General features: G+C 47.1%; 55 protein-coding genes (2 of these 55 running past the window's edge). 21 read left to right on the top strand and 34 right to left on the bottom strand.

Annotated features, from left to right (window positions below):
- From L4D19_RS11655 to torT, 3 genes are all read right to left on the bottom strand, one after another.
- Positions 1 to 909, bottom strand: partial view of an alcohol dehydrogenase catalytic domain-containing protein gene (locus L4D19_RS11655; RefSeq protein WP_428452607.1) — the 5' portion only. The gene continues 72 nt to the left of window position 1, outside the view; 909 of the gene's 981 nt are visible here — the first part of the coding sequence; its start codon is at positions 907 to 909; the stop codon falls past the left edge of the window.
- A gap of 180 nt (positions 910 to 1,089) precedes the next feature.
- On the bottom strand, positions 1,090 to 1,548 hold the full coding sequence (locus L4D19_RS11650) for a methylglyoxal synthase (RefSeq protein ID WP_428452606.1): 459 nt from the start codon (positions 1,546 to 1,548) through the stop codon (positions 1,090 to 1,092).
- 196 nt (positions 1,549 to 1,744) lie between these two features.
- The gene (torT, locus tag L4D19_RS11645) at positions 1,745 to 2,818 is read right to left on the bottom strand and encodes a TMAO reductase system periplasmic protein TorT (protein WP_428452605.1); all 1,074 of its coding nucleotides are present in this window, start codon (positions 2,816 to 2,818) and stop codon (positions 1,745 to 1,747) included.
- Between the two features lie 101 nt (positions 2,819 to 2,919).
- Here torT and torS point away from each other — a divergent pair, with 101 nt between their 5' ends.
- Entirely contained in the window at positions 2,920 to 5,877 is a 2,958-nt protein-coding gene (gene torS, locus L4D19_RS11640; protein ID WP_428452604.1) for a TMAO reductase system sensor histidine kinase/response regulator TorS, read from the top strand.
- A 56-nt stretch (positions 5,878 to 5,933) separates the two neighbouring features.
- Entirely contained in the window at positions 5,934 to 6,572 is a 639-nt protein-coding gene (locus tag L4D19_RS11635) for an HAD family hydrolase (protein WP_428452603.1), read from the top strand.
- 300 nt (positions 6,573 to 6,872) lie between these two features.
- On the opposite strand, the gene L4D19_RS11630 is transcribed toward L4D19_RS11635, so the two are convergent.
- Positions 6,873 to 7,175 (bottom strand): DUF1330 domain-containing protein, encoded by a 303-nt coding sequence (locus L4D19_RS11630; protein ID WP_428452602.1) that lies wholly within the window; start codon positions 7,173 to 7,175, stop codon positions 6,873 to 6,875.
- Between the two features lie 134 nt (positions 7,176 to 7,309).
- A complete protein-coding gene (locus L4D19_RS11625; protein WP_428452601.1) occupies positions 7,310 to 7,948 on the bottom strand; it encodes an FMN-dependent NADH-azoreductase in 639 nt (212 codons plus the stop codon).
- 150 nt (positions 7,949 to 8,098) lie between these two features.
- Here L4D19_RS11625 and L4D19_RS11620 point away from each other — a divergent pair, with 150 nt between their 5' ends.
- Positions 8,099 to 9,010, top strand: coding sequence for a LysR family transcriptional regulator (locus tag L4D19_RS11620; protein WP_428452600.1), 912 nt, complete (start codon positions 8,099 to 8,101; stop codon positions 9,008 to 9,010).
- Between the two features lie 386 nt (positions 9,011 to 9,396).
- Here the strand turns inward: L4D19_RS11620 and L4D19_RS11615 are convergent, their stop codons facing one another.
- Both L4D19_RS11615 and L4D19_RS11610 read right to left on the bottom strand, forming a co-directional pair.
- Positions 9,397 to 10,134, bottom strand: coding sequence for an SDR family NAD(P)-dependent oxidoreductase (locus tag L4D19_RS11615; protein ID WP_428452599.1), 738 nt, complete (start codon positions 10,132 to 10,134; stop codon positions 9,397 to 9,399).
- Between the two features lie 148 nt (positions 10,135 to 10,282).
- A complete protein-coding gene (locus tag L4D19_RS11610) occupies positions 10,283 to 10,840 on the bottom strand; it encodes an NAD(P)H-dependent oxidoreductase (protein ID WP_428452598.1) in 558 nt (185 codons plus the stop codon).
- A gap of 152 nt (positions 10,841 to 10,992) precedes the next feature.
- On the opposite strand from L4D19_RS11610, the gene L4D19_RS11605 reads away from it, so the two are divergent.
- Positions 10,993 to 11,886, top strand: a complete 894-nt coding sequence (locus tag L4D19_RS11605; protein WP_428452597.1) for a LysR family transcriptional regulator — start codon at positions 10,993 to 10,995, stop codon at positions 11,884 to 11,886.
- A gap of 224 nt (positions 11,887 to 12,110) precedes the next feature.
- On the opposite strand, the gene L4D19_RS11600 is transcribed toward L4D19_RS11605, so the two are convergent.
- Positions 12,111 to 12,758, bottom strand: a complete 648-nt coding sequence (locus L4D19_RS11600) for a glutathione S-transferase family protein (protein WP_428452596.1) — start codon at positions 12,756 to 12,758, stop codon at positions 12,111 to 12,113.
- Positions 12,759 to 12,880: 122 nt separating this feature from the next.
- Here L4D19_RS11600 and L4D19_RS11595 point away from each other — a divergent pair, with 122 nt between their 5' ends.
- Positions 12,881 to 13,711 carry a LysR family transcriptional regulator gene (locus tag L4D19_RS11595; RefSeq protein WP_428452595.1) on the top strand — a complete coding sequence of 277 codons (831 nt, stop codon included), beginning with the start codon at positions 12,881 to 12,883 and terminating at the stop codon, positions 13,709 to 13,711.
- A 377-nt stretch (positions 13,712 to 14,088) separates the two neighbouring features.
- On the opposite strand, the gene L4D19_RS11590 is transcribed toward L4D19_RS11595, so the two are convergent.
- Both L4D19_RS11590 and L4D19_RS11585 read right to left on the bottom strand, forming a co-directional pair.
- Positions 14,089 to 14,778: a zinc metallopeptidase gene (locus L4D19_RS11590; RefSeq protein ID WP_428452594.1), complete on the bottom strand. Its 690-nt coding sequence runs from the start codon at positions 14,776 to 14,778 to the stop codon at positions 14,089 to 14,091.
- 243 nt (positions 14,779 to 15,021) lie between these two features.
- Positions 15,022 to 15,453 carry a GNAT family N-acetyltransferase gene (locus L4D19_RS11585; RefSeq protein ID WP_428452593.1) on the bottom strand — a complete coding sequence of 144 codons (432 nt, stop codon included), beginning with the start codon at positions 15,451 to 15,453 and terminating at the stop codon, positions 15,022 to 15,024.
- A gap of 491 nt (positions 15,454 to 15,944) precedes the next feature.
- Here L4D19_RS11585 and L4D19_RS11580 point away from each other — a divergent pair, with 491 nt between their 5' ends.
- The 5 genes from L4D19_RS11580 (at position 15,945) to L4D19_RS11560 (ending at position 18,964) form a co-directional block, all read left to right on the top strand.
- Positions 15,945 to 16,484 carry a TetR/AcrR family transcriptional regulator gene (locus L4D19_RS11580; protein WP_428452592.1) on the top strand — a complete coding sequence of 180 codons (540 nt, stop codon included), beginning with the start codon at positions 15,945 to 15,947 and terminating at the stop codon, positions 16,482 to 16,484.
- A gap of 132 nt (positions 16,485 to 16,616) precedes the next feature.
- On the top strand, positions 16,617 to 17,027 hold the full coding sequence (locus tag L4D19_RS11575) for an RNHCP domain-containing protein (protein WP_428452591.1): 411 nt from the start codon (positions 16,617 to 16,619) through the stop codon (positions 17,025 to 17,027).
- Positions 17,014 to 18,048, top strand: coding sequence for a ribosome small subunit-dependent GTPase A (rsgA, locus tag L4D19_RS11570; RefSeq protein ID WP_428452590.1), 1,035 nt, complete (start codon positions 17,014 to 17,016; stop codon positions 18,046 to 18,048). Before L4D19_RS11575 ends, rsgA begins: the two co-directional genes overlap by 14 nt.
- Positions 18,049 to 18,071: 23 nt before the next feature.
- Positions 18,072 to 18,575: a GNAT family N-acetyltransferase gene (locus L4D19_RS11565; RefSeq protein WP_428452653.1), complete on the top strand. Its 504-nt coding sequence runs from the start codon at positions 18,072 to 18,074 to the stop codon at positions 18,573 to 18,575.
- A gap of 131 nt (positions 18,576 to 18,706) precedes the next feature.
- Entirely contained in the window at positions 18,707 to 18,964 is a 258-nt protein-coding gene (locus tag L4D19_RS11560) for a YjhX family toxin (protein WP_428452589.1), read from the top strand.
- A gap of 213 nt (positions 18,965 to 19,177) precedes the next feature.
- Here L4D19_RS11560 and map read toward each other — a convergent pair whose 3' ends face one another.
- Complete coding sequence (gene map, locus L4D19_RS11555; RefSeq protein WP_428452588.1) at positions 19,178 to 19,966, bottom strand: type I methionyl aminopeptidase; 789 nt, start codon at positions 19,964 to 19,966, stop codon at positions 19,178 to 19,180.
- Positions 19,959 to 20,183, bottom strand: a complete 225-nt coding sequence (locus tag L4D19_RS11550) for a ParD-like family protein (RefSeq protein WP_428452587.1) — start codon at positions 20,181 to 20,183, stop codon at positions 19,959 to 19,961. The genes map and L4D19_RS11550 overlap by 8 nt, the downstream gene beginning before the upstream one ends.
- A gap of 289 nt (positions 20,184 to 20,472) precedes the next feature.
- On the opposite strand from L4D19_RS11550, the gene L4D19_RS11545 reads away from it, so the two are divergent.
- Positions 20,473 to 20,874, top strand: a complete 402-nt coding sequence (locus L4D19_RS11545; protein ID WP_075765175.1) for an H-NS family histone-like protein — start codon at positions 20,473 to 20,475, stop codon at positions 20,872 to 20,874.
- Between the two features lie 54 nt (positions 20,875 to 20,928).
- On the opposite strand, the gene L4D19_RS11540 is transcribed toward L4D19_RS11545, so the two are convergent.
- Positions 20,929 to 21,828: a LysR family transcriptional regulator gene (locus tag L4D19_RS11540; protein WP_428452586.1), complete on the bottom strand. Its 900-nt coding sequence runs from the start codon at positions 21,826 to 21,828 to the stop codon at positions 20,929 to 20,931.
- Positions 21,829 to 22,011: 183 nt separating this feature from the next.
- On the opposite strand from L4D19_RS11540, the gene L4D19_RS11535 reads away from it, so the two are divergent.
- Positions 22,012 to 22,653, top strand: a complete 642-nt coding sequence (locus tag L4D19_RS11535) for an NAD(P)-dependent oxidoreductase (protein ID WP_428452585.1) — start codon at positions 22,012 to 22,014, stop codon at positions 22,651 to 22,653.
- 115 nt (positions 22,654 to 22,768) lie between these two features.
- Here the strand turns inward: L4D19_RS11535 and L4D19_RS11530 are convergent, their stop codons facing one another.
- On the bottom strand, positions 22,769 to 23,209 hold the full coding sequence (locus tag L4D19_RS11530) for a MarR family winged helix-turn-helix transcriptional regulator (protein ID WP_428452584.1): 441 nt from the start codon (positions 23,207 to 23,209) through the stop codon (positions 22,769 to 22,771).
- 195 nt (positions 23,210 to 23,404) lie between these two features.
- On the opposite strand from L4D19_RS11530, the gene L4D19_RS11525 reads away from it, so the two are divergent.
- Positions 23,405 to 25,117 (top strand): amidohydrolase, encoded by a 1,713-nt coding sequence (locus L4D19_RS11525; RefSeq protein WP_428452583.1) that lies wholly within the window; start codon positions 23,405 to 23,407, stop codon positions 25,115 to 25,117.
- A 58-nt stretch (positions 25,118 to 25,175) separates the two neighbouring features.
- Here the strand turns inward: L4D19_RS11525 and L4D19_RS11520 are convergent, their stop codons facing one another.
- The 3 genes from L4D19_RS11520 to L4D19_RS11510 form a co-directional block, all read right to left on the bottom strand.
- Entirely contained in the window at positions 25,176 to 26,402 is a 1,227-nt protein-coding gene (locus tag L4D19_RS11520; RefSeq protein WP_428452582.1) for a M20/M25/M40 family metallo-hydrolase, read from the bottom strand.
- Between the two features lie 266 nt (positions 26,403 to 26,668).
- A complete protein-coding gene (locus L4D19_RS11515; RefSeq protein ID WP_428452581.1) occupies positions 26,669 to 27,571 on the bottom strand; it encodes a VirK/YbjX family protein in 903 nt (300 codons plus the stop codon).
- Between the two features lie 241 nt (positions 27,572 to 27,812).
- Complete coding sequence (locus L4D19_RS11510; RefSeq protein WP_428452580.1) at positions 27,813 to 28,625, bottom strand: enoyl-CoA hydratase/isomerase family protein; 813 nt, start codon at positions 28,623 to 28,625, stop codon at positions 27,813 to 27,815.
- A gap of 138 nt (positions 28,626 to 28,763) precedes the next feature.
- Here L4D19_RS11510 and L4D19_RS11505 point away from each other — a divergent pair, with 138 nt between their 5' ends.
- Entirely contained in the window at positions 28,764 to 29,714 is a 951-nt protein-coding gene (locus L4D19_RS11505) for a LysR family transcriptional regulator (protein ID WP_428452579.1), read from the top strand.
- A 140-nt stretch (positions 29,715 to 29,854) separates the two neighbouring features.
- Here L4D19_RS11505 and L4D19_RS11500 read toward each other — a convergent pair whose 3' ends face one another.
- Positions 29,855 to 30,163, bottom strand: coding sequence for a hypothetical protein (locus L4D19_RS11500; RefSeq protein WP_428452578.1), 309 nt, complete (start codon positions 30,161 to 30,163; stop codon positions 29,855 to 29,857).
- Positions 30,164 to 30,173: 10 nt separating this feature from the next.
- The gene (locus L4D19_RS11495; protein WP_428452577.1) at positions 30,174 to 31,088 is read right to left on the bottom strand and encodes an SDR family NAD(P)-dependent oxidoreductase; all 915 of its coding nucleotides are present in this window, start codon (positions 31,086 to 31,088) and stop codon (positions 30,174 to 30,176) included.
- A 215-nt stretch (positions 31,089 to 31,303) separates the two neighbouring features.
- Here L4D19_RS11495 and L4D19_RS11490 point away from each other — a divergent pair, with 215 nt between their 5' ends.
- Complete coding sequence (locus tag L4D19_RS11490; RefSeq protein ID WP_428452576.1) at positions 31,304 to 32,251, top strand: LysR family transcriptional regulator; 948 nt, start codon at positions 31,304 to 31,306, stop codon at positions 32,249 to 32,251.
- A 220-nt stretch (positions 32,252 to 32,471) separates the two neighbouring features.
- On the opposite strand, the gene L4D19_RS11485 is transcribed toward L4D19_RS11490, so the two are convergent.
- From L4D19_RS11485 to L4D19_RS11420, 14 genes are all read right to left on the bottom strand, one after another.
- Entirely contained in the window at positions 32,472 to 34,223 is a 1,752-nt protein-coding gene (locus L4D19_RS11485) for a hypothetical protein (protein ID WP_428452575.1), read from the bottom strand.
- Positions 34,207 to 36,531: a DUF4062 domain-containing protein gene (locus tag L4D19_RS11480; RefSeq protein ID WP_428452574.1), complete on the bottom strand. Its 2,325-nt coding sequence runs from the start codon at positions 36,529 to 36,531 to the stop codon at positions 34,207 to 34,209. Before L4D19_RS11480 ends, L4D19_RS11485 begins: the two co-directional genes overlap by 17 nt.
- 211 nt (positions 36,532 to 36,742) lie before the next feature.
- Positions 36,743 to 38,680, bottom strand: coding sequence for a monovalent cation:proton antiporter-2 (CPA2) family protein (locus L4D19_RS11475; RefSeq protein WP_428452573.1), 1,938 nt, complete (start codon positions 38,678 to 38,680; stop codon positions 36,743 to 36,745).
- A complete protein-coding gene (locus L4D19_RS11470; protein ID WP_428452572.1) occupies positions 38,677 to 39,300 on the bottom strand; it encodes an NAD(P)H-dependent oxidoreductase in 624 nt (207 codons plus the stop codon). The genes L4D19_RS11475 and L4D19_RS11470 overlap by 4 nt, the downstream gene beginning before the upstream one ends.
- A gap of 256 nt (positions 39,301 to 39,556) precedes the next feature.
- Positions 39,557 to 40,123, bottom strand: coding sequence for a sulfurtransferase-like selenium metabolism protein YedF (gene yedF / locus L4D19_RS11465; RefSeq protein WP_428452571.1), 567 nt, complete (start codon positions 40,121 to 40,123; stop codon positions 39,557 to 39,559).
- Positions 40,107 to 40,373, bottom strand: a complete 267-nt coding sequence (locus tag L4D19_RS11460; RefSeq protein WP_160650150.1) for a putative Se/S carrier protein — start codon at positions 40,371 to 40,373, stop codon at positions 40,107 to 40,109. The genes yedF and L4D19_RS11460 overlap by 17 nt, the downstream gene beginning before the upstream one ends.
- A gap of 10 nt (positions 40,374 to 40,383) precedes the next feature.
- Positions 40,384 to 41,172 carry an acyl-CoA dehydratase activase gene (locus L4D19_RS11455; RefSeq protein WP_428452570.1) on the bottom strand — a complete coding sequence of 263 codons (789 nt, stop codon included), beginning with the start codon at positions 41,170 to 41,172 and terminating at the stop codon, positions 40,384 to 40,386.
- On the bottom strand, positions 41,169 to 42,344 hold the full coding sequence (locus L4D19_RS11450; protein ID WP_428452569.1) for a double-cubane-cluster-containing anaerobic reductase: 1,176 nt from the start codon (positions 42,342 to 42,344) through the stop codon (positions 41,169 to 41,171). Before L4D19_RS11450 ends, L4D19_RS11455 begins: the two co-directional genes overlap by 4 nt.
- 100 nt (positions 42,345 to 42,444) lie before the next feature.
- Entirely contained in the window at positions 42,445 to 43,623 is a 1,179-nt protein-coding gene (locus L4D19_RS11445; protein WP_428452568.1) for an aminotransferase class V-fold PLP-dependent enzyme, read from the bottom strand.
- 290 nt (positions 43,624 to 43,913) lie between these two features.
- Complete coding sequence (locus L4D19_RS11440; protein WP_428452652.1) at positions 43,914 to 45,206, bottom strand: rhodanese-like domain-containing protein; 1,293 nt, start codon at positions 45,204 to 45,206, stop codon at positions 43,914 to 43,916.
- 77 nt (positions 45,207 to 45,283) lie between these two features.
- Entirely contained in the window at positions 45,284 to 46,750 is a 1,467-nt protein-coding gene (locus tag L4D19_RS11435) for a DEAD/DEAH box helicase (RefSeq protein ID WP_428452567.1), read from the bottom strand.
- Between the two features lie 167 nt (positions 46,751 to 46,917).
- Positions 46,918 to 47,727: a TPR end-of-group domain-containing protein gene (locus L4D19_RS11430; RefSeq protein WP_428452651.1), complete on the bottom strand. Its 810-nt coding sequence runs from the start codon at positions 47,725 to 47,727 to the stop codon at positions 46,918 to 46,920.
- 126 nt (positions 47,728 to 47,853) lie between these two features.
- Positions 47,854 to 48,027 (bottom strand): hypothetical protein, encoded by a 174-nt coding sequence (locus L4D19_RS11425; RefSeq protein ID WP_428452566.1) that lies wholly within the window; start codon positions 48,025 to 48,027, stop codon positions 47,854 to 47,856.
- A gap of 150 nt (positions 48,028 to 48,177) precedes the next feature.
- Complete coding sequence (locus tag L4D19_RS11420) at positions 48,178 to 48,675, bottom strand: NUDIX hydrolase (RefSeq protein WP_428452565.1); 498 nt, start codon at positions 48,673 to 48,675, stop codon at positions 48,178 to 48,180.
- Positions 48,676 to 48,817: 142 nt separating this feature from the next.
- Between L4D19_RS11420 and L4D19_RS11415 the strand changes: the two genes are divergently transcribed.
- Entirely contained in the window at positions 48,818 to 49,276 is a 459-nt protein-coding gene (locus L4D19_RS11415; RefSeq protein WP_428452564.1) for an RNA-binding S4 domain-containing protein, read from the top strand.
- Between the two features lie 85 nt (positions 49,277 to 49,361).
- On the opposite strand, the gene L4D19_RS11410 is transcribed toward L4D19_RS11415, so the two are convergent.
- The gene (locus L4D19_RS11410) at positions 49,362 to 51,119 is read right to left on the bottom strand and encodes a sigma 54-interacting transcriptional regulator (RefSeq protein ID WP_160650134.1); all 1,758 of its coding nucleotides are present in this window, start codon (positions 51,117 to 51,119) and stop codon (positions 49,362 to 49,364) included.
- Between the two features lie 408 nt (positions 51,120 to 51,527).
- Between L4D19_RS11410 and ygeW the strand changes: the two genes are divergently transcribed.
- The 5 genes from ygeW to arcC form a co-directional block, all read left to right on the top strand.
- A complete protein-coding gene (gene ygeW, locus L4D19_RS11405; protein WP_428452563.1) occupies positions 51,528 to 52,715 on the top strand; it encodes a knotted carbamoyltransferase YgeW in 1,188 nt (395 codons plus the stop codon).
- Between the two features lie 142 nt (positions 52,716 to 52,857).
- A complete protein-coding gene (gene dpaL, locus L4D19_RS11400) occupies positions 52,858 to 54,060 on the top strand; it encodes a diaminopropionate ammonia-lyase (protein WP_428452562.1) in 1,203 nt (400 codons plus the stop codon).
- A gap of 285 nt (positions 54,061 to 54,345) precedes the next feature.
- On the top strand, positions 54,346 to 55,563 hold the full coding sequence (locus tag L4D19_RS11395; RefSeq protein ID WP_160650132.1) for a YgeY family selenium metabolism-linked hydrolase: 1,218 nt from the start codon (positions 54,346 to 54,348) through the stop codon (positions 55,561 to 55,563).
- A 210-nt stretch (positions 55,564 to 55,773) separates the two neighbouring features.
- Positions 55,774 to 57,216, top strand: a complete 1,443-nt coding sequence (gene hydA, locus L4D19_RS11390) for a dihydropyrimidinase (protein ID WP_428452561.1) — start codon at positions 55,774 to 55,776, stop codon at positions 57,214 to 57,216.
- Between the two features lie 77 nt (positions 57,217 to 57,293).
- Positions 57,294 to 57,671: the 5' end (the start) of a carbamate kinase gene (arcC, locus tag L4D19_RS11385; RefSeq protein WP_160650127.1), read on the top strand. It continues 525 nt past the right edge of the window; only the first 378 of its 903 coding nucleotides appear in the window; it begins with the start codon at positions 57,294 to 57,296; its stop codon lies off the right edge, out of view.

Below are 57,671 nucleotides of genomic sequence, written 5' to 3'. Positions count from 1 at the left end.
GTCAAACGGCAGGCTCTCCTCAATCATAGGATCCAGTTTTCCTTCACCAACTAGATTGCTGAGCGTATTGCCGATATCGGCCAGATGGTGGATATGCTCGAGCGTGCCATGGGCGTAGGTGCCGTGTAGTGCCACCTCATGCAAGCTGATTGCCTTGGTGGTGGCCAGCAGCGGCACCTGATTAAATTGATCGGCAACCATGACAATCTCGCCGTTGTAGCGGATGAGGGCACTCATAATACTGCCTGATTTTGCTGACACACAGTCGATAACAGCATGTACCAGCTGATCTTCGGTCAGCTCAATCAACCGCATGGCAACATTCTCGGTTTTTGGATCGATCACGGCATCGACACCATAATCAAGCAGGCGATGATGATGCTGCTTTTCGGCGATGGCATAGACTGTTGCGCCTGCCAGTTTTGCCAGCTGGACGGCAAATCCCCCGACGCCTCCTCCTGCTCCCGTAATTGCTATTTTTTGTCCGGGTTTGATATCCAGTTTGTCATGGACCGCCTGCCACGCCGTATAGCCTGCGCAGGGCAGAGCAGCGGCCTGCTCGAAGCTGACCGAGTCAGGAATGCGGCTCAAAGCATGGGCCTTGACGGCTGTGTAGTTGGCAAACCCACCCGCCTGGCGGGGATCGGCAAAGCAGAACACCCGATCACCCGGCTGAAAGTGGGTGACACCTTTTCCGACCACGGAAACAATGCCGGCAACATCAAGCCCGATGATCTGTGGGTATTGCCAGGTGGCATAGCCCCAGCTGGCGAGTTTATAGTCGATAGGATTGAGGCCAACGGCCTTAACTCCAATACAGACTTCATCTGAGGCGGGAGTTGGCTTTGCGGCGCGGGATAGCGTCAGGGAGCCGAGTCCTTCCGGTTGGGTTAATTTCCATGCTTTCATGTGCCACCACTTCTGTTATTTTTTTGTCTTAGTTTTTATAAACGTAGGCCAAATTTAGCTTCTTGCCTGACAAGGAATGAGAATAGGTGAGTAAAATCAAGATTTTCGGGGTGAAAACGAAAAAGCCTTCTCAGAGAGAAGGCTTCGATATGTATTGTCGATGATATTGAGAGTGGTATATCAGTCCAGGCGCTCTGAAAGGTAGGCGTTGTAATCCGGGATTTCGATATCCACTTCTTCCTCAAGTTTAGGCGAAGAAATCATGAAGTTAGCGCTGGCACGGTTTGTTGCAACCGGGATATTCCAGACCGCAGAAATACGCAGAAGTGCCTTCACATCAGGGTCATGCGGAACGGCATTGAGTGGATCCCAAAAGAAAATCATCATATCGATTTTGCCTTCTGAGATAAGGGCGCCAAGTTGCTGGTCACCACCCATCGGGCCGCTCAGCAAGCAATTTACTTCAAGGCCTGTCTCGCGAGACAGCATGTGGCCGGTTGTTCCTGTTGCGTACAATGTATGAGCGCGCAACTTGTCCTTATGCTCTGATACCCAACGCAAAAGGTGCGTCTTACAGTTGTCATGTGCCACAAGGGCGATGTGCTTGTTGGCTTGCATTGTGCGGGTCGTTACTTGCATCCAGGACTCCACTAAGATGGTGAATATTATCAATAGAAAAAACTATAAACATTAATATCAAAGCGAACCTAAGAAGTACAACCCAAAGGGTTGAAATCAAAGGTGGGTAACATTAATCGCCCTAATGAGTATAACCTGAGCTATGTGGCAACGATAATATGCCAATAAATCATAGTGATGCGAGAGCTTAGTCTGGTTATCGCCGAACCTTGTGGTCGTAGACACTAAAGGCAGGCCGAAACTCTGCCGGTGACAGGGAATCAGCGATGACACCTTTTGGTAGATGTGCAGGAGTCAGCCACTCAATTATGGGTGACAGGTTGCGCTCGATTGGCTTCTGTTCAAGGTGGCGAACGGCCTGATCGAGAGACAGCATAGCCTGTTGGGCCATTTTATCTGTTGGGGCGAATAAAATTTTGCCGCGACGCAGACCGCGATAAACACCGTGACTGAGGTAGGTGGAAACGATGCTGATATCGCCTGACTTGTGGTTGGAGCGCAATTCACTGATTGCTACTTCTGCTGCAACCGCACCGCCAACGATATAGTCAAGGTGCTGGCCGCTGGCAAAAAGTTTCTGGATCAGGTTGCGTTGCAGCTCTTTGCTGTTATCCGCCCACATAGTTTTAATGATATTGATATCACTGTCCTTTACCGCATCCAGAAACCCTTGGGTAACTGGCTTGGTGCCGCCGCGCTGTGAAGGTCCAGGTAACCAGGCGATATTGACAATGCCGCTGCCGCGAGGATGGCGCTTGGCAAGAAATTCGCCTGCAGCCTGGCCCATTTCGTACCAGTCCACCCCGACTTTGGCCGTGATATTTTTGCGGATATCGGGATCGGTGACATCAATATCGTTGATTGTGGCAAAGACCGGAATTTCCCCGGTGAGCTGAGACAGTATTCCCTGGTAGGCAGTGCTGTCCACAGTACCAAGAATAATGGCATCGGCTCCCCATTGGTGGCAGTCCTTGATCTGGGTCTGTTGCTTTTCCAAGTGCGGGTACCCGCCAGCTTCCAGCACTTTCAGCTCAATACCGAGCTTTTTGGCATGTTCAACCATGCCGTAGTTAACCGAAAGCCAGTAGGAATCCTTCAGGTGCGGGTACACGCTGCAAATTTTCCAGGGCTTAGATGCCGTTGTCAGCGGTTGATAAGTGATGGTGCGTGACTGTTTATCGCTGGCAAAAGGGGGCTTGTGGGAAATAATCTCCACCCCGTAGGCCGGTTGAAAAGAAAAAAAGAGTAATAAGAAAGAAAAAATTCGCATTTTATTCATGATTAATAGCATCTATACCTGCATCGCTGGCAAAATAGTAATGTTTTATTTTGTGTGGTTAAACCTAATTTTTCCTGTTGTGGTTCTTCTGTATGACATTCACTCCTAGCGGCATCGGTCGAAAACTGCTGATTGCCTTCTCGTTGATGGCCGGGCTGATGATTATTGCCGCGGTTATCGGTGTGGCTGGCTTCTCTTTGGTCGCCAAAACTGAACGAACGGTAATTAACTCCGCGGTACCGGCGTTGGCTGAGGCGCGCGAGCTTTCCGACCTCAGTACCCGGATCATTTTCACCGCTCAGGTGCTGGCCAAGTCGACGACAGAGCAGGAGCGAGAACGTCAGGGTAAAGCGCTGACAATTCATATCGAAGGGCTGAAGCACAGCTTGCGCGAGCTGGAGCAATACTCTTTCGAATCAACTCTAGTGGGTCAGCTGGAAGATGATGTGAAGCGGATTGTCGATAACCTTGCGATGCTGGGGTTGCTTGTCGGACGAAAAATTGATTTACAGGCCCAGGTCAATACACTGACCGAAGAAATGGCCAACGCCACCTTGCAGATAGACTCCCTGTCTCAGTCCCAGGTTTCCAATGCCAATACCATTGCGGTGGCGAATGTTTCCCGCATTTACGATCTTGTCGATGCCGGTGATACGCCAGCGGTGTTTAAGGCACTGGATAGCCTGGTCGAGGTTGATATGGACCTTACCGAGCGTCTGTTTGAACTGCGGTTTCTTTCCTTGCAGGTGATCAACATGCTTGATGATTCTAACCGGGTCGACAGCATCACATCACTGCTGGCGATTAAGGAGCGCTATAACAATGCTGTTTCGGTGATGCATCATCGGGTTAAATCGGTAGAAGATCCGAGCCGTTCGGTGCAGTTACTGGAATTAACGAAGACGTTAAACCATGGCGGGATGCTATTCGGTACGCAAGAACAGCTACTGTATGCGAAGAAAGATGTCGAGCGGATGGAGCAGCAAAATCTGGTGCTGTTCCAGCAGCTTAACCAGACGGTTGGCGATATTATCACCGCAGCGAATGAAGGCACCCAGCAGGCCGTAACCAAAGTTGACGAGACGCTGACGGTGGCGAGAAATAGCCTGATCGGTATTTCTGTGGTTGGCTTGCTGGTCCTGGTACTGATCATGTGGCGCTATGTTTATGCCCGTGTTATTAGCCGGATCAACGACTATAGTCATGCGCTGATGTCATTGGCTCGCGGTGATTTGGAAATTCGTCTGTCTGTTCATGGAGAAGATGAATTAGCACAGATGGGGCGGGCCATTATGGTTGCGCGAGATACTGCCTATGAGCGCCATCGTCTGGCACAGGTCGAGTCAAAAATCCGTTCCGAGCTGCAAGAGCATAAAACCAGCCTTGAGCGCTTGGTCGCACAAAGAACCAATGAGCTGGAAAAAGCCAACAGTAAGCTCAATCAGGAAGTCGAGAATCATGCCAAAGCGCGTGCCGAAGCAGAGAAAGCCAACCGGGCTAAATCCGCCTTCCTAGCGACGATGAGCCATGAGATCCGCACACCGATGAATGGTGTATTGGGCACAGCATCGTTATTGGCCGATACGGGGCTGACGGCCAAACAGGCGAGATATCTCGACGTGATTAACCGTAGTGGTGAGTCTTTGTTGGACATTCTTAATGATGTTCTCGACTATTCGAAAATTGAAGCCGGGCACCTTGATATTCGCCTTAACGACTTTTCTCTGTCTGAATTGGTGTCAGATGTCTACGATATGCTTGAAAGTCGTGCCCTGGCCAAGCGCATCAAGTTGGTTAGCCACATCGAACCCGATACCAACGATTTTTGGGTAAGCGATTCAACACGGGTGAGGCAGGTACTGGTTAATCTGGTCAGCAATGCGATTAAGTTCACCGACGAAGGACAGGTGCGGATACAGGTGCGCCAGGATCCGACCTTTGCCGACGAGCTGCTCTTTGAAGTTGAAGATACCGGCATTGGTATTGCCGAGGATGAACAGAAAAGTATGTTTGATGCCTTCCAGCAGTCACTTGAAGGGCGTCAGACGATGGGAGGCACCGGATTGGGGCTTGCCATCAGCAGGCGAATTATTGAGGCGATGGGCGGTCAGATTGGTGTTCGCTCCACCCTGAACAAGGGGAGCTGTTTCTGGTTTACCCTCAAGCTACAGCCGGGGCAGCGTTCTCATGTTATTGATAGTCAGGCGCAGGCTTTATCTTCTGCACATATATTGTTGGTAGAGGACAACCCGGTAAACAGTCTGGTTGCCGAAGGTTTCTTGCACCGACTCGGTCATACCGTGGTGATTGCCGAAGATGGCAAGCAGGCCGAGCAGGCCTACGCCGAGCAGAATTTTGATATCGCTTTGCTTGATATTAACCTGCCAGATACTGACGGGGTGACCTTGCTGCATAAGCTGCGACGGATCGAGGAGGCACGACACAAGGAGGCTTGGTTTGAGCCAACACCAATGGTGGCTTTTTCTGCCCATGTATTCCGTGAAGAAGTTGAGATTTACCTAGCTTCCGGCTTTGCCGGTTTCTTGCCAAAGCCCTTGGTCGAGAAACAGCTGGTGGAGACTCTGGGTAGCATTTTGTCGGGTGATAAGCGGGTCGTGGTAGAAGACAAGGTAAGTTCGGCTGTGCAAGATGATATGCCGGAGCACGAGAAAGAACACAATCAGGAGCAGTGCGAAGTGGACAACGAACAAGTGTGGCCTTTGCTGGATGAAAACGTATTAGGCAGCGATTTGAAGGTGCTGGGTGAAGCGCAGGTAAATAAGCTGATCAGTTTGTTTGTCGACTCTTCATCAGAGACTCTCGAGAAACTGCTGGTTGAAATTGATAACGGTAACTTGCCGCAAGTCTCAAGCCTTGCCCATACCCTGAAAGGGGCGGCAGGAACGATGGGGCTGACAAGGCTTCACAAAGTGTGCCTGGCGTTCGAGAAGTCGGCTAAAGAAGGGGATATTAGCCAGCTGGATGCCTCAGAATTGTCAGTAGTTTTTGACGAGTCCAAGCAGGCTCTTTTTGCTGCCTTTTCTTCCTAGCAGAAGCCGCTAGCTACTGACATGTGAAGGAATATGAATGTGAACAAGGAGGTATCATGAGCTATGAATGGTTGATTTTTGATTTGGATGGCACGATAAGCGATCCAAAGCAGGGAATAGTCAGATCGTTTAATTTCGCCCTTGAACATTATGGCTTTGCTCCACAAAGCGAAGCCGATATAGCGGCCTATATCGGTCCGCCGCTGGATCAAACATTTGTTCAGTTGACAGGTAACCATGATCCGCTGTTCATTGAGATGATAGTTGCCAAGTATCGTGAGCGATATGCCGAAGTAGGTTACTCAGAAAACCATCTGTATCCGGGTATGAAGCAGGTACTGCTGTCATTGAAGGAAAAAGAAGGCTGCCGGCTAGGCGTCTGTACGTCAAAGCGGGCTGACTTTGCCGAGAAAATCCTGGCTATGTTCGGTTTGCTTGATGTATTTGAGTTTGTAAGCGGTGGTGATATTGGCATTGAAAAATGGCAACAGCTTGAGTCACTGATTCAGGCCGGCACGATTAGCCAAAATGCGGTAATGATTGGTGACAGAGCGGTTGATCTGACCGCCGCACAGCATAATAAGTTGGACTCGGCCGGCGTGCTGTGGGGTTATGGTTCAAGGGAGGAATTGGAGCAAGCCTCACCTACGCATCTGTTTGACCGCCCTGAGCAACTGCTTGAGCTTCTGAGTTAAGACTCCTGGCCATTAAATTGGCATTACTTATGGTTCCACATAGAAAGCAAAGCCGATGTTGACTGAACATCGGCCTCATTTATTTTATCTTGTCTTTATTCAGGTTTTATCTGAACTAAAAACTTGCTCAATAATCGCCATGTCCGCATCCAGGAAAAATGCACGCTATGCTTTTAATGGCTGATAGTCAGGATCGCGTGAGCTTTTGCTAGATAGTCTCGTTGATGGGCTTCGTGATCATGAACTCGGAATGACTATTGATAAAGCTTTCCCGACTATTCAATTATGCGAGAGTTATATTTAACCTCTATGAAGTTCATTTTCTGCAATAATACTATCTGAGCTGAAATATTTGTTTCCCTTTTCTAGAAGTGCTTGATGTTCAGCGGAATAGTAATAAGCTTCAGCTTGCTCAGTGGTTGGAAATTCTAAAATAACAAACTTACCTTCTGGAAGCGTTCCTTGGATTGGTTTTATCTTCTCAGATACTGCTAGTGCTTTGCCATTATATTTTTCAATAAGGGGATGCGCTGAAGAGAGATATTCACGGTTATAAGCTTCTAAGTCATGAACCCTAACAAATGCAACCATTAATGCTGACATGGTTTTGCTCCTTCCTGTCTGATACTCAGTGTTTAAAAAAACAAGGTCTATTAAAGCTATTTTGAGGGAAATAGCAAATGCAACTCCCTCATACGGGTAATGCCGCGTTAAGGGGTGAAACTAAGAGATAACAGTTACAATTCTGAAACCGCCAGTTGCTTAATTTTGGCTTTTGCATCAGATTTAATCTTATCGGCATTTTCCGGAACCAGGTGCATACCCTGGATCGGCACAATACTAATATCTTTAATACCGATAAAATTTAAAATGTTTTGCAAATAAGGTGTTTGGAAATCCATGGCTTTAGCAGGCTCATGCTGAAAATCGCCCCCTGCACTACTAATGACCACCGCTTTCTTGCCTATTAATAAGCCCTCGGGGCCATTTTCTCCGTATTGAAACGTCAAACCGAAACGACATATTTGATCAATATAAGCTTTTAAGAGTGCTGTAATGCTGAAGTTGTGCATAGCCGAGGCAAAGACAATAATATCTGCGGCCTTTAACTCAGCTATCAGCTCCAACGATGGCCTAACTAGCGCCTGCTGCTCATCGCTTAACTGATCGGGGGCGGTAAAAAATGCCTCTAACAGAGGGCCATCGATTTGAGGGGCCGGGGTTTTGGCCAAGTCGCGAACAGTAAAATCATAGGACTCATGCTTACTGTCTAATTGGCTCACCAAGTAGTCAGCGATTTCATTGGAAACCGAGCTATTAGCAGCCGGGCTTGATTTGATGATGAGTACATTTTTGTTGGGTGGTAAAGATGCCATTTTCTCTCCTGCTCATACTGATTCATTGAAGTAGAGTTATATTAGCGAGTCTGCCAATCAGGAAATAGGTGGCTTATAGGAAATCTATTTTGTCTTTTAGACAAATATAAGTCAAAATACAGACGATTTTTGGCTGTTATTGGTGTCATTGTGGATAAATTACGTGCACTTCGCTATTTTAAACGAGCATCCGAGCTTAACAGTTTTAGCTTGGCGGCCAAGGAGTTCGATGTACCCGCCTCTTCCATTTCCCGCAGGATTAAAGACCTGGAGAACGAGTTAGGCGTCGAACTGTTACAGCGTACAACCCGCAACGTCAGCACTACTGAGCTGGGTAGTGTCTACTACGACATGATTGAGGAAGTGCTTCAAAAACTGAATGAAGCCGACGAGTTGGTATCACAACGCCTCAACACCATGGAGGGGAAGATAAGGATCAGCGCCATGGCCGACTATGGCGAGAGAATGCTCTCCCCGATCTTACAAAAATTCCGCGAGAAATATCCCTCAATCACTTTTGACTTAGACTACTCTGATGAAAAGATTTCATTCAATAACAATTCAGTCGATATTGCTATACGGGCAGGCAAAGTTCCGGAAGAACGTGTCGTTGCAAAACATCTTTCCAGCTCTGAATTAAAATTAGTGGCCACACCAAAATTATTATGCGATTTGCAAGAGCACTATGGTAAGTCGGTTTTAAGCGCTGAAGACCTTGAGACCTGCCCAACCCTACAATACCGCGGAAAACACGGACACGCTTCATGGTGGCAGCTCAAGGATGAGGTCTGGAATAAAATCGAGATTAATCCGGTATTAAGATGTAACAACGGTGAGACATTACTAGCAGCAGTACTCGCTCATGAAGGCCTATCACTTTACCCATTTTGGTGGGTTCAAGATTACCTGGCCTCCGGGGAACTGATAGAGGTACCTGTAGATTCACCGGTTTCTATTTATCAAAGTACTGACTTTGATATTTTTATTTTGTATCAGCAAGTCAAGTATAAAATCCCTAAAATACAAAGTTGTGTTGATTTTATTCTTCAGCATCTTGGGTAGTTGCTAAGACCAGCAAATGCTCTCCGACCGAGTATGGAACATGCTTATTACTGCTCAGCTTACCGTGCACACTTTCCGTAGAAGTAGTGTTAGAGCCTCAGGCTGGAATCTGTCCTCATGGCGAACAGGATCACTGCAATTAAACAACTTTGCCCCTTTCTTAGTTAGAACTTTAATTCATTCATTTTCTGTTTATGTAGATTCGCAATTCCTAAGCTAATATTTTGATAAAGAATGCTTTTTGGGTTTTCATTTTTCGAAATCTCTGCGGCGCTTTGCAAACAGCAGTGTATTGACCTATAGCGGGATGATTATTATCCTGTTACCAGCTATAGGCCTTTGATTTTTCATATGAATGGAGACTATTTAGCTCAAAATCGACTCAACTACAGCAAGTAACCACCCCCTGCTTGTACACACTGTCCTGTTATCCATCCAGCACGGTTATCGGATAGTAATAGAACGGCGTTTGCGATGTCTTTTGGTTCACCAAGGCGACCGAGTGGGGTCTGAGAGATAACCATTCCCAGCATTTCTTCATTTGATTTAACATCGGCTGAGATATCGGTATCTGTAAGGCCTGGTGCGACTGCGTTAACCCTTATCCCTAAAGGGCCTAGTTCGGCAGCGAGTAGCTTAGTGGTATGGTCTACAGCCGCTTTTGATGAAGCATAAGCCACGACACCTGGCATCATACCGCTTGATGTAACCGATGAAATATTGATGACAACGCCCTTACTTTTCGTAAGATAACTCGTTGCTTCTCGGATTAAGGCTAGCGGTGCAAATACGTTGGTTCGGTAAATGTTCTCAATAACTTCATCACTTGTATCTGAAAGTGGCCCCATACTCCCCGTTCCGGCGTTATTCACGAGAACATCCAATCGACCAAACTCACTGATGACCTTTTCAATAACTCGGGCTGGCTCGCCATGTTTACTGATATCTCCAGCGATACCGTAAGCCTGTGATCCTAATTCCTGTACTGTTTGATCAATAACAGATTGCCTGCGACCAGTAATAATCACCTTTGCTCCTTGGGTAATAAAGGCCAATGCGGTGGCTTTGCCAATTCCTGTACCACCCCCTGTGATTAATACTACGCTGTTTTCAAAATTTTCCATTTGTTGCTCCTAATTGCTTAGTGATGGGCGATGTCCCTTAGATAAAACACCCGCTGTTGATTGCTATTTTGGTTACGGCTTTCAAACGCTTGCTTGGTTGCATAAGGCGCACCATAAGGTTTGAAATTCCTATATTCTTTTCACTGTTCTATGCTGACTCTTTTCTGCCGTTCCCTTTATGAAGAGGGCTTGTGATATGGGAAATCAACTTAGGAATACTGGCATTGAGCCGAGTTTGGTCTCTACTCATCGCGCTATGAAGTACAAAAGGCGGCAGATAGGTCATACCGACCATAAGCGCAGTCTGCTGAAATGGTGTAAGAAATTCGGCCATGGTGAAGCTGTTGAACGCGCCAGCTTGAAAGCTATCGGCTGGGCCACCTGTTGAGACGGCTAGCAACAATTCTTTGCCTCGTAATTTGTTACCACCGGGACCATAAGCAAAACCTGAAAGCAGCACCTGATCGAGCCAAGCTTTAAGGATCGGTGGGGAAGAGTACMAGTAGAATGGGAACTGCAACACGACGCGATCGGCCTGCTCAAGAAGCGCCTGTTCAATCGCTGGATTAAAGCGCATTTCAGCGCCTCCAACAGCCGTTAGGTCGCGAGTAATGATCCCTTCAACTTCTGACAAAGCTTCAAACCACTTTCGGTTTGCGGTAGAGGTCGAAAGATCAGGATGAGCTGTCAACACTAGAATGTTCATAAATCAGGCCTCAATTTTTGGTTCCCTTTTCGCGGCAATCTTGTTTGCCACTAGGATTTACGTATTTCGTTTACTTGTTGCTCATGTTAATTATGCTGGTTAATATAAACAATACACCGATTATCCACCTCACTAGTGAATGAAATCTATCAATGAAATTGCCTCTTTCCACCCTCGAAGTATTTAACGCTATTGCGTGTAAGAAAAGCCTGCGTGGTGCAGCCCAAGAGCTTGGAGTAAAACCTTCAACGGTAAGCCACCAGTTAAAAAAACTGGAAGAGCAGCTAGGAACATCGCTGTTTATTCGGACAACACGTTCGATCAACTTGACTGAAGCGGGGCGAGCGTTGGCACGCAGTACCGGGCCAGCCTTCGAGCAACTAAGCGAAGGTTTATATAGTGCACAAACAGCAGGCCATGCTGAACGTGGATCACTGAAGCTTGCGATACCCGAGTTTGCTTATTTTCTGCTGGTTAAGAATAAATTGGCCACTTTCCAGAAAAAATACCCTGAGATCGAAGTAGAACTGTCTATGACCGATGCTTTGTCAGACATTCTGGGGGAGGGATTTCATGCTGGATTCAGGCTTGGTGGGCTTATTGCTGAGGATATGGTTGCGATCAACCTGAGCGAGCCTTTGAAAACCGCTGTAGTTGCAAGCCCTGAATATCTTGAGAAAAATGGTGTGCCACGGACACCTAAGGACTTATTGAACCATAATTGCTTGCGCTACCGGTACCAAAGTTCAGGACAATTAGCGCCTTGGATCTTTTCTGGGCCAGAAAGTGTCTATCCAGTCGAAGTTCGTGGCAACATGATCGCTAACTCATCACCTGCCACGATCGATCTCGCACTTCAGGGGGCAGGGGTGACCTTTACGTTTCGGGATTATTGCACCGATGCCTTGGCAAGCGGAGATCTCATAGAGCTCCTGACAGAGCATCAGGCTCCTCTACCTAGCATGAATATTTATTTCCCAAGGGAGTATCGTTCGATGATGCCACTTCGATTGTTTATTGAACATTTGAAAAAAGGGCATGACTGATTTCTCTAGTCAATATAAATAATAAGATTGAATATCTGGTTTGTGGGTTAAGTAAAAAGTCTAACAAGAAAATGCCTAAAACCTTGATAGTGATGGCAGCTTACACTTGTCTGAAGGCTGCCCGATTAGGTCAAATCATCATTCAAATTAATTTGGCCGAGTATGGGTCAAGTTAACTATCTGATTAACCCAAGCTTGCCCCATTTCAGGTTCGTATATTATCTCTAAACAGATGTTCCCGCTTCGTCTTCTTCGACAATATCGGTTTCTAAACTTGCCTCAGCCAGCCATCTCTTTATGACCGGGCTGCTGAGTAGCTTTTGTTGATAGAGCCTGGCTTTGTCAGACAGTGCAATGTCGTAGGTATGTATACGCAGGGCGACTGGGGCATACATAGCATCTGCTATCGACCATTCACCAAATAACCAGCCGTCAGGGTATTGTTCCATTTGCTCTGACCAAATCGCATCTATTCGCGCGATGTCTTTAACGGCTCCCTCGCTGAGGGCGATCTTCCTTTTGGCGCGGCAGTTCATCGGTAGCTCATTGCGGATATCAAAGAAGCCGGAATGCATCTCAGCCGAAATGGCGCGCGCTTTGGCTCTTTCTTTTGCCGAGCTTGGCCAGGCTTTACCGCCAAGGTATGTCTCGTTGATGTATTCAAGAATAGCGAGTGAGTCCCATACAGTCACATCATTATCAACTAAGGTTGGGACTTTGGCCGTTGGCGCGATGTTCTCAAGAGTGCGGTAGAAGTCTTTGGTAAACAATTTCAGTTTGATGATATCTACCTCTACGTCAAACTGCGCGAAGATAAGCCAGGCACGCAGTGACCAGGAGGAATAGTTCTGGTTGCCGATATAAAGTTGCATCAATGTCTCCTTACGTATTGTTCTTGATGATTTGTTTTTAGCTTAAGAGATTGTTTTATTGAGCACTAACGGATAGTTTTGATGGATTACATTAATAAAACCGATGGATAGCAAAGCCCAGTATGGATATTGACGCACTGAGAAGTTTTCTCGCTTTTGTCGAAACAGGCAGTTTTACCCGTGCCGCGAAACAGATAAATCGCACTCAGTCAGCGTTTAGCGCTCAGATGCGCAAGCTTGAAGACGAGCTGAGTGTCTGCCTGTTCGAAAAAGAAGGCCGTAATCTGGTGTTAACAGAAGCCGGTCTTGAACTGCGTGCGCATGCAGAGCAGTTAGTCGCCTTACACAATAAAGCGCTATATCAGGTCAAACGTTATGAAGATAAGCGTCCCTTCCGCCTTGGTTGTCCCGAAGACTACAACGACATCATTCTGCCAAAGGTGATCCGGGCGCTTAAACAAGCAGAGCCGACGTGCTCAATTCAAGTATTCAGCCAGCCAAGTGTCACGCTCAGAGAGTGGTTGGATGATGACAAAATTGATGCTGCGATTCTTACCCGCGCTCCTGATAGCGAAGAGGGGCATTGGCTGGCTAATGATCAGGGTGTCTGGATTGCCAGCAAGGATTTCGAAATCGACGATGTGGAGCCCATTCCGCTGGCCTTATTCCAATCAGATTGTAAGTACCACGCAGCAGCCATAGACGGTCTGACCAAGAGAGGTACGCCTTATCAGCTACTTGCCTGTTGCAATACGGCCTCTGCGCAGCGTGCTATCGTTCGGGAAGGTATGGCTATCGGTGCGATGGGAAGAATTAGTGTCACCGACGATCTAAAAATTCTCGACAACATGCCAGCCCTTCCATCGGTGGATATTGTGCTGGTACTAGGTGCCCGGCCACATCCGTTAATGAGTAAAGAGTGTCTTGAGCAGTTGATTGGGCTAGGGCGATGAGGAATCGTTTGGTGCTAATTTGACTCATACTCGATCTGACACCTTGCCACATACGTCTTGACCAAATCAGGAAGTCAGAGGTGCATGGGGTGACTGCCGCTGATGCGATGGACGGGCAATAATGTGATATTTTGGCGTTTGGACCAGTGGCCAGATCTCAATCGGCTGTTAGTGCCGTTGAGCCTTCGGCGCCACCGCCATAAAAGGTTTTATGCGCGATAATTCACCGGAGTTAGTGGTATATCGTGCTTGTATCCGGTAGACAAAGTCTGGGTTGGTGATAAACGGCTGTATGGAAGGGCTAACTCAGGCGCCGAGTTGATACCACGCCTGTTCAATGACATAGCACTCGCTAAAACTCTGGCATCAAGCAGCCATTACCGACGGAGCACCGCGACCCATCGCCCCAAGTTTAACAAGCTGGTCAGCGAGGCAGCGACATAGGTCAGCGCCGCCGCCTTGAGAATTTTCTCCGCATGCTCCAGATCACCATCGTACAGGTAGCCGCCTTTCTGCAGGATCGGCAGAGCCTTGCCATAACTGGCATCGAACTCAACAGGAAGAGTCAACAGGTGCACCAGGGTACTTAGTGCCATTGAAACAATGCCAATCATTATCGTTATCGCTCCCGCTTGCGGCAGGCGGGTTAGCATTAGGACAAGCGGAGCAGCCACTAGCATCATTCCGGCAATACGCTCGCCGACCATGGCAGTCTTTACGAGTTTCTGCCGCGCCAGGAACAAGGACTCTCCACGTGAATCCTGAATGGCATGCCCCACTTCATGGGCGGCCACAGTCACTGCTGTCAGCGAGTATCCTGAGTAGTTGTCCGGCGTCAGACGCACAGCCTTAGCGACCGGATCATAGTGATCACCGGCAGAGGTCTCCTCTACCTCGACGTTACCTAAGCCGAAGCTGTCCAGCAGGTGGCGAGCAAGTTCACCACCACTTCCCTGCTTGCGGTAGCGATCAGCCGGCTGTCTGTACTTTTCCATCACATGCTTGACCCACAGGCCCGGCAGGAAGACGCAAATCGCGATTATGAGTAATATGACTATCCAGAACATTTAAATCAGTATGCCATGAGCAATTTTGTGACTACTAAATATTATACGCATAGAAATAAGCAGCAGATGCTGCCGACAATAGGCTGACTCGAAGATGGACACTTCTGAGTTACAGCTTTCGCTAAATTAGGCTTCCAAGGATAACATCAAGTATGGCAACGAACTCCAAGCACATACGGAAAAGCCCAAAGTTATTAGCTTTGGGCTTTTCTTCTAGCAAACTTGGTTACGACAAACCGAGGCTTACAATGTCATGTGCAGAATTGGAAATGGTTTACCCATATCATCGAGTGGTGAACGTGAAGCAACTTTAAAACCCATATATTCGTAAAAACCTACAGCTAATGGATTTTGCTCATTCACGTCTACTTTAGTCGCACCTAACTGCTCAATGGCGTATTGCAGAAGTACTTTACCTATACCCTGACCTCTAGCTTCATTTGAGACAAATAACATTTCAACCTTTGAATCGTGGATGCCCAAAAATCCAAGAATTGAGCCGCTAGTACTCTTTACACATCTCAGAGTTACTGCTGGAAAGGCTTGCTCAATGATAATTGGTTTAAAAAACTCAATATCTTCTTCTGTTATAAAGTCGTGAGTTGCTCGGACTGAATTTTCCCAAACATCAAGCATTTCTGCGTAATACTCAGGAAGCACATTTTCTACAATCATTGTGTTTTCTCTAAAGTTGACTGAAATTCATGTGCAGCCGCGAGCGCGTATTCTAGCCTTAGAGGATATTTTGTGTCCAGAAGTTAAGTGGTCATACTGCTAGCATGAGAAGAGCCGCTGAAGTATAGCAAAGTCAATCATGCGATTGGACTTGCCGCTACGTGTAAACAAACTTCGGGGGCAGAAGCGTGTTACGTCCTTCAGTTACAGCACGTCCCTGGACACTTATGTGCTAGTGACTTTATTAATTAGCAATCGCTTGATGGCTTTTATCTTTCAATAACCAACCGCTTCGATCCTTTTGTACTTACTTAGCTTACCCCACAAAGATCGTTTACCAAGTACGTCGAAGCAGAAAACATAACCTTATGATTTAATTTGTTTCTCCCAAAAATGACTGAAAAAAAGGCTGAAAAATGATTGACAGTTCAAATCCCCCTCCCTAATATCGGCACCACTGACCGCACGGTCAGTCAGTATAGGGCAGTATTATGGATAAACGAGACGAAATCATTGAAGTCGCAACTCGGCTTTTCGCTGAAAATGGGTTTGAAAGCACACCCATCTCGGCTATATGTAATGAAGTGAATATTTCAAAAGGCCTAGTTTTTCATCATTTCAAAAATAAGAATGAATTACTAAGGGAAGTATTTATCCATATTACTCAGATCATTGAAGAATCGGATAAAAGTGCTGAACATTTTGCTGAGTCAGAATGCAGAATGGAAGCTCTAATCGATTCTATCTTTGACGGAATGGCAGTGCCTGAACATAGAAAAATTTATCAGTTTAATTTCAGTGTAATGGTTCATCCGACAACTAGAGCAATTGTGTTGGATTTAATCAACGAAAGGTACCAGGCTTTACAAGCCTCGACAGAAGAGGTATTCCGCACTCTGTCTCATCCTAACCCAGAAGTGGTGACAAAAATGTTCATTGCTGAGGTCGATGGAATTGCGATGAATTACTTACTTAATGATGACTTCCCATTAGAAGCTATCAAAGCAGAATTTATCAAGAAATATAGCTAATAATCGATGTGTCACGCATACATAACTATGCGTGATTTTTTTAAAGCTGATGACTGACTGCACGGTCAGTCAGTCACTGTTTACTAGGAGCAACACACTACAACCATAGTTACTGTAGAGAAGAAAAACATTATGACTAGAAACAAGATCTTAAGAGAAAACCCACAAGAATCATTCATTTGCGCATCATGTGGCATGGGCGTGGCACCAATACAATTTGGCGGGCAACACAGAAACCATTGCCCTCACTGTTTAAGCAGTGTGCATATGGATATTAAAGCGGGTGACAGACGATCAAGTTGCCGAGGAGTGATGGAGCCTATCAGTATCTATGTACAAAAGAATAAAGAGTGGTCACTGATTCATAAGTGTTCCAAATGCAACACGATACGGACGAACAGAATTGCAGCAGACGATAACGAGATGTTACTCGTTGCCATGGCGGCAGAGCCGCTCATGTCATTGCCATTCCCTTCAAAAAGCGTGTTGTCGAATTTAAAAGAAATCAGTATCAGCAGAGGTGGTGAAGATGTGTTCAAATAATACAATGATTTGCCGTGTTATTGAGAAACATTCAAATACATACAAAGTACAAACGAGCAATGGCGTGAGCATCGCAAGACTCAAGGGCAGCTATTCTTTCTCAATCAACAGTAAAGACGAATTACCCTGTGTTGGTGACTGGGTTGAAGCAAAAGATGACGGCAGTATCGTACTTATTGAACGCATTCAGAGCCGAAAAAGTGTCGTGTGTAGAAAAGCTTCTGGGGAGGCGACAGTTCAGCAGCCTATCGCCGCAAACGTGGATTACGTCATCATTGTTTTAGGTGTTGATGGCGGAAGAAACTATTCGGACCGTTTGCTAGAAAGGCTGTTAACCATCGCATGGAACAGCGGTGCGACACCATTAGTTATTTTGAATAAGTCAGATCTTAATGATAAGGCCGAATTAATTAAAATGCAGGCCGAAACCATCGCCCTTGGGGTCGATATTATTAACTGCAGTGCAATGGATGGTACCGGAATTGATGAGCTACTTTCGTATTTAAGTAACGGTAAAGTGGGTGTATTTATTGGTCCTTCTGGAGTGGGTAAATCAACCCTAACCAATTCACTATTGCGCCATGCGGTACAAACTACCAATAGACTAAGAATACAAGACATGAGAGGTCGCCACACCACAACCGGCTCGTATTTGTTCGAGTTAGAAAGTGGCGGATTTATCGTTGATTCTTCCGGAATTAAAGAAGTCCAAGCTTGGGCTACTAACGAAGATGTGGACTCGGTCTTTGATGAAATTTCATCCATCTCACACGAATGTAAGTACAGAGATTGTCAGCACCAAGGTGAGCCTGGGTGTGCCGTCCAGCAAGAGTTAGAGACAGGAAATATCACTCCTGAGCGCTATGACAGCTACTTAAATTTAAAACAAGAACTTGCGTTCTTAGATAGAAGAAAAAAAGAAAAAAACACCTATGCTGAGCGACAGTATGATAAAGCGTTTAGCAAGATGGTTAAAACCACATCAAATAGAAAAGGGCTTGTACGTCAAGCAATGCAATGAACCCAAAAATAGATAGTTTAGATATGAAAACACCATACGAAATACAATTTGAAGCATTTAACTCAGATGATTTTTACACTGAAGCGCATGCAAAACTGTATGCTCAATTTGCGGAAAATCTAATCGCAGAAGGTAACTATTCCATCGTGTACAAAGGTGTCGCACACGCATGTTACACACCAATCATTATTGATGAAGCCCCTAACCTGAAATGCTTTGTATTAGCACCATTAGCAGTATTACCAGAACACCAAGGTAAAGGTTACGCTACACAACTAATGGAGAAAGCAGAAAGCGAGTTGGATGCTGATGTAATCTTCGTTTTAGGTGATCCAAAACACTATGCTCGACGCTTCAATACTAAGCATAACGTAGCATTGCCTGTCGGTTCTGATGAATCACCAGATTTCTGGTTTGCTCGAGAGTTAACTCAAGGTGCATTAGATGGTATCGGCAAATCATCATCGAGCATTAAAGGTGTATTCGCTGACCCAATTATGTGGAGCAATCCAGACGACCAAGTTTAAATTCTGTAAAGGTAAATTTTTGTCTAAAACACTATTTAGTATTGTATAAATCCGTGCTTGATGCCGAGAGGAACAAGCACAATTTCAAAACCAACCATGAGGAAAAATTTAAAAATACACGGAGAAATCCTTTGAATATATCAAAACAAGAACAGCGCGTACTTCATACACTTGCGATGGGCGGAGAGATCCGTCATTACCTAGATGAAGATGGAAAGCTAACGGAGATAACCTGCTTTACTCGCGAAGGTTATGGTTTATCTAACTGCACAATGGATGTATTTAGAAAACTAAAAAGAAAGAAAATGATTAGCTCAAAGAGCGGGCAACCTTATCGAATAACACATTTGGGAGCTACTTTTGTTCAAGCTCAAATGAATCAGAGATAATGTCCATTTGATTTTCACCATTAAGTTGCCCTGAATTCACTGTTGTACCTTGAACTTGAATAAACACAGGCTGTATTTGCAGCCTTTTGCTTTTCATTGCTAACAAGGTTTGGGGAAGAGACGAGTAAGAGCAACTTGTCTGATCTGGTTGCTGCATGTTTCCTAAAGTGACAGATTACATCTGGACTAATCCAGCTAATCCAGCTAATCCAGCTAATTCTTGTGAGGCAGTGTTTCGTCATCTCGAAGAGTGAGAACCTCATAGCCAGTACTCGTCACCAAAATAGTATGCTCTGATTGAGCCGACAGCTTCTTGTCTTGCGTGATGACAGTCCAACCGTCTTTTTTTGTTTTAACTTTGGCTGTACCTTGATTCACCATCGGTTCTATCGTAAAAACCATGCCCTCTTTGAGCTTGAGCCCTTGGTTTGGCAGACCGTAATGAAGTACTTGTGGATCTTCGTGCATCTCTTGGCCAATACCATGACCGCAGTATTCTCTTACAATACTGTAGCCATAGCGCTCGGCATATTGCTGGATAGCATGGCCAACATCGCCAAGTCGGGCTCCAGGTTTAACCTGTTTAATACCGGCCCACATTGCGTCATACGTGACTTTAACAAGCTTTTTTGCCAACGGTGTAGCATCTGGCATTACATACATTTTGCTGGAGTCGGCAATATAACCATCTTTTTCCAGCGTAATGTCCAGGTTAATGATATCTGTGCTTTTCAGTAACTGGTTTGTGTTGGGAACACCATGGCAGACGACTTCATTAATCGATGAGTTTAAAACAAACTGATAGCCATATTGACCTTTGCTTGCGGGGCGAGCATTCAACTCATTAACAATAAAGTTTTCTACCTTGTCGTTAATGTCCATGGTTGAGATGCCTGGCCTTACATACGAATCCAACATATGAAATGTCTGTGCAAGCAATTTGCCAGCGTTGCGCATTAAATCAATTTCGGTAGCCGATTTTATTTTCACACTATTATTCATTGGTGCTTCCTTTCTCACTCGTCGCTTTTGCCACTGAGACATCGGCTGATTTCATTAGTTCTGAGACGATCTGGTTGAACGATAGTTGCGGGTGAAGCTCAGCGAGCATGCCAATTCTTATCCAGAACTCTGCTTGTGAATTGATAGAACGAGACATAACAGAACTTGCTTTTCTTATCTCTTCATGAAGCTCTTCAGAAATCTTTACAATACCCATTGATAAATGAACCGTATATGAAACATATACGAATTGTATCTTCTGTTGTTGTGGAGTCAAGTACCAAGAGTTAAGTGACCCTCGACCAAATCAGCCAGTTGCTGTTGTCTGGCCAAATAGAAGGGTCATTTGCGGAACAAAAATGAGTTAGTAGTTACATTCTATGTTGAAAGCGTGCACTCAGAGGTGCTCACCATCAAAAGAATAGTGTTTTTTTGTCAATTATAAATAGTCCAACTCTTTAAATTGATATAAAGTAGCCGCTCAAATTTCTATTAAAATCAGAATTATGAGCGACGTATTTAAAACACTATTGAACTTGCGCTCTCTGCGCGCTGCTGCACGAGAAGAATTTACTCTAGAACAACTTCAAGAAGCGCTGGAAAAACTACAGACTGTGGTTGCTGAGCGTGAAGAAGCGGAAGCGGAATCTCGTCAGGCCGAGAAAGAAAAAGAACACAAATTAAACGCATACCGTGAAATGCTGATTGCTGATGGTATCGACCCAGAAGAGTTGCTGGCAACGCTAGCTGATACGCCTAAAAAATCTAAGCGTGCGCCTCGTCCAGCCAAGTATAAATACACTATTGATGGTGAAGAGCGTACCTGGACTGGCCAAGGTCGAATGCCTGCCCCAGTGAAACACGCTATCGATAATGAAGGAAAATCTCTGGAAGATTTTCTGATTTAATCGCTATATAGCCCCGTTTTTCGGGGCTGTATTTTTTGGCCTATTGCAGCTTTATCAATACACCGTCGGGTTTCCATTCAGTTCCAATTCACGTTTATATATAGCTTCGCGCAAAAAACGGACGAAGACACGTACCCGCTCTGTTGTCAGCAAGTCTGGGTGAGTCAGAATCCAGCAAGGGGAGGATTTCAATTTTGTTTGCCCCGGAAGTCGAACTAAAGACGGCTCTTTATCGCCAATAAAACAAAATAGAATTGAACATCCAAGTCCTGCTTTCACCGCTTGAAGGTGAGCTGATGGTTCATAAATACAGTGTTTCACTCTACAGTTGGAAAAGGGCGTTTCATTATGCCATTTGGCCATCTCTTTGTTATTGGATATCCATCCCACCCAATGCCCCGTTGGCTCGGCTCCAATAAATCGGTGCGTTTCAATATAATCTGGTGTGGCGTAAACCGCGCTTGCGATATCAGGTATCCGATGTCCTATTAAATAATCATCAGGAGCTTGTTGAATACGGATAGCAACGTCCGCATCATGTCGGCTTAAGTTTGCTATCTCATAGCTAGCATTAATTTGAATATCAATATCCGGATAAAGGGCTGTAAACTCGGCAACACACGGTATCAATAAATTCTGCACGATATGAGGTATTGCAGATATGCGGATTGGACCCGCCAGAGACGTATTCCGGCCAAAGACTTCTCGTTGCATACTTAGGATTTCAGACTCAATCCGTTCTGCTCGCACAACCATGGCCTCACCGATTTCAGTTAATATAAAACCTTCAGGTTGTCGAATAAAGAGCTTACATCCAAGCTGATCTTCCATTGCCTGTAACCGACGTGAGACTGTTGAATGGCTGACCTTCATAAGTCGGGCTGCAGCTCTCACAGAGCGGCCTCGGAAAATGGCTAAAAAAACACGTAAATCATCCCACTCAAAATGCTTCATTGTAGTGTCATCTCTTGGTTTGGCTGGTGGTGCAAAAATGGAACGAGAAACCGCAATTATAGCTAGTTCCGCATCACTTATGAAGATTGTAAGATTCTAGTGTAAATAAGGCTTGCTAATAAAATGAATGAAATAGCGAATTGTGACTTTTTATTGGTCCTCTAATAGTCAGAAAGGAATGATATGAAAATAGCAGTACTTGGTGCGACAGGCCTTTTAGGTCGCCACGTTGTGAAAGAAGCCCTTTCCAGAGGCATTGATTTAAAAGTACTTGTACGTGATCCATCAAAATTGGGCGACCTTCAAAATCAGGTTGAAGTTGTACAAGGGGATTATTTTAACTCTGAAGACCAGGCCAGCACCCTTGAAGGTGTGGATTTGGTGGTTAGTACGATAGGCCCACCTCCTGTGCGAAAAGGCAGTCCGAAGGTTGAGGCCTATGGTGATTCCATGCGGTCATTGGTTAAGGTAATGAAGCAAAATGGCTTAACGCGTATTGTAAATGTGGCTGGTGCAAGCGCTTCTTACCCTGGAGAAAAGATTGTATTTTCCCGTAAGTTGATGCGACTAATGATGCATTTCATGGTGCCTGCTATTACACCGGCGAAAGAGCTAGAGATTGAAATCTTGAGGTCTTCTGGTCTAGCTCATACTACGGTGCGTCCGCCAATGATTGCCGAAGGAGTAAAAGGTTACTTAAAAAGCTCTGAAACAGATCCTCAGGGAATGAAAGTGGATGCCGCGCAGCTAGCAGCTTATATGTTAGATGTCATCGACAAACCAGAATGGCATGGCAAATTACCTTTTGTTGCTACGAGTAACTAAGTTACCTCTGTTTGAACCGTTGCTAGAGTTAAGGGCACTCAGAATTCGTAGTGTCCTTAATCATATTCGACATAGGTCGGTGGTTGGTTTTGCTAAAGAAAACCATAGTGATTGATTACTGCTTACCGAATTTCTCTTTTACATTCAGGATCATCTTACGATTGATCCGTTTAACCAGCTCAATCTCTTCTTCTGTGATCCCTTGAGTAAGAGTGTCATTCCAGTCAGCAATAATATTCAGTAGTTGAGGTTTCAATGATAGCGCTTTGTCGGTTGGGTAAACCAACTTCGACCTGGCATCGTTTGGGTTACGCTCACGGGTGATCAGCCCTTTACTGTCAAGTTGCTTCAGTACTCGAGTGGCCATTGCTTTATCGACTTGAACTTTATTCACCAACTCTTCCTGAGAAAGCCCCTGCTCGCTGTACAGCTCCATAAGAAATGGCAGCTGCGAAAAGCTAACATCAAGCTGCTCCAGAAGATGGCTGACGGTCTTTAATTCCTGCCTGTACAGAATGGACACAAGCCGGCTTACCGGGTCTTTCCTCGATTTCAATTTACTGTCCTTTACATGCTAGTTAGTTGACATGTCAATCAATTGCTGGTGCAATAAGGTTGACTTGTCAACTAATTTGCCTGTTGGTTTGGTCCGAGCCGACCATTAGGGTTTCAGCCCGGGTACTGATAAGAGGGTATAGTACTGCTCTGGCCCGGTAAAACAACATCTTCCTGATACAAAAGGCCACTGAATATGAATAAATTAACGAATCCAATGCTACTGTCTGCTCTGGTCGCATCAGCATTTAGCTCCGTATTATTAGCAACAGAAAGTGACTTAAACTCAGTTGCTTATATCAATGGCAATATCTATACAGGAGCGGAAAAGCCCGAATATGTTCGATCACTGATCATCACTGACGGCGTCTTCACTTACGTTGGCAATGATGCTTTGCAAGAGATCAAGTCTCCTGAAAAAACCAAAATTGTCGACCTTCAGGGAATGACGGTAGTGCCCGGGTTGTACGACAGTCATATTCACCCGGTTGGAGCTGGCGAAAAGCTGTTGTTTGAGTGTAGCTTTCCTCAAGAAGCGGGGTTGGATGAGATCCTGAGCGCGGTGAAAGGCTGCGTTAGTACTATCCCGCAGGGAAGCTGGATTGTAGGGGGGAGCTGGGGAGCGGAGCTATTCACTCGGGCCAGTGCTGAGACGTTGGCCAAACTGGACAAGGTGTCGAACGGGCGCCCGGTGGTATTGACGGACTTCAGTCATCACAATGTATGGGCAAACAGTGCAGCGATGGCACAAGCCGGGATCTCGCAGGATTATGTTAAACAGTATGGTGAGTTAGTTAAAACCGATACCGACGGCTCGTTAACCGGCTTCTTTATCGAACAGGCCGGAGAAGGTATTCATCAGGCGATTCCTGCCCGCAGTGACAATGACTATAAAATGGCGGCACATAGAGCCATCACTGAGCTCAATAAAGTCGGCATTATAGGTGTAAAAGACTCATACGTTTTTGAGAAAGAGTACAAAGCCTGGAAGCAGCTGGATGACGCAGGAATGCTTACGGCTAATGTTGCTCTGTCATGGGGCTGGCCAACAGCGAGTAACCTTACTCAGGCGCAAAAGCAAAAGGCCTTTGAGAAAATGGTCAAGCCGAGCTCCGGACACCTTAATGCCAAGTTTGCCAAGATGACACTAGACGGTATTCCACCGACTAAAACAGCGGCGATGCTGGCCCCCTATAACCCCGGGGAGATAAAGATACTCGGCACACTGAACTACTCAGAAACCTTGCTGGCGACAAATCTAATGTGGCTCGATAAGAATGGCTTCACGACTCAGGTGCATGCGGTAGGTGATCGTGCGGCACGTACCATGCTCAATGCTGTTGAGAAAGTTCGCCAAGTGCAGGGTGATTCAGGGTTAAGGCATGAGATCGCCCATGCATGCATTGTTGACCCTGCAGATATTAAACGCTTTTCCGAGCTGAATGTTGTGCCAAACTTCTCGCCCATTTTTTGGTATCCGAGCCCAATTCAGAGCGGGCTGGAGATGGTGCTCGGCAAAGAACGCGCCACCCGTAACTGCGAGATGAAAACCTTGACTGAGAATGGCTCTTTGCCAACGGGCGGTTCAGACTGGCCAGTGTCGGCTGATGTTAACCCCTGGAAAGCGATGGAGTCGATGGTGACGCGTAAAGATCCGAACGGCCAGAGACCGGATGAGACACTTTGGCCAGAGCAACGCATTACCATTGAGCAGGCCATACAGATGTATACGATCAACGGCGCAATGGCCCAACGCATCGATGATAAAAGTGGCTCGATTGAAGTCGGAAAATCGGCAGATATGCTGATACTCAGCCAGGATGTGTTCAATATTACGCCGGATCGTATCGGCGAGACTGAAGTGCAAGAAACTATCTTTGAGGGAAAAACAGTTTACTCGCACAAATAGCGTTTAGGTGTAAGAGGCGCTATTCAGCGCCTCTGAATGTTTTTGAATTAAAGATGAGTTAGATGTGATCTAGGCGGATGTGACTATTTCTTAGATCATCACGCGTAATGCCCTTACCATCATTCATCGTATTAAACTGGCGTAATAGCCCGGCAAGAGCATGAATAGAAGCCAGTAGATCACCCGTGTGGGCAGATTCTGACGATGTATGCATGTTACGAATTGGGTACCCAATGGTGATTGCCGCACTATCAACGCCGGCTAACGCAGCTGCCATACCATCGGTACCCATATCACGACCAGAGAAGTCTAACTGGTAAGGAATATCTTGCTCACGACAGACATTTTCTAAAGATTGAACTAAAAACTCTGAAATGACAGAGCCACGGCCAATGGTAAAGCCATCACCCATCTTAAGTGGGTTCATTTTACGGTTACCAATTCCCGGTGCTGCTTCGTAGTCATGATTTACATCAGTAGCAATTAATACGTCTGGCTTAAGCTCACCCACTAACTGTGTAGATCCAAACCGGCCAATCTCTTCATGGGTGGCAATGGTATAAAGGACACGAACATTATCAAGACCTTCTTCTGCCACTAAACGTGCAATTTCTGTAACAGAGAAACAACCCAGACCATTATCTAAGTAAGCACCATAAAAAGTATCCTGAGATACACCATGCTTAATTGGGCGGTCTAAAAGAATCGGGTCACCCGGGCGTAGCCCTAAAGCCTCAACTTGTGCTTTACGATCTTTGCCATAGGTGTGCAGCTCCAGATAAATTGATTCTGGCTTGATACCTTGTTCACCTGTGCGCTGAGCTGGAGTGGAGAAGTGAATCGCACCCAGAGCTTCAACAGTGCACCCTTCGATCACTTTGAACTTACCTGCTTCATCCGGGTGCTGGCAAAATACTTTGACTTCATGACCAATCAGAGTTGTAGGCAAGAAAGAATCGGTGTTAATCCATACTTTACCGTCGTCATCAATTTTGCGTACCTGCATGCGGATTTTGTCAGCGTGGCCAACAATCATCACGCTTACAAGATCATCACGACCAGGATGCGAATCAAAAACTAACCCTGCATTCCCTTTAAACTGATGAATTCCCCATCCGGCTGGCATAAAAGATTCAAATTCAGGTTTAATAACGCCATAGCTCATTGCGGCTTCAAAACCAATTGGCGAAGGCGAGGCCAGTACCTTCTTCATAAACTCAAATTGGTCGTGCGGCATAGTGTTTTGCCAAGCGTGTTTTTGTTCCGTGCTGTTCTCTAAACTCATTATTTAGCCCTTTCAATCTATTTAGGTGCAAAGCAATCTTACTGCCAATTTTCCATATGCCAGTATTTTGATATGGAAATTTACCATAGAAGAAAGCCGTTAACCTAAAGCTTGTTATGCTTAATTGAGAGCAAGAGTCATCTATTTGTGATCTGCTTCATCAAAGTGGCGTATTGGTTATTACCAAGTGTCGCCTTCCAAATAAACTATGTGCAACTTTCAATTTACTGGGCAGTCCCATGTGTGAAAGTTAGTTTAAGAAACGATTATCTCAAACTGCTAAGCGATGCTGCCATTTGCTGTTCGTACTTATCGAGCAGTTCGTATCGCTTACAGTACATTTTTCTCTTGGTACGATTTAGAGTGCTTAGATCTCTTCGAGTTATATCCAAAGGCAGTTTGAATCTATACTTGCTGTGTTTCTCCCCTTTTAGCTCAGTGCAAAAGGCGTCATAATCGAAAAATACTTTCTTGCGTTGTTTGTGGGTGCGAAAGCGTGACGCGCTGTAAACGTGCCCTTTGTTAGTGACGCAATAGACGTTCCTGATGCCAAAGTGTCTTGCAAACATCAACGTCAGCTCAACAATAAGCGCTTTAGGCCGCATTCCATGCTGAGCTTTTGTAAGGGACTTAATGATATCAGGAAGACTTTCTGTTTTTCCCCTTGAACCCTGTACGCAACCAATAAACAGATCTCTGTTTTCAGTAATATTGAATGTGGTGAAGTAAATATCTTGCGACAGTTCATTTGTTATTGCCAAACCTAGGCCACCTTCACGCCATTCCCCCATATAAAGACGCACATCGTAATTCTCGCTATTTTTACCCTGGATTGAAAACAGTTTGTATCCTTGCTCTGAGTAGACTTCCTTACACTTTTTACCAAGTTCGGTCGACATAAAGTTGAAGTGAGCATAAAGGTTTCTTAAGCGAGTCTTTTTGTCCCAATCAGCGCACACATGAGGGTGCATTGGTTGATCGTAGATTTTTGGTCTGAGCTTAAAAAGTTCTCTTATGTTCTTGTCATTCTGCATTGATTGCATAGCTTTTGCCGTTCCAGGACTAGCTATATACCGAAAACAGAACCTACATTGATCTCTGTAAACGCTGTATTTTTTTTGGGGCCCATATATTGTTTTAGAAATACTGTATAACGTCTTTAGCTTCATCAATGATTCCATATTTATAATTATTAATGCTGCAGGGAATTATGCTGAAGAGATATAAAAGCTACTGTATGGGTTTGTGTGAGTTTGTCAGAAATGTCATTACAATTTGGAACTTCGCAGTTTCGGTATCCATTCGCTCCCCCCCAGCCTCAGTATATTGGGGGGAGCGTCTGAGCACTTGGATCCTAATGCTTGCGACTATGTTCCGTTGCGCATGCTGTTGATGATTTAAGGTTATGTTTTATTTGGCAAGCTCGGCGGCGGTGTCGACAAAGATGCCCTGAATATCATTTGCTTCACGTTCAGTTTGTCCGCCGTGCTTAAGAAATGCCTCGATAATGGCCTGGGTCTTCTCTTCTTTTGCGCGCTCCAGGAAGTAGCGCAATTCCAATTCCGCACCTGCATTTTCATCTTTGATTGATGCCTCGATGATCGCTTTGTACATCACGATATCTCGAACTTCTAGCTGGCTAATCACCCCAAGTGTTTGAGCCAGGAAGGTATCCATTTCTGCCTTCGGGACATACTGGGTAATAATGTTCAATATTTCTGCCTGTTGGGCGGTAAAGTCATTACCAAGAAGCAATGCTTGTAGTGCCTTGTTTTTACCCATTCGTCTTGCAAAATGTACCGCACCCTGGCCGCCAGTCGGGATGTTGACGTGAATTTCAGGCTGGGCAAAAGCGGCAGTTTCTGTGCCGTATGCCAAGTCACACGCCATGACGAACTCATTACCGCCCCCTCGAGCTACACCGTCTACCACAGCCACAGAGACCTGCTTCATTGCTTTAATGTTGGCAATCATGTGATTGAATTCGATAGATGCTGCCTGGCCACCTTGAGTACCGTTGATCACATGCAAATCTAAGTGAGCCAGGAAGAACTTTTCGCGGAGTGATTTGAATACCACCACTTTTGTATCGCGGTTATCTTTTAGCGATAGCACGAACTCGTTGATTTCGTTTATCAGTTCAATCGTCAGAACATTCACTGGCGGATTATTGATAGCGACTGTTGCGATGCCGTTGTTGTGGGTAATCGATAGTGTGTTCATGGAATCTTCCTCACTTGAGTAAATGGGCTCTGTCAGTTCAAGCCCTCAATGTGTGGTTACTATAGGAGTATTATAGGTGAGGAAAAATGCGCTAACTGGCATATAATTGGTGCTGTTAATGCAACAAAAAGAAAGCGTATGGATTTTTCTAGTCGATTATTACTGCTACTCGAAGTGATAGAACTTGGTTCATTTACCAAAGTGTCCGAGCAAAGAAATGTTGATCGATCGGTCATCTCTAAACATATCAGCCGATTAGAAGATGAGCTTGGCGTTCGTTTGCTAAACCGAACGACGCGCTCGTTATCTTTAACCGCTGCCGGGAATGAAATGGTGAATCAGGCCAGGTTATTACGGACCTTGTTAAATGATACGCACCGGCTGGCGCAGAATTACCATGCCGAGCCCAAGGGCGTACTGCGCATCACCAGCTCGACCTTGTTTGGTCGCCAGTATGTTCAGCAAGCGGTAGAGGTATTTCAGCAACAATATCCGGATGTCGATATTGAACTGCGTTTAGAAGATCGGGTTGTGGATATGGTCAGGGAAGGGTTTGATATTGGTTTTCGTATCGGCAAGCCGAAAAATTCCAGCCTGATTATCAGAAAAATAGCGCGTAACAGGTTATTGATTGTTGCTTCACCTAAGTTCATTCAAAAGCATGGAGAAATCAACACGGTTCAACAGTTGGAGTCATTACCTGCGACAGCCTACGCTGCGCCGGGGCTCTTGATTGATAAATTCAGGTATCTGGATGACAACAACGAGAGTAAGTACTTCCAGTTGAAGGTGGCCTATAAAGTGAATGATGTCGAAATGGTCACGAAAAGTGCGGTAGCAGGGCACACACTTGCGGTGGTTACTGCCCAGATGATTGATAATGAAATCCTGGAGGGTAAACTTGTCCCGATAATGACGCAGCTACATTTAGATGATTTCGGCACTTTTTATGCTGTTTACCCGCACAGAGATGCACCCATCAAGACAAAACTATTTATCGAAACGCTCAAAGCCATTGTCGGTGAAGAGATACCGATATGGGAAAAGCATATTCCCAATTTTCACAATATGTATGGTTGCGCTTTTTAGCATGTCGCTCAGATAGGTCGATTGCCTTTACCCCACCTAAAAATGCTTAATGCGTATATTGATTTGTATAGAGGAGCGAAAGCTCCTCTTTTCCAATACATAAATTATGACTGTCTAGATAGAGTAATAACGTGTCATAACTATGGGGCGATTGAGAAAACATGCCTTATGATGGTTTCTGGAGGTGCAGCGATTAGTTCTCCTGCGTTTTTAAGAATAGCTTTTAAGTTCTCCTGATGAAATTCAACGGCTTCCTGGCCTGGAAAGAGAGCATCGACAAAAAAGTGTTTCTTGTTTTCATCATAAGATGCGCACCAGCTAATTGGGCCATTTTCATTCTTTTTTAATGAGACCTTTTCAGCGCATTGCAATAATAGTTCATACGCCTCCGCTACCTTGTTTTCCCTAGGAATTAAAGTTACATGATGATGTTGCATAGTATTGTTCATATGTTCTCTTTTATTTGATAAATCGGTGAATCGCTTCGTAAGAATTGTCTTGATATGTTTTATTGTTCAGTTTCTCAAAAATTGTTCCCTGATCGACAATTGGCCCAGTGATTCCGGATTTGCTCGCATAGAAAACACCACTCTTATAGGATTCGTCTTGTAGACCGTCTACAAACCGCTTAGCTCCTACTTCTAATTTGTGTGCTTTACCAAACAGAACCATTATTTTCATCAAAGAGGTCATCATAAACCTCCTAAGAGGAGGAAGTGTGTTGGAGGCCTCTGTACCAGTAGTTCCCCCTGGGCTCATAGTGATCAACCGAACATCTGGATACTTGCGAGCTAAAGAAGATATCCACAAAGCTGCCATGTATTTGATTGAACCAAAAGGGATCATCGCATCTGTCACTTCCCCGAAGAATTTTCCGTTACATATAGACATAAATTCATCTACAGAGGACGTTTTCAGATCCGGTTGTTTAATTCCAAATGCTTCTACGCCTCTTGCAGCTTCTGAACCTGCATATAAGGCTACTTTGGTTAATTTCTTTGCTTTCAATAGCTCCTCAGCCAAAACCACATGCCCCAGAACATTTACAGCAAACTGTTGAGTTACTCCGTCCTCTGTTTTGTCATTGAAATTTGTATCTCCTCCACCTCCAGCATTCATTACGAGGGCATCAATAGGTTCTTTCAAAGAGAGAACAGCAGTTCTGACCGAAGCTAAATTAGAAACATCAATAAGAAGGATTTCGAAAACTGACTTTCCTGTCGATTTTTCTAGCTCTTTCTTGGCAGCCTTCGCTTTCTTTTCGTTTCTGCAACCCAGGTAGATTTTCTCAGTACCATTCAGTAATGCTAATTGTCTGGCGCATTCTTTTCCCAATCCCGCATTTGCCCCTGTTATCAAAATACGTTTTAGCATGGTCTCCCTCTCTCTATGAGATATGGTGGTTCTTTCGAGGTAATGAAAAGGCTGCGTTTGCGTCCCCTGTTTATTTTTTTGGTCACGCCATGTTGAGAGTAGAGTACTGATGAGTTTTACCTAGAGCATCAGCATCTTTCCTTCTTTGCCTTTCAATATTATGCTTGCTACTTTATTATTTCCCATTTGTGGAAAATACAGGGGGTTCTGGAAGTATGGATTCCATTATCGGAAATGTTGATGATCTTATGCTGTTTTACAAAGTTGTACAGCAGGGGTCGTTAAACCGTGCGGCAACTTTAATGGGATTACCTAACTCAACGTTGAGTCGCCGTTTATCTGCGTTGGAGCGGAGACTGGGTATCAAGCTTCTGCAGGTGAAAGGTAAAAAGCTGGCCGCAACGGAGCAAGGCAAACTTTACTTTCAACAGTTGTCTCCTTGGCTGGAAATGCTTGAGCAGCAATTTATAAATCTACAGGCGGAGCAGCAAGAGCTGTCCGGAACAATACGCTTAGAAATGCCAGCATTGATGTATGAAACGTGGATTGGCGATATTATCGAGCGATTTTTATTAGAGCACCCGAAAGTACGACTGGAACTAAGAACAGAGCAAGCGCATAGCAGCCTGTTGGCTGAAGATATGGATATAGGTGTCTGCATTGGTCCGCTCTCCGACAGCTCTTTAATTGCGCAGCAAATATTCGGTGCGCCATGTGGGCTTTTTGCTCATGTCGATTATCTGCAGAGCAGGAGTAAACCTGAAAATCTAAGTGAGCTTTCAGAGCACGCGCTGATCATTAGCCAAATCCTGGATCGTTGGATGATGATCCCGCCAGATGGAGACAGTCCGATTACCTATCGCCCAACGGCACGCATGAAAGTGCCGGATATTCGTGAAGTGCGACGAGCCATTTTTGCCGGAATAGGTATAGGCTTGCTGCCGCTGCACCACATACGTGGCAATGAAGATAAGGTTCAGCAGATCATGCCCGATTATTGTTTCGAACAGCTCAAGTTTTACCTGGTATATCGTCGTCGTGAGCTTTTACCAAAGGCACAACAAGTATTAATTAAGCAATTATTGGCAGGGGCTCCAACGATATCTGATGCTGAGCAGATGATAGATAAAGTCGTATCAGATCAGTTGCGAGATAAGCAATGAGGTTAGCAGTATTATCAAACTAGCCAGCTTTAATTTGCCTTTAAATAACGCTTTCCCTGATTGGGCTGTTCAGTACAAAACGGCAACATACAACCGCGCGCCATATGTGTTGGTTAAAGGTCAGGAATACAAGTTTGAAGAGCCGAAATAAGGCTGGCTAAGCGATACCTGATTTCATTCAGGTATCGCCTAGTTGAGGTGAATTGTGGGCTGACCGTTCTTAATGCCCGCTGTTATATTCCGACTTGGCGTTGTAGTAGACCCACTCGCAATGTTCGCTGAAGGCCTCTTTCGCCAGTTCCTGCAGGGTGTAGTGATAATCGGAGGTGTTCTCCAGTTCAGTTGCTGCGCGCTGGTATAAGGCGATAAGCCGGGAGTAACTTACACACAGGTGCTCGTAGCCCGCGAGGTTGATCCAGAGTGCCAAGATACCACTGGTGAACAGCATGACTTTGATACCCAGATAGAGCCAGGTGTAGTAGTCGGCAGTGCCAGTTAGCTGTAAGGTAAACAATGAAGTCAGCAATACCACAAAACTCGTCATCAGGAATTTAGATAGCCTGCCAAGGGTTCGGTGATAATGACCGGGCATTTTTAGCAGGTTGCTATGAATCTTTCTTGCTTCCCTAATACCTTTGCCGGGTGTCGCTGTCAGCCGCGTTTTAAGGTATGAGATTTGGCTCTCCATCCAGGCGTCTTTGACCTTATCCGGAGCGATGATGCTTTTGTCCTGCCACCAGGCCCACTCGGTTAAGTACACGGCTTGCTGGAACAGTGGCAGGTTATTGCGCATTTGCCGCGGTAGTAGCGAGCTTTCGCAAGGAGCAATATCGGCAAGGTTCAGATAGCCTCTTAGTCTGATAGCCTCGGCGACGCCGCGATAGAGCTGGTAGTCGCGCTTCCAGCCTCTAAACCGAGATGTCCAGTAGAGGCCTATGCAGGTAATAAGAGCGAACAAGACGATGCCTGTTGCTATATACCCCGAGGTAGAACTAACACCCCATTCAACAAACTCTAGCGCCAATAGCGCAGTAAAGGCGCAGAAGAAAAATGTCATTACAGATTTCTGGTATCTATCACGTCTCTTCACCGCTTTGGTATCGGCATAGTGGAATAACAGGCTTAAGGCTGGCGTCAAGCCCGGCTGTGCATTATCCCGCTCTGCCTTTTGCGTATCGATCACCTTGTGCTTGCGGTTAAACAGGCGTATTTGTTCAAGCAGTGTGGTGAACTCGTGAGATAGAAAATCCTGGACGCTTTGATGGTGGCTACAAGACAGGTAAACGGGGTAGGGGGAGCCTTTTAAAGGTGAGGTCGGATAGCTGATATCGACATCATCGCTTGAAGGCCTGCAACGCGTGACGGGAATATGCTGTACAACACCACCGTTGGAGCCATCGAATCCTTTGGGGAACAGGGCTTTAATTTCCGGGATATCGGGAATGTCGCCAAGTTGCATTCTGACAACATCGGCGGTGCCACCATGCCCTTTGGCCGGCTTGCTATCCCATAGGGCAATAACGACATTGGCATAGCGGGCAAACACTGCGCCTTGATAGAGGTAAGGGTACGCCTCATCCATGTCGCTTATGGCAGATTGACTGGGTGCTGTGATGGTACAGCCATACTTTTCACAGATTTCAAGTGCGTATTCAAAGTCCTCCTGGTTGTCGTAGCTTTCCTTCAGCTGGGGCAGGGGAGCTACAAGACAGGGAAGCGGGGTGATCCTTGCTCCTGCGGATTTCAATTGCATGGCGGCTTTCAACGCCAACAGATCGGCTCCCTGTGCCATACCGCACAACAGGTGGATCGGGGTATCCGGGCCGACGGTTTTTAACCAGTATTGCAGGCAGGCTGTAAAGGCTTCCGAGATGGTGCTGTGATCTCGACTGTCTTGCAGGGTATCAACATCTCGATGCCCGGTAACAGCAATAACCAGCGGCATCCTGCCGGTATTATTGTTCATATTCATGATTTGTTTGCTGCTGTGTAGTTTGTCGTTGCTGGGTACGGTTATCGGTCAGAGCTATCAGGCTACGCGCGACTGATGGATTATCGAACCAAGCGTCAAGTCGGTTGCCGCCTGAGTGCAGCGCACGGCCCGTTAGCGGGCTCTCATCACCAGCAAAGAGGATCGTTTCCAGCTTACCACTACCCAGTTCGGCCTTGCGGGCAACATCAATACGCCCTTTGCGAATCATCAGATGGTTATACTGCCCGCTGTGGGCCGAGACCGAATACTGCTCAAACTCGTTGACTCTTGTCAGCCAGGTGCTGGTTTGTCTTACGAGTAGAGAGAGCTCCTGCTGACAGGCCAAAGCTGACTGGTTGAACTGTTCAACTTGCTGTTGGTACAGAGTCTTGAACTGCTGCTCGGCCTCGGTGATATCAGATTCACGCAGCTTCTCGACCTCTTCCTGCAGCGGATGAAGCAGGGCTTTTAGTTCGATTTGTCCGATCTTGTTGTTGAAACTGGATAGCGAAAGAGCCAGGGAGCGATTAATTTCACTGACGTAGTTCACTTCTTCCTCGGTACTTTTAACTGCCTTCGCTTTCTTTGTGCTGAGAGCTGCCCTGATACACAAAGTTAAAATCAAGCCTACCAACAGCGGGACACCAATGTTTGGTGATTGGTTGAAACCCGCCCCCATAGCAATGAACATGATGACACCCATGATATTACCAGCATGCAGTTTTCGGCGTGCAGCTTGCTCCTGCTCTTTTGCCGTAATGACGTCTTCCAGCCGCTCATGGCGTGCCTTCAGAAAGGCTCGCGCTTCGGTCAGGGCTTCAGTTAAGAGCTGGTGTTCTTGCTCCTGGTACTTTTTTTGCTCTCGGAGCTGGTCTAGCTGTTGTTGAATATCGATATAGCGCGTCGTTAGCTGGGACGAAGCACGACGGAGTACTCGATAGTTCTGCCATACATATTGTGAAGCCACATAAGCGCGTTGCAGCAATGCCGCGTCTTTTTGTAGTGCCGGTGGCTGAGGGGGGGAGATCGCCAACTGCTGTCTTGCCCACAGTTGGTTTTCTGTCAGTGATTTGTGCATGTTGAAGTAAAAGCTGTCTAGCTTATGGGAGACCTCTGTGTTTACTTCAGTAAAGGTATATGGGTATTTATCTGTAAAGCGGTCAGCAACCAGAACGTAGTGGGAAAGCTTGAATCGCAGCAGCGATGACATGGTATCAACGGCTTTGTGTAGCCATTCTATGTTGTTGCTTTTCTCCCGTTGCATCAAATAGACTTCGGCGAGAAACTCGAGTGCTTCATAGGTTGGATAGGCTTCTATCGCCTGAAGCAAAAGGCTTTCTGCTTTGGCAAAGTCTTTCTGAAAGCAATATGCCCTGCCAAGATGGGTAAGATGAAGCGAAGTGAGCAGGGTATCCTCATCTTTCAGCATTTTTTCCAGCGTCTCTGCATATTGCTGACTGCTGCGCCAGTGCTCTTCGCGGGTGCCGTGAAGGGCATACAGTCGGCTGAGCCAGAAGCAGCTAAAAAAGTCTGAGCCGAACTCTTTAATGGCTTTTTGCAGGTTCTTGAGTGCCTGCTCCTGATGACCGTAGGTCAGGCTCTGGTAGGCCCATTGCTTACGCTGTGCGAGATCAGCTGCTAGCGGGCTGCTGACTTTTTCCTGTGTAACTGGACGGTAGATGCGGGTTAACTGTTTGCGAACACCTTCTGGCAGACGGTCGAGTCGATGACGAGGGAAGCCGGACACATCAAGCAGATCCGAGGCAAGGGTTAGCTTTTCATCTTCGCCAAGAGTTTGCCACACATCATCTTCAAGTTTGTTGGTGATTTGCCGGGCGATGGCCTCCGAATCGAGAGTGGGGAGCTGACCGATTGTGACACAGTCACTAAGGCGGTCGTAAACCCGGCGTACAGCTGGTGGCATGTTATTGAGCGTGTCGTATTCCGGGCCAATCAGAAAGGCGAAAACATCAACATCAGCCTCGAGGGCAGCGTCAATTTCCAGCTCGATATAAGTCTTGCCATTTTCAGCCTCGCTGCCGATATTCTGTCCCAGCAGGCAGATCATATAGCGGCTGTTTCTTACGCACTGCAGGCTGTTCTCTAGGGGCGCAGCTTTAAAGGCTTCCAGTTGAGCTAAGTGAAAGGGTTTCAGGCCGCAACGTTGGAGGGTAACCGAATCTCCCATACGCTTGGTGATGTGCTCAACCAGAGTCTTGAATTCAGAAAAAGAGAATGAAAAAAAGATGTTGTCCATAAAAGATGTGTGTCCCTTGCCTGCCAACAGAGAAATCGCTGTATTGCGCATTATCTCCTGCCATTCACATAGTCAATGACATCAAATGCGTATAATTATAGGAGTATTAGGAAACAAAGAAACGGCTAATGATCTGTTTTTAAAGGATTCGTGATCTCTGAACTGAAGGGTGCAATCTGCATTTCGCAGAAACTGCCAAGGTGTTGTTCTGGCTTTGCAGAGATGCTACGGCCCTTGCTGAATAAGGGCCGTAGAGAAGAGATTAATGGCTTTGTGACTGCTCCTCGTCACTAATTGCTTCGGCATACCCTTTCGGCGGCGGTGTCCAGCCGCGCTCCGAGCGGGCATGCTTGTCGCTGCGATCCTTTTTCATCTCTTCTGCCATCACCTCTTCCAGACGGACAAAAAGATCACGGTAGTTATTATCAAAACGTTCATCTTCGGAGTCGGACGCCCAGGCGGCATAGAGTTTGTCGGATTTACGATCTTCGACCCGTTTATAGGTGGCTTTCTGTTGCTCAACAAAGAACGGATGCAAGCCGAGTGCTTTCATCGCGTGTCCGCCAATTTCCAGCGCCGAGTGATAGGTTTCAGATTCGATGATATCTGCTCCTGCTTGCCTTAACAGGTAGCCATGGCCTCGGTCAAAGGCACGGGTAATGACTATGACTTTCGGATAGGTGTGTTTGACGTATTTCACCAACTCGACACTGTGCTCACGATCGTCGATAGCCACAACAAGTGCTGCGGCGTGCTCTATCCCGGCAGTGTGCAGCAGATCAGGGCGGGTGGCATCACCAAAGTAAGCCTTGGTACCAATTTGACGGACTACGTCGACCTGATTGGCCTGATGATCCAGTACGACGGTTTTGACACCGTTGGAAACCAGCAGACGGTTGACTATCTGCCCGAAGCGGCCGATACCGGCGATAATGACCGTGCCCTGGTCGTCGATTACGTCTGTTTCGCGGTCGTTAGAGGTTTTTTCAAACCGCGGAAGAATAACTCTATCAAACAGGATAAACAGCCCCGGTGTCAGGAACATCGATAGCGCGACGACGAGGGAGAGCATCTGTGCGATATCGGCAGGAATAACGTGATTTTGCAGCGAGAAGCTAAGCAGTACGAAACCGAATTCACCAGCCTGTGCGAGGCTGAGGGTAAACAGCCAGCGGTCGCTGCCCTTGATCCTGAAGACCAACGCAAGACTATACAGTACCAGAGCCTTCACAAGCATAACGCCCAATGTCAGAGCGATAATGATCGTGAAGTCATTCAATAGCACAGAGAAGTTGATGCCGGCACCCACAGTGATGAAGAACAGTCCGAGCAATAGCCCTTTGAACGGATCGATGTTGGACTCTAGCTCATGGCGAAATTCACTGTTCGCCAATACGACCCCGGCCAGGAAGGTGCCTAACGCGGGAGACAGGCCGACCAGGCTCATCAGTGCGGCTATGCCGATCACCAGCATTAATGCGGTTGCGGTAAAAATTTCGCGCAGACCTGAGCTTGCCACGAAACGAAACAGCGGGCGGCTGAGGAAATGACCACCAATCACAACCGCAATGATAGAGCCTGTGATCACCAGACCATATGCCCAGCCTGGCAATCCAACCACAAGGCTTAACTCGTCATGATGCTCAGCGGCTGTGGTGGCTGCCGATTGTGCTTTTGCTATCAGCTCGGGGAGTGCCAACAGCGGGATAAATGCCAGCATAGGGATGACGGCAATATCCTGGAACAGCAGAACTGAAAAGGCGTTTTGACCACCCTCTGTTTTGGTCAGGCCCTTCTCATTGAAGGTTTGCAGCACAATCGCGGTGGAAGAGAGCGCAAAAATGAGGCCGATGGTCAGGGCAATTGTCCAGGGTTGCTCGAAGAACAAGGCGATCCCCATTACCGCTGCAGCCGTTCCTCCAACCTGCAGGCCGCCAAGTCCCATCAGGCGATTTCGCATCGCCCACAGCATTTTAGGCTCCAGTTCCAAACCGACGAGGAACAGCATCATGACTACCCCAAACTCGGCAAAATGCTGAATGGTAGTGGTCTCTTCCCCGACCAAGCCGATAACCGGGCCAATTACAACACCTGCAATGAGGTAGCCTAATACCGAGCCTAGCCCGAGCCGCTTGGCTATCGGTACGGCAATAACGGCGGCAACCAGATAAACGAATGCCTGTAAAAAGATACTGGTCATTTAGCCTCCGCTATATTGGTCGGATTTGCTTCCAGATAGTGATTGAGCTTTTCTGCCGGGGCGGCAATATCAAGATCGATGTTACCAGCGACGAGTCGTTGTAGCAGATCCCGCCATGCATCAAGGTGGCCGTCGATTCGCTCTTCTTCCAGTGCTGTGCGTGAGCCAAACAGGGCAAAAGGCGGGAGATAGAACATCCCGGTCAGGCTGGCCATTTGTTCAAGGGGGGAGAGTAGCTGGCGAATAGTGAAATGGTTATAGCCGTCAGCATGGTAAGCATCGGCAGTACCGCCAGCCGTTAGCGAGCAGAAAAAAGCTTTTCCCGTTAATGCGTCGCCATCAGGGCCATATGCAAAGCTATATTCCAGCACCAGATCTTGCCATTCTTTCAAAATAGCAGGGGTGGAATACCAGTAGAGGGGAAACTGAAAAATAATCACGTCATGGTCGACCAACCGCTGCTGTTCGCGGTCAATATTGATGTTGAAAGTCGGGTATTCCGCATACAAGTCGACGGCCGTGACACCATCAATTTGCTTGGCTAGATCAAACAACGGCTGGTTGACCTCAGAGCGGTGCTGAGAAGGATGTGCAAAAAGCACCAATACCTTTTGGCTCATAGTGTTCCTTACTATAAATCTAAGATTGGTTGCAACATATTCAGATTTTTCTCATCTTACTTCTTGCCTGGTAGCTTGCAACCATTATAGGAGATAGCGGTACTCTGTTCGTGAGACTCGTCTGTCAGGTATACGGGCGGGTAACTAGGGATGTTGGCAACAGTCAGGTGTGATTAAATTTGTTATAGGTGATAATAGCGGGTGTAATTGTCGCGCAGGTAATGGACTGCGCGACATGGCGCTTTGCTAGTTTCGCCTAAAGGCTTATCACTTGATTTTGGCCGTGATAAATACCAATAAGATCATGCATGGTGCCGATACGACCAACCGCAAGCTTATCTTTGAGCTCGAAGAAGTCCAGACAAGTACCGCAAACTATGATATCAGTGCCTTTCTCTTGCAGTTTTTGCAGCGCATCGACAGTGTCTGCCTGGTCGATACAGAGCTTCACGCCAGTGTTAACAAAAAAGATCGATGCCGGCACCTGTTCATAATCGGAACTGACATTGAATAAAGCATTTATCAGCTTTTGACCGATCACTTCATTTCCCTGACCAAGCGTGTTGTTTTCGATAACATAGGACTTTGGCAATATAGTTTGCTGGTGACTGGTGCTGGCGATAATTGTTTGTCCTTCAGGAGTCTGTAGGACTTCCTCGACGGTTAACCCTTTCTTTATCAGGTTGTCTATCAGGGCTGTCGTAATCGCTTGATCTGAGCTGAGAATTTCGACGTTGCTATGGTTTTGGTCTTCGAAAACAGTTTCTACCAGATTGAGAGCCTGTTGTTGTGAGACTCCGCGAACATCAATCTTGTTGATCATAATGCTTTACTCCATTGAGAAGTTTTCTTGTATATAAATGGGTGTATTCCACGTTTAACTGTTTGAGCGTATCCGTCATATTCGGCCTGTCACACTTTTCCAGTGCGATGCAGAACCCGCATTTTGAGCTAATCGCTCTCGGAGAGCTGATCAGCTTTGGCAGTAATGCAGCCTTTTTGAGTTTGCTTTCCGCTTTCAAGGCCTGATGGCTTGAATTGAAAGTAATAATGTAAGTAACTGAATCTTCCATTGAACTCGCTTTACAATGAATTTTGGGCAGCAACTTGCTGGCCAATAATGGCGGCGCCTAGTGCACCGGTAAGTTGAGGGTGGCTTGGAATGTCAACAGACAGGCTTCCTACCTGGGCCTGAATCGCTTCTAGCACGCCCGGATTTTGTGCCACACCACCGGTAAACACGATGGGTTCGGCAAACCCGATCTTTCGACCCAGAGATACAACGCGTTTGGCCACAGAATGGAATACTCCACGGAGAATGACCTCTGCGGGTACACCTTTATGAAGCAAACCAATGACTTCTGATTCGGCAAAAACGGCGCACATTGATGAGATTTCACAAATTTCGTTGGTGGTTAAAGCGGCCGTTCCTGTTTCATCCAATGACATATCCAGAGTATGGGCGACCATCTCAATGAATTTTCCGGTACCTGCAGCGCAGCGATCGTTCATCACAAAGTCGTCCACTTTGCCATTCTCGGAAACCTTAACCACTTTGGAATCCTGGCCACCAATATCTATGATGGTTCTGGCTAGCGGGCATAGGTAGGCGACGCCTGCCGTGTGGCAGATGATTTCTGAAGAGGCTTTATCGGCGAGTTCGAAGTAGTTTCTGCCGTAGCCTGTTGCGACTGTCATTGCCACATCTGAGCGGTTACATTGGTTGGCAGCGAGCATGTCAGAATACAAACGTTCTGCGTTGTCTCTCGGTGCGGCACCACTTAAGGTGACCGCTGAATCGATAATATTCTGGCCGTCAAACATAACCATCTTTATGGTTCGGGACCCGATATCAACGCCACATGTGATCATTGAGCTAACTCCAACAAGGTTTGTACCCGAACTTTTAGTTGCTCCCGGTCTGAGCTGGAGTAATCGGTTTCTACCTTCAGGTAAGCAAGTCCTAGCTCTTTACGTACAAATTCGTTGATTAAGACAGACTCAACGTTGTAGGTGTGGCAAGCCTGCCAGACCAAGTCGATGACAGCATCTGCCTGATAATCCCTGGCGAGTTTTTTCAGTAAACCCTTTCTGCCTTCATTCGGGGTCATACAAGAGCAAGGGATATTAAAGTGCTTGCGAGCAATTGCTTCTAGTGGATCGCCTTGCTCAGAGACCTCTTCGTATACCCCTTTAATCCCGGAGCAAGCTTCCTGGACGACGACAACACCGCCACACTCTTCGATAATCTCAATGAGTTTCTCTGTGCCATGACCGGTAGGGCAGCCTGTAAGAAGAACGCGAGGAGCGCTGGCGGGCGCGACCTGGTAGCCTTGCTCTAAACGCTGGTTAGCCATTGCCAAAAAGTTCTTCATTTGCTCAAGGTGTTTAGAAAAGCCAGCAACACGGTAGCGGGTCTGTGCGATTTCATAACCTGATACGATGGCGGGTTTATGCTGACCGAGTTCCTGGATTGCAAGGATCAGGCGGCGTTCTTCATTCATCGCCTTAATTGCTGCGCGTAATTTTTCCTCTGTGATGTCGGTCTGGAAGGTTTGCTCGAGTTTCTGCTTCAATTCCTCGACTTCGGCCAGCCAGTGCCGAAAAGCACGTTCTTTGTCTGACTTCTGAGTAAGCTCAAGAACATGCATGTTTTTGTCCTGAGACAAGACTTCATACATTTTCTTTTTGCCGTCGCAGGTTGTTTCGGCGACTAACAGATCCGAATCATTGAGTAGCGGGCAGCCTCCGGTGAGGGCGTAACCATAGGATGATTTGATAAGAGGACATAAATTCGAAGGCAGTACGGTTTCAGCATGGGTAATGGTATTTTGACTGGTACCGCAAAGACATATGGGGGTTGCACCGGCCGCCAGAATCAGATCTCTTGGCGTGAATTCGCAGTAAAAACCGACGATCCCATGCCCCGCTTGTTTTTGTTCTGAGACGTAGCGGATTTCATCGGATATGGCACTTTTAAAGTAGTCCAACGGTGATGGTACTGTTTGTTCTGGCGTGACATCGCCCTTGCTCGCTTCTAACATAGCATCCCTTTATATTCATTGAATTGTAATTAGCTGACGGCTACCAGGTGTTGGCTACGGATAGCTCCTGATACCGAGAAATCGTTCCGGATTAGTGGCCTTAGGAGGCCAACTGCTTTATTGCCGATATGGCTTGCACGATTTGTTCTGATGTCGTAAACGCGCCAATACTTAGCCGTATGGTGCCGTTAGGGAAAGTGCCAAGTGTTTTATGTGCGGCAGGTGCGCAATGCAGGCCGGTTCGGCAGTAGATACCATGTTCATAGGCCAGCAGTTCATCAATTTCGCCGTTATCTTTATCTTTGATCGTAAAGGAGACGACGCCGACACGAGGCTGAGTATGGTCCGGGCCATAAAGAATCACGCCAGGAATGGCTTGTAGCCCCTTAACTAGTTGTCTGGTCAGTGTTTGTTCGTGTTGGGACACAGCGTCGACGGTGTTATCCTGTAACCAACTAATCCCCGCATTTAATCCGGCAATTCCCGGCAGGTTTGGTGTACCGCTTTCCAGAGCGTCGGGTAGAAAGTCAGGTTGCACTTCTAATTCTGAGTTACTTCCAGTTCCACCAGTGATGAGCGGTTTGATAGTCACGCCTTGCAAGTTGTCACCAATAACCAGGCCACCAATCCCCATCGGTCCCATAAGCCCTTTATGTCCGGTGAATGCCAGCAAATCAATACAGGATGCTTCCATATCGATAGGTATGACTCCCGCAGTCTGAGCGGTATCAACGAGAAATATACAACCTTGCTGGCGGCACAACTGGCCAATGTGGGCGATAGGTTGAATGGTGCCAAAGGTATTAGATGCGTGATTGATGGCAACTAGTTTGGTTTGTGGGGTCATCGCCGCTTTGAGATCAGCTACCTTGATAAGGCCTGTGTTCGGGCAGCAAGGGACAACGGTAACAATGACGCCTTCTTGTTCCAGCTGGCGTAATGGCCGCATCATGGCGTTGTGTTCCATGCTGCTCACAATTACTTGATCACCGGGTACCAACAGGCCTTTTAATGCCAAGTTTAGGGACTCTGTAATGTTGCCGGTAAATACAACATGGGCATCATCGCTGGCGCTAAAGAAATTGAGTAGTCTTTCTCTGGTTTCAAAGATCAGGCGGCTTGCATCATTGGCCAAAGGGTGGCTTGCCCTGCCGGGGTTAGCACAATCCTGACTAATATAACGAGTCATAGCCTCAACAACCTGTGCAGGCTTAGGGTTACTGGTTGCCGCGTGATCAAGGTAAATCATGATTTCACTATCCCTATACTCGGCTGTCATGTGTATCTCAGAAGAATCCAGCCAGAAACACCAGTTAGTCGCGGTATGACGACACGAAGTGCTGCTCCTCAAGGAGATGCGGCGTTTATATTAGTGTTTATTATAAAGATTTCAGTGAAATAGATCGCATATAAGGGCGATTAACTACCAGTAATTATTGATAATTTGAGTTGATAACGTGGTATGTAAATGAAATGTATGGAAGCCGTGCTGACACAGATATTATCTGGTGATAATTCTGTGTCAGCAGTGTCAGTCAGATTGAAATGGGTAAATGGGTAGTAGGAGAATTAGCTGTGGTCAGGTGCCACATCTCCTGTCGAGCTTGGATTGGCGGGATCGCCGCTCCACTCGAACCAGCCGCCGTCGAAGACGCTGATGTCTTCCCAGCCCATGACATAGGCATAGAAAAAGGTTTCAGAAGCGCGCCAGCCGGTACCGCAGTAGAAGGAGACTTCCTGCGACTCGTTAATGCCCCAGTCTTTCCAGAAGGCCTCAATAATATCGGCGCTGATCATGGTGTCATCCGGGTTACGGAAGTCTTCAAGGTGGTAGGCGTCAGAACCTGCATGGCCCCATTTCGAACCGGTAATGCGACCTTTTGGCTTGATGTATTTATAGCCACTGGTATTGCCAATGTATTCTTCCCAGCTACGGATACTGACCAGAGATTTGTGCTCAGGATCATCGAGGATCGCTCTGGCTTCCGGTACATCAATGATCAGCTCAGGACGGGAAGGGATCGGACGGCCGAAGTCGACATGTTTTGGTGCCTTGTTGAGCATTGGCTCGGTACGGTAACCGGCGTTTACCCACGACTTCCAACCACCGTTGAGCAGGCGTACATCATCGACACCGGCGTACATAAGAATACTGGCGGCGCGAGCGGCTGCGGTGTTGTCGCGGCCATACAGGACAACAGTCGTATCAAAACGAATACCGAGCTGCTTGACTGTCTCAGCCAGCTTCTTATCGTCTAACCGGTTCCACCAAGGTTCAGACTCGATCTTATTAGTGTTTAGATACAGTGCGCCAGGAATGTGGGCAGCCAGGTATTTGGTTGGCGGCCCCCAAGCGACTTCAACGACCTTAAAGCCTTTTTCCGGCGCATAGAGCGCTTGTTCACCGTCGATAACCTGTTTTAGCCATTGCGGTGTCACCAGCTGCTCAAATTTCGCCAGTCGGTCAAGCTGACCGGAATAGTCGCTGATATTCTGCGAAATAGTCGAAACGTTGTTGATGCCGATGTTATCAAGCTGCTTAAGCAGGACATTGGCCTTCTCTGGTTCGCAGTAAAGGAAAGTCGGTTTGGTTAATTCGATCCCTTTGCTCTGAAGCAGGTGTTCCAGATGTGGAGGGCGAAGGGTGCTTAACCAGTCTGAATCAAAGTTGATCGCGCCGGGAAAGTGTCCGCCTCGGGTTTGCGAGGCTTCGGGCCAGCCGTTGTAGTTGTTGCTCGAGCGACAGTCGATCACCTGAATATCGCTAGGCGGTAACTTGGCTAGCTCATCAAAAGTGGTTGCCATAAGCGGGGTACTTACAAGGGTTATGAGTGGGAATAGTAACCGTCTGACAGAAAACATGTGCATGGCCCAGTAGTGAAATAAGGATGGCATTATATAACGCCATCCTGGTTCATAATTTATATAAGATCACAGACTTATGCTGTTGTACGTGTTTTTCTGCTCTTGTTTCCGGAGCCTGACGTTTGGTTGCTTTGTGGTTTACGATCCTGTGGCTTTCGGCTCTGGGACTTACTGCCGTTGGGCTTTTTCCCCTGCGGCTTACTGTCATTGCTGCCGCTGCTGTTGCGACGAGAATGAGGCTTCTTATTGCCACTTGACTTGTTGGCGCCCGGTTTCTTAGATGCAGTACGGTGGCCGCTTGCATTATCACCAGAACGTTGGCCGTCTTTGTGCTCAGCTTTCGGCTTTTTTGGTTTCTTTGGTTTTTTGGCTTTCAGCGGACGAAGCGGTTGTGATTCAGGCAGCTTGTTGACCGGCGTAAAGCCAAACACTTCCTCGCGCGGTAGGATCTGCTGAGTAAGGCGCTCGATAGCCGTCAGCTCTTTATACTCATCGGCGCAGACCAGCGAGATAGCCTGACCCTCGGCACCAGCACGGCCGGTACGGCCAATACGGTGTACATAGTCTTCGGCTACATTTGGCAGGTCAAAGTTAACGACCTGAGGCAGCTGGTCGATGTCGATACCACGGGCTGCAATGTCGGTCGCGACCAGAATGCGTACTTCACCGCTCTTGAAATTAGCAAGGGCCTTGGTACGGGCACCCTGGCTCTTGTTGCCGTGAATGGCGGCCGCTTTAATGTCACGAGCCTCAAGAAAGGTCGTCAGGCGGTTGGCACCATGCTTGGTACGGGTAAATACCAGTGCTTGTTTCCATTTGTTTTCCTGGATCAGCTTGGTCAGAACGGCTGATTTCTTTTTCTTGTCAACCGGGTGAACCCACTGTTTAACGCTCGGCGCCGCAGCATTGCGCGGGGTAACAGAAATCTCAACCGGATCGTTTACCAGGCCTTTTGCCAGCGCGCGGATTTCGTCAGAGAAAGTTGCCGAGAAGAGTAGGTTTTGGCGATTTTTTGGCAGCACTGCCAGGATTTTTCGGATGTCGCGGATAAAGCCCATATCCAGCATACGATCGGCTTCATCGAGTACCAGCACTTCAAGCTGATTGAATTTGACTGCGTTTTGATTGTATAGATCAAGCAGGCGGCCCGGAGTGGCAACCAGTACATCGGCACCCTGGCGCATGCGCATCATCTGAGGGTTGATTTTGACCCCGCCAAAAACAACCGCCGAGCTAAGCGGAAGTCGCTTGGAATAGGTAGCAACGTTTTCGCCAACCTGTGCCGCAAGTTCACGGGTAGGGGTTAGAACCAGAGCGCGGACCTGGTTGGAACGGACCTTGGGACCTTTCGACAAACGCTCCAGAATTGGTAGGGTAAAACCTGCAGTTTTGCCTGTCCCTGTTTGCGCCGCCGCCATGACATCCTTGCCTTCGAGCACGGCAGGGATTGCCTGAGCCTGAATAGGGGAAGGTTTTTCATAGCCTTGGTTAGCAACAGCTTCAAGGATTGGGGTACATAGGCCCAGAGAGGCAAAACTCATAAGATAGTCTCAATCAAAATTAAAAACCGCCTCATAGCGTGAGGCAGGAAGCCGGCTAGCTTACAGTAGAGGAGGGGAAAGTGCTAGGGGCCGTTTATCTTCAGCGTTTCTCGGCGAATGACAAACAGGCCCGGATAATTTTGATGTTAAGGTCGGACTGTCAGTTGTTAGTCTGTTGTCGCAATCAAGTTCTCAAAGCGCTCGTTGCCCTGGAGTGATTCGAAGTCTTGCTCTTCACTAGCCAGCTCTTTGAGCGAGGCACTGCCCAAAATGGCCTGCTCTAAATCCATGATGGCCTGTTCTTCGGCCCCCAGGCAGGCATAGGCGCAGGCACGCTGGTATAGGGCATGTGCATTGCTGGTATCGACTTCAAGCACCCGGTTACAGATACTCAGAGCCCAGTGGAATTCACGAATTTCCATGGCCGCATCGGCTTTATGGGTCAGGGCTTCGAGATCGCCGGGACGAATTTTCAGGATTTCGTCGTACACTTCCATCTTTTGCTCGGGAGTCTGTGAACCTTGAGCTCTTAGCCAGAGATTATGGACCTCATTGATGATCTCAATCTCCTTGTTGTTCTGGGCTATGATCCGCGTTTTTCGTTTCAGGTCGCGTTCAAGTAACTGGAACTTCTTCTCATATTGTTCGGCGATATCATGCAACTGCTGATCGGCCATTTGCTTGGTGTTTTCTTTGATCTCTTTCAATGACTGCCAGCCTATTAGAGCAAATAGCGAAGCGGCGCCGGCAATAAGATAGAAGAAGTAAGTTACGGTGACATTGGCATAGTTCATCGACTTGTCGGCGACACTCAACTCGCGGTCGGTGATCTCGATAGTGAGCCTGCGCTCAAGATCCTGCTGATCGGTACGCAGCGCTTTGAGTTCGTCAAGGACATATCTTTCCATCAGGGGTTTGTCATACATACTTTCCTGCGAGTATTCTTCCCCCAATGCCGGCCAAGACAGCATAGCCATAACAAGCACAGATAACAGCCACTTATACATCTCTGAGTCCTTTAACAGTCAATTAGCTAGTAGTTGCTGACTATATACCTAACTTGCCGGGCAGATAAAGGGAGGATGTCGAGAGATTTGAGGTAACTACTGGTGGCGGCATTCCTCTGGCTCAAAACCGCCTGTTTGCTGAACCGAGGCCAGCGTGGCCAGACGTTTCTTTTCGCGAGCTAGCTCGGCACCGGAAGGTTGCGGAGCATCATCAGAAATCTCGGCGTCTGGCAGGTTAGAAAAGACATGCACCTTGTTAAATGTAAGCATGAAGAATACCCTCGAACGAAATATAAATTAGTTAATTAACAACATCCTGTCGTCTGGTGGTTAAAAAATCATCATCCTTGTCATGATTTGTTAGGGATGAGTAAACAGGCGTAGATCACACCGGCGCAACGTTTGTAGGCGTAGATATGGTTACTTTGCAAGGTAAAGTGCAAGTGCCTTTCTGACAGAGGCAAAGGCGAATTTTTCAGGCGCCAGCTCGTTAATCTTGACCCATGCTACGTCTGCGACATCATCACCTGCCGTCAGCTCGGGCTTATTCGCTAAGTCAACGGCAAAAAAGGCGTCGCAGGTTTTATACTCGACATTCTTATAGACATAGGTGTTCGGATACGAGCCAAAGTAGTTCGCTTTGTCTGGGGCTGGCTGAAAATTCAGTTCTTCCTGCAGCTCGCGATGCAGAGCCTGCTCGAGGGATTCATCATGATCGACAAATCCACCGGGAAAGTCCCACATCCCTTTGCCGGGCTCTCGTGCGCGGGTTGCAACCAGAATTTCATCCTGACAGCGAATAACAGCAAGGACCGCCGAGGCCGTATTCTGAAAGAAGGTAAAGTCGCATTGACTACACTGAAATGATTTTTCCGATTGTGGCGAGAAGGTCGGCTGACCGCACGAAGGGCAATACATCTTGTTATGCTACCGGTTGGTTGAAAGGCGCGAGGATAGCGTAGCCGATAGAGGATTGCCAGTTATGCAAGGCGACTTGGGTATATATCAAGCCGTAGAATAAGGTATTATAGCTCGAAATTGTCCATGTTCGGTTTATACGATGTCTGAAGAAGAATATGAAGTAGAAGCGTTGGCGGTTGAGGTATCAGCCCAGCCTATCGAGCTCTACAAGGTTTTGAAAATTGCTAATGCGGTCAGTGGCGGCGGTGAAGCAAAATATGCCATTGCCGAAGGCTATGTGGCTGTTAATGGTGAGCTGGAGCAACGTAAGCGCCGTAAGATGTATGACGGCGATGTGATCGAATTTAACAATGAATTCTACGTTGTGATTTGTGACCAGCCTGTTGATGAATCACCGCAGGAGCCTGAGCTGGCAATGCCTAAAACAGCGAAAAAAGCAGACAAGCCAGGTGCCAAGCAGGCATCAGGAAAAGGCAGAGGCAACAAGTCGGCATCGGGCAAAAAAACACGCGGCAATAAAGCTGGTGGAAAGAAAAAATCGGAGAGCCAAGCCGGACCGGCCGATCAGTCAACCGGTCGCAAGCCAATTAGCTTCTAGCCCGTTAGGTGCTATTAAGAAAAAAGAAACTGCCAAAAATGGCAGTTTCTTTTTATGGTGAGTACGTAGAAGTGGTTATTCGGTATTAATGGCTGTTGACGCTGAGGCCGTATTTCTTGATTTTTCGGTAAAGCGTGGCAATACCGATACCCAGCTCGTCGGCAACCAGCTTGCGGTTGCTTAACCGGTTTATCGCTTCCTCGATGCGGATTTTTTCCATTTCTTCAAGACTCATCGCGCACTCGTCAGCGTGAATATTCTCGACCTGGTGCTCGACTTTGGCCTGCTCGAAATAAGGTGGCAGTAAGTCGACGTCAATCGTATCGCCTTCCGGTACCACGTTCACCAAATATTCAATCAGGTTACTCAGTTCACGTACGTTGCCGGGCCAGTGATAGGCATTGAGTCGGGCCATGGCTTCGGATGCAATTCCCGGGTAGCTCACGCCGATTTTTCGGGTATGTATATCGAGGAAGAACTGTACCAGTAGCTCGACATCACCTTCGCGTTCTTTCAGTGGTGGGAGGTGAATAGGGATCACGTTGAGACGATAGTACAAGTCTTCCCGGAATTTGTTCGAGGCAATCATTTCAGCGAAGTTGCGGTTGGTTGCCGATACAATTCGAATATCGATCGGGATTGAGGTGTTTGAGCCAATCGGCATCACTTCTCGCTCTTCCAGTACCCTCAGCAGTTTGGCCTGAAGGGTCATCGACATATCGCCAATTTCATCCAGGAACAAGGTGCCCTTGTTGGCAGCCTGTATCAAACCCGTCTTGCCTTTGGTGGACGCGCCGGTAAAAGCGCCTTTGACATAACCGAACAGTTCACTTTCGAGAAGCTGATCAGGTATCGCGGCACAGTTAATGGCAATAAAGGGCTTATCGCTTCGGGTACTTAAATCATGCACCGCATGGGCAATCACTTCTTTACCCGTACCGCTTTCACCGTTAATTAGCACACTCGACGGGCTGCTGGCGATCCGTGATATTAAGGTTTTTAACTGACGCATTTTTTTGCATTCACCAATCACGCTGGTAAATTGCGGCTGCGGTTCATTGATTGCAAAAGATTTATTTGGTTGATGGAAAGCCATTAAAAAAAGCTGGTGACCACGGGCGTCATGAAATTGGCCGACAACCAGCTCCTGACGTTCGCCAAGCGATATGATGTGCTGCTGATGTCCTTTTAATTCATTATTATGAAAGGACAGAGGCTGAATATTGACTTCGACACGGGACAACTCTTCGCGTTCTATATTGAGATTATTCAGCGCTGGCTGGTTACCATATTTTACCCGGCTGTTACCGTCTAATACTAATACCCCCTGATCCATGTTTTCTATCAGGCTGGTAAATACTTCATCAAGCCCATCATCATGTTCATTATCACTGGCCAATACTTTGGCGACTACTATTTGGGAAATGTGCTGAATGTAGTCAGAGAATAACTGAACATTTTCTTTGATTCTCTCGCGCGACTCTTCGGTGAAGGCCACCAGGCTGATCACTCCGATACAGCGATCCTCGGCCATGATAGGGACACCGAGGAATGCCGTTTCTCGACAGGTTGCTTTGTTGGAACAGCCATCGCACAGTGGATCGGTACGAGATTTAACAACAACCTTTTCTCTATGTGTTTCAAGAATATATCGGAAAATTCTTGAACTTGTATTGAGTTTCTTACCAAAGAATTTGCTGTAAGGCCCGGTGCCGGCGATACGGACCAAATCGGCATCAACGACCTCTGCATCCAGCTGAAGTACGGCTGAAAGCATTTGTGTAAAGCGCAGTATGGTGGGCTGCAGTTGCATGAGTTCGGATTGCTGGGCGTTTTTCAACATAATTCAGGTCTATTTTGGGAAAGACTTAACAAAGTTACTCAAGAATGAATGATGTCTGCTTGATATAAGTCAGTGTTTCCCATTGGATTCGTGATGCGAAATAGGAATTGCAAGCGAGGTCACACCTGAATATCAATATGATAAAGCGCATCTGGGGCGCTATCATTTTGGTCGCTATCACTGATAGTGAGTGATAGCGTGCGACAAGAACACCAGTTAGCAATAAATCGCTTCCAAATTTCTTACCCCTTGTAATTCAAGGGCTGACGGCTTTTTTTTGTTTATTTTTCCGTTTTGTTTCGTTGTTGGCACAGATATTGGAATAGGAGAGTCAGCTGTCTGTTTTAACCCTACAGACTTTTTCCAGCCGGACACGATATAACAAATTTAATTACTGGGAAGAATAAAATGAAAAGCATTAATGAACTAATCAAGGAAATCAATGAACTAAAATCTGAACTTCATAATAAAGATTTCCTTTTAACTTGGGAGCAGAGCCCGGAAGAGCTGGAGCGCGTATTAAAAACCGCGCAGGCACTAAAAGCAATGCGCCAGGAAAATATTGCAACAAACGTATTCAAAAATGGTCTGGGTATTTCACTGTTCCGTGATAACTCCACCCGTACCCGTTTCTCTTATGCATCTGCCATCAACATGCTAGGCCTAGCCCAGCAGGATCTTGACGAAGGCAAATCTCAAATCGCTCACGGTGAAACCGTCCGTGAAACAGCCAACATGATTTCATTCTGTGCTGATGCCATCGGTATCCGTGATGACATGTACCTGGGTGCCGGTAACGCCTATATGCGTGAAGTTGGCGAAGCGTTGGATGATGGTGTTAAGGAAGGCGTATTACCACACCGTCCTGCACTGGTTAACCTGCAGTGTGATATCGACCACCCAACTCAGTCTATGGCTGACTTGGCATGGTTGGAAGAGCACTTCGGTGGCCTGGACAAGCTGAAAGGCAAGAAGATTGCGATGACCTGGGCTTATTCTCCAAGCTACGGTAAGCCGCTATCTGTGCCTCAGGGCATCATCGGCCTGATGACTCGTTTCGGTATGGATGTGACTCTGGCTCACCCAGAAGGTTACGACCTAATTCCTGAAGTGGTTGAAGAAGCGCGTAAGAATGCAGAAGCATCTGGCGGTAGCTTCACTCAGGTTTCCTCAATGGAAGAAGCCTTCGAAGATGCTGACATCGTGTATCCAAAATCATGGGCGCCTTATCAGGTAATGGGTCGTCGTACCGAGTTGCTTCGTGCCAATGACCACGATGGCTTGAAAGCACTTGAGCAGGAATGTCTGGCTCAGAACGCCAACCACAAAGATTGGCACTGCACCGAAGAAATGATGAAGAAGACCAAAGACGGTGAAGCACTATACATGCACTGTCTGCCTGCCGATATCACAGGTGTTTCTTGTAAAGAAGGTGAAGTGGAAGAGTCAGTATTCGAGAAATACCGTATCGCCACTTACAAAGAAGCAAGCTGGAAGCCATATATCATTGCTGCAATGATTATGAACCGTAAGTACCAGGAACCTGGTGATGTTCTGCAAGAGTTATTGGACGAAGCTGAAAAGCGCGTTAAGTAACGAGTTGATATCGGATACTCCACCCTATCAGTATCTGATATATGCCACAGCTACAAAACTTGGCTAATTCTAGCCCTTTCGCGGGGGCACAGATCCCGGTTCCCCCGCATTTTTAACTCAATTCATTCAATGAGGTCTGGTCGTGTCTACATTCTCTCTAAAAATGGAGATAGCCGATAACCGCCATTATAACGGTCAGCAATCTCCTCTATTCACCATTGATGAAGCGGAAAAAGCCCGCGCCTTCCATCAGAAAGTTGAAGGCTACCAACCCACGCCTTTGCACTCTCTCGACTGCTTAGCCAAAGAGATCGGCGTTGGCAAAATTTTAATTAAAGACGAAGCCCACCGTTTTGATTTATGTGCCTTCAAGATGCTTGGTGGTGCTTACGCGATTGCCCGCTTGCTATGCGACGAATTCAAGCTCGACATCAATGCTTTTGATTTCGACAAACTGAAAAACGATATCCCTGAAAAAATGACCTTTGCGACCGCCACAGACGGTAACCACGGACGTGGGGTGGCATGGGCAGCTAACAAACTCGGCCAGAATGCCGTGGTCTACATGCCAAAAGGCGCAGCCGACGAGCGTGTTAATAACATTCGTGCCCTGGGCGCTGAATGCATCGTTACCGACATGAACTATGACGACACCGTTCGCCTGGCGATTAAAACGGCCGAAGAGAACAACTGGAAAGTTGTGCAGGACACCGCTTGGGAAGGCTATACAGAAATCCCAACTTGGATCATGCAGGGCTATACCACCATGGCAGCAGAAGCTGTCGACCAAATGAAAGAGCAGCAGGTAGAGCGTCCGACACACGTCTTCCTGCAGGCAGGCGTTGGTGCAATGGCCGGCGGTGTACTGGGCTACCTTTGCGACCAATACGGTGCCGACAAGCTGCATTCAGTGATTGTCGAACCGGATCTGGCTGACTGCATCTACCGTTCAGGTATCAGCGTTCAGGGAGAGATGGTAAATGTCGAAGGCGATTTGGCAACCATCATGGTTGGCCTGGCCTGTGGCGAACCTAACCCGATTGGCTGGCCGGTACTGCGCGACTGCTCGACTCAGTTCGTTTCCTGTCAGGACAGCGTAGCCGCACTAGGTATGCGAGTACTGGGTAACCCGCTAGGCACAGACCCAAGGGTTGTCTCCGGTGAATCAGGTGCCGTAGGCGCAGGTATGCTGGCCGCTGTTTACTACCACCCAGAGCGCGAAAAGCTGATGGAAAAACTGGGCCTGAACAAAGACTCAGTCGTGCTGCTGGTAAACACCGAAGGGGATACCGATCCTGTTCACTACCGTGAAGTGGTATGGCAAGGCAAGCACCCAACGCTTTAATTGTTTCTTATTGCAATTTCGACCGGATACTGCATCAGAAGTGCTCATTTATAGTCATAAACTCCGCGCTTCTTCTTTGCCTCCGAACGAAATTGCTTCAAGAAAGCAATAAAGGTTCAGTGGGTTGCAACTAAATCCACAAATACTCAGATGGCTTTTTGAAATAAAAGCAAAAAAGAATTAATTAGCGCGCTGTAGATGTCATCGAAAACAGGGCGAATCAACTTCAAATACAAAACATCATGCCGGACGCGATGACCACCGTTCGGCCCAAGGAGAATTACAATGACAATGAACATCCCATTCGACAAAGTGTTGGAAAAAGCCCAAGACTACAAAGCGGATATGAGCCAGTTCCTACGTGACATGATTGCAATCCCAAGCGAAAGCTGCGACGAAGAAAAAGTCGTATTGCGCATCAAAGAGGAAATGGAAAAAGTTGGTTTCGATAAAGTAGAAATCGACCCTATGGGTAACGTATTGGGTTGGATCGGTCATGGTCCGCATCTGATTGCAATGGATGCCCATATCGATACCGTTGGCGTGGGTAACATGGACAACTGGGAGTTCGACCCGTACCAGGGCATGGAAGATGACGAAGTGATCGGTGGCCGTGGTGCATCGGATCAGGAAGGCGGTATGGCTTCTATGGTTTATGCCGGCAAGATTATCAAAGATCTTGGTCTTGAAGACGAGTACACCTTGCTGGTAACTGGTACCGTTCAGGAAGAAGACTGTGACGGTCTATGCTGGCAGTACATCATCGAAGAAAGCAAGATCCGTCCTGAGTTCGTCGTATCTACTGAGCCAACAGATTGCCAGATCTACCGTGGTCAGCGCGGTCGTATGGAAATTCGCATCGACGTTGCGGGTGTGAGCTGTCACGGTTCTGCGCCAGAGCGTGGTGACAACGCTATCTTCAAGATGGGCCCAATCCTGAACCAGCTGGAAGATCTGTCTCACAACCTGAAAGACGACCCATTCCTGGGTAAAGGTACACTGACTGTATCTGAAATTTTCTTCACATCTCCTAGCCGTTGTGCAGTAGCTGATAGCTGTGCTGTGTCTATCGACCGTCGTCTGACTTGGGGCGAAACTTGGGAAGGTGCACTAGACGAAATTCGTGCTCTGCCTGCAGTACAGGAAGCAAAAGCAGTTGTGTCTATGTACGAGTACAACCGTCCTGCCTACACAGGTTTGGTTTACCCAACTGAGTGCTACTTCCCAACTTGGCTGATCGACGAAGAGCATGTGGCAACTAAGACTCTTGAAGCGTCTTACGAGCTGCTATTCGACAAGAAACCAACTGTTGATAAGTGGACTTTCTCTACTAACGGCGTTTCTATCATGGGCCGTTACGGTATCCCTGTTATCGGCTTTGGTCCTGGTAAAGAGCCAGAAGCACACGCGCCAAACGAGAAAACTTGGAAAGATCACCTGGTAACTTGTGCGGCAATGTACGCTGTCATCCCACAAATGTACCTAGAAGAGCTTAAGAAATAAGCCTTGATGCTGGTTAACCAGCGTTAGCATGATTTTCCGTCCCGAGGGTGTCAGTACGCTCTGCCTTACTACTGACCTCATATCCCCCTCGGGATGGATTTTCACCAATTAGCTGACTTGTCTTGCCGAAGTGGCAGTTGTCTGACTGGTACTTCGAGAAGGTTTTGGTAGATGGAATAAGGTTTCGGCCTTGAGATAAAGGGTGGCGTCATGATTTCAAAGCGTTCTTTTTCCCCGGAGTTGTATAACAGTACGGACGGCGAGTCGTTGGCCATGCTTATTCGCCATGGTATTGTGGTTGATCATCAATATGAAAAGAAAGCTGATATCTTGATTGTTGATGGCAAGATCGCCGACGTTGCCCCTGATATTTCCAGTTATCCTGCCGGGACGCGCATTATCGATGCCGAAGGCCTGTATGTAATGCCGGGCGGCATTGATGTTCACACCCACTTCAATATTGATGTCGGGATAGCCCGCAGCAGTGATGATTTCTACACTGGCACTCGAGCCGCAGCCTGCGGTGGCACCACCATGGTGGTTGACCATATGGGATTTGGCCCCAAAGGATGCAACCTTCATCATCAGCTGTCAGTGTATAAGGACTATGCCAAGGACACTGCGGTCATCGACTATGGCTTCCACGGTGTGATCCAGCATATTAATGACGAAATCCTGTCAGAAATGGCCGCGATGGTCGAGGTTGAAGGCATTTCAAGCTTCAAGCTCTACCTGACCTACGGCTATAAGCTTGATGATGAATCTGTACTGCGCGCCCTTACTCAGCTCAATAAAGTTCATGCCCTGACTACGGTTCACCCCGAGAACGATGCCGCGATTGCCCTGAGACGAGCGCAATTGCTCGAAGAAGGAAAGACCGCGCCTAAGTATCATGCCGAAAGCCGCCCGCTTGAATGCGAGGCAGAAGCGATTGCCAGAATGATTAATCTGGCAAAACTGGCAGGGGATGCGCCGCTGTATATCGTCCACTTATCCAACGGGCTCGGCCTGGATTATGTCCGCCTGGCTCGCCAGAACAAACAGCCTGTCTGGGCTGAAACTTGTCCGCAATATTTGTTGCTTGATGAGCGCTGTTACGAGCGCGAAGATGCGCTGAAATTTATTCTAAGTCCACCGCTGCGCCCGTTCGAGGAGCGCGAAAAACTGTGGCAGGGCCTGATGGACGGTAGCATTGATACCGTCGCAACTGATCACTGCTCGTTTACCTATGGTGAGCAGAAGCAGCGCGGTAAAGATAATTTCAGCGCCTGCCCGAACGGTATGCCCGGCGTCGAAAACCGGATGCCACTACTGTTCTCGGAAGGCGTGATGAGCGGACGGATTAGTCCGAGCCGGTTTGTCGAGCTAACCAGCTACATGCCTGCGAAGCTGTTCGGGCTATACCCGCAAAAGGGCTGTCTGGACCAAGGTGCAGATGCTGATCTGGTGCTGTTCGATCCGAAGCAGCAGGTCACGATTACTCACGATTTATTACACGACAACACCGATTATACCCCGTATGAAGATATGAATTGTCTTGGCTGGCCGATGATGACCATCAGCCGTGGACAGGTTGTCGCATGTAATGGCGAATTTATGGGGAAAGCCGGGAATGGCCGCTTTGTTCGCCGCAAACCGTTTCCGCATCAGTAGTTTCTAGTCGCTGATGTTCCAGAAGAAGAATGTGTCGGAAACGGTGTTAGACCACAATTAGAATTCAAGGAGTTAACATGAAACCCACCGCTGTTGTTGCCCTAGGCGGCAATGCATTGCTACGTCGTGGCGACGCGCCAAGTTTTGAAAACCAGTTGGCGAATATTAAGATTGCGGCCAAAGCGATTGCCGAGATTGCCAAAGAATACCAGGTTGCGATCGTCCATGGTAACGGACCGCAGGTTGGCCTGCTTGCTTTGCAAAACTTGGCTTACGACAAAGTTTCCCCTTATCCGCTGGATGTATTGGGCGCCGAAAGTGAAGGCATGATTGGTTATATGCTGGCTCAGGAGCTGCAGAACCTGCTGCCGGAAACGGAAGTCACCAGCCTGCTTACTCGTATCGAAGTCAATGCTGACGATCCAAGCATGCTGGATCCGACTAAGTTTGTTGGC

The organism is Photobacterium kasasachensis (genome assembly GCF_050336885.1).
GTDB lineage: Bacteria > Pseudomonadota > Gammaproteobacteria > Enterobacterales > Vibrionaceae > Photobacterium > Photobacterium kasasachensis.
Note: the sequence above shows the minus strand (reverse complement) of the source record. Positions and strands in the feature narration are given on the sequence as shown.

Bases quoted from the DNA above. Each gene is read 5' to 3' on its own strand.
- L4D19_RS11600 (WP_428452596.1), bottom strand. From the start codon at position 12,758: ATGCAACTTTATATCGGCAACCAGAACTATTCCTCCTGGTCACTGCGT.
- L4D19_RS11630 (WP_428452602.1), bottom strand. From the start codon at position 7,175: ATGTCAGCATTAATGGTTGCATTTGTTAGGGTTCATGACTTAGAAGCT.
- L4D19_RS11445 (WP_428452568.1), bottom strand. From the start codon at position 43,623: ATGACAGCCGAGTATAGGGATAGTGAAATCATGATTTACCTTGATCAC.
- L4D19_RS11395 (WP_160650132.1), top strand. From the start codon at position 54,346: ATGACAATGAACATCCCATTCGACAAAGTGTTGGAAAAAGCCCAAGAC.
- L4D19_RS11515 (WP_428452581.1), bottom strand. From the start codon at position 27,571: ATGAAGCTAAAGACGTTATACAGTATTTCTAAAACAATATATGGGCCC.
- L4D19_RS11585 (WP_428452593.1), bottom strand. From the start codon at position 15,453: ATGATTGTAGAAAATGTGCTTCCTGAGTATTACGCAGAAATGCTTGAT.
- torS (WP_428452604.1), top strand. From the start codon at position 2,920: ATGACATTCACTCCTAGCGGCATCGGTCGAAAACTGCTGATTGCCTTC.
- L4D19_RS11590 (WP_428452594.1), bottom strand. From the start codon at position 14,778: ATGTTCTGGATAGTCATATTACTCATAATCGCGATTTGCGTCTTCCTG.
- L4D19_RS11535 (WP_428452585.1), top strand. From the start codon at position 22,012: ATGAAAATAGCAGTACTTGGTGCGACAGGCCTTTTAGGTCGCCACGTT.
- rsgA (WP_428452590.1), top strand. From the start codon at position 17,014: ATGTGTTCAAATAATACAATGATTTGCCGTGTTATTGAGAAACATTCA.
- L4D19_RS11410 (WP_160650134.1), bottom strand. From the start codon at position 51,119: ATGTTGAAAAACGCCCAGCAATCCGAACTCATGCAACTGCAGCCCACC.
- L4D19_RS11580 (WP_428452592.1), top strand. From the start codon at position 15,945: ATGGATAAACGAGACGAAATCATTGAAGTCGCAACTCGGCTTTTCGCT.
- L4D19_RS11510 (WP_428452580.1), bottom strand. From the start codon at position 28,625: ATGAACACACTATCGATTACCCACAACAACGGCATCGCAACAGTCGCT.
- hydA (WP_428452561.1), top strand. From the start codon at position 55,774: ATGATTTCAAAGCGTTCTTTTTCCCCGGAGTTGTATAACAGTACGGAC.
- L4D19_RS11575 (WP_428452591.1), top strand. From the start codon at position 16,617: ATGACTAGAAACAAGATCTTAAGAGAAAACCCACAAGAATCATTCATT.
- L4D19_RS11565 (WP_428452653.1), top strand. From the start codon at position 18,072: ATGAAAACACCATACGAAATACAATTTGAAGCATTTAACTCAGATGAT.
- L4D19_RS11635 (WP_428452603.1), top strand. From the start codon at position 5,934: ATGAGCTATGAATGGTTGATTTTTGATTTGGATGGCACGATAAGCGAT.
- L4D19_RS11615 (WP_428452599.1), bottom strand. From the start codon at position 10,134: ATGGAAAATTTTGAAAACAGCGTAGTATTAATCACAGGGGGTGGTACA.
- torT (WP_428452605.1), bottom strand. From the start codon at position 2,818: ATGCGAATTTTTTCTTTCTTATTACTCTTTTTTTCTTTTCAACCGGCC.
- L4D19_RS11470 (WP_428452572.1), bottom strand. From the start codon at position 39,300: ATGAGCCAAAAGGTATTGGTGCTTTTTGCACATCCTTCTCAGCACCGC.
- L4D19_RS11425 (WP_428452566.1), bottom strand. From the start codon at position 48,027: ATGCTTACATTTAACAAGGTGCATGTCTTTTCTAACCTGCCAGACGCC.
- L4D19_RS11455 (WP_428452570.1), bottom strand. From the start codon at position 41,172: ATGATCACATGTGGCGTTGATATCGGGTCCCGAACCATAAAGATGGTT.
- L4D19_RS11415 (WP_428452564.1), top strand. From the start codon at position 48,818: ATGTCTGAAGAAGAATATGAAGTAGAAGCGTTGGCGGTTGAGGTATCA.
- L4D19_RS11440 (WP_428452652.1), bottom strand. From the start codon at position 45,206: ATGTTTTCTGTCAGACGGTTACTATTCCCACTCATAACCCTTGTAAGT.
- L4D19_RS11420 (WP_428452565.1), bottom strand. From the start codon at position 48,675: ATGTATTGCCCTTCGTGCGGTCAGCCGACCTTCTCGCCACAATCGGAA.
- L4D19_RS11430 (WP_428452651.1), bottom strand. From the start codon at position 47,727: ATGGCTATGCTGTCTTGGCCGGCATTGGGGGAAGAATACTCGCAGGAA.
- yedF (WP_428452571.1), bottom strand. From the start codon at position 40,123: ATGATCAACAAGATTGATGTTCGCGGAGTCTCACAACAACAGGCTCTC.
- L4D19_RS11520 (WP_428452582.1), bottom strand. From the start codon at position 26,402: ATGAGTTTAGAGAACAGCACGGAACAAAAACACGCTTGGCAAAACACT.
- L4D19_RS11550 (WP_428452587.1), bottom strand. From the start codon at position 20,183: ATGGGTATTGTAAAGATTTCTGAAGAGCTTCATGAAGAGATAAGAAAA.
- L4D19_RS11595 (WP_428452595.1), top strand. From the start codon at position 12,881: ATGGATATTGACGCACTGAGAAGTTTTCTCGCTTTTGTCGAAACAGGC.
- map (WP_428452588.1), bottom strand. From the start codon at position 19,966: ATGAATAATAGTGTGAAAATAAAATCGGCTACCGAAATTGATTTAATG.
- L4D19_RS11605 (WP_428452597.1), top strand. From the start codon at position 10,993: ATGAAATTGCCTCTTTCCACCCTCGAAGTATTTAACGCTATTGCGTGT.
- L4D19_RS11480 (WP_428452574.1), bottom strand. From the start codon at position 36,531: ATGCGCAATACAGCGATTTCTCTGTTGGCAGGCAAGGGACACACATCT.
- L4D19_RS11545 (WP_075765175.1), top strand. From the start codon at position 20,473: ATGAGCGACGTATTTAAAACACTATTGAACTTGCGCTCTCTGCGCGCT.
- L4D19_RS11485 (WP_428452575.1), bottom strand. From the start codon at position 34,223: ATGAATATGAACAATAATACCGGCAGGATGCCGCTGGTTATTGCTGTT.
- L4D19_RS11495 (WP_428452577.1), bottom strand. From the start codon at position 31,088: ATGCTAAAACGTATTTTGATAACAGGGGCAAATGCGGGATTGGGAAAA.
- L4D19_RS11525 (WP_428452583.1), top strand. From the start codon at position 23,405: ATGAATAAATTAACGAATCCAATGCTACTGTCTGCTCTGGTCGCATCA.
- L4D19_RS11490 (WP_428452576.1), top strand. From the start codon at position 31,304: ATGGATTCCATTATCGGAAATGTTGATGATCTTATGCTGTTTTACAAA.
- L4D19_RS11505 (WP_428452579.1), top strand. From the start codon at position 28,764: ATGGATTTTTCTAGTCGATTATTACTGCTACTCGAAGTGATAGAACTT.
- L4D19_RS11450 (WP_428452569.1), bottom strand. From the start codon at position 42,344: ATGTTAGAAGCGAGCAAGGGCGATGTCACGCCAGAACAAACAGTACCA.
- L4D19_RS11500 (WP_428452578.1), bottom strand. From the start codon at position 30,163: ATGAACAATACTATGCAACATCATCATGTAACTTTAATTCCTAGGGAA.
- L4D19_RS11540 (WP_428452586.1), bottom strand. From the start codon at position 21,828: ATGAAGCATTTTGAGTGGGATGATTTACGTGTTTTTTTAGCCATTTTC.
- L4D19_RS11650 (WP_428452606.1), bottom strand. From the start codon at position 1,548: ATGCAAGTAACGACCCGCACAATGCAAGCCAACAAGCACATCGCCCTT.
- L4D19_RS11625 (WP_428452601.1), bottom strand. From the start codon at position 7,948: ATGGCATCTTTACCACCCAACAAAAATGTACTCATCATCAAATCAAGC.
- L4D19_RS11460 (WP_160650150.1), bottom strand. From the start codon at position 40,373: ATGGAAGATTCAGTTACTTACATTATTACTTTCAATTCAAGCCATCAG.
- ygeW (WP_428452563.1), top strand. From the start codon at position 51,528: ATGAAAAGCATTAATGAACTAATCAAGGAAATCAATGAACTAAAATCT.
- L4D19_RS11435 (WP_428452567.1), bottom strand. From the start codon at position 46,750: ATGAGTTTTGCCTCTCTGGGCCTATGTACCCCAATCCTTGAAGCTGTT.
- L4D19_RS11475 (WP_428452573.1), bottom strand. From the start codon at position 38,680: ATGACCAGTATCTTTTTACAGGCATTCGTTTATCTGGTTGCCGCCGTT.